The following is a 56784-nucleotide window of genomic DNA, read 5'->3' as shown; positions in this document are numbered from 1 at the left end:
CGATGCAGTAAGCGACCGTCAGTATGGCCCCCCGGCCCGCGCTCGCCTGCTCGGCGGCGAGGGCGTTCACGGACGCGAGCGTCGGGCCGATGCAGGGCGTCCAGCCGACGCCGAACAGCGCGCCCAGCAGCGGCGCGCCGGCCAGGCCGGTCACCGGCCGCTTGTGGAGGCGGAATTCGCGCTGCGTGAGCCAGGGCATCAGGCCCATGAAGAACACACCCAGCAGGATCATCAGCCCGCCGAGGACCTTGGAGAGAATCTCCTTCTCACCCTGGAGCGTCGCACCGAAGTAGCCGAAGAGCGCGCCGCCGGAGACGAAGACGGCGGTGAAGCCGAGGACGAAGAGGGAGGCTCCGGCGACCATCCGGCCGCGCTTGGCCTCGGCCAGGTCGCTGCCGCTGACCCCGGTGACGTACGAGAGATAGCCGGGTACGAGCGGCAGTACGCAGGGCGAGAAGAAGGAGACGAGGCCGCCGAGTACGGCGATGGGCAGCGCGACCAGCAGTGCCCCGCTGAAGACCGTCTGGTTCACCGAGGCTCACCCCAGGAGGACGGCGTCAGAGCTTCCACCGGTCACTTCTCCGCGATCAATGGGTCAATGATCTTGTGGAGCTGTGTGGCGTCGAGCGCCTGGAGAGAGCGGGCGGCGATCTTTCCCTCACGGTCGAGCACGATCGTGGAGGGAATGGCCTGCGGATTGAGGCTCCCCTTGGGGAAGCCATTGACAATCAGCTTGCCCACCGGGTCGTACAGACTCGGGTACCCGACCTCGAAATCCTTCTCGAAGGCGAGCGCCGGACCCTTGTTGGCGTCGCGGGTATTGATCCCTACGAACTCCACACCCTTCGCCTTCGTCTCCTTGGCGACCTTGGCGAAATGCGGGGCCTCGGCGCGGCAGGGCGGGCACCACGAACCCCAGACGTTCATCACGACGACCTTGCCCTTGAGGTCGGCGACGTCGAGCGGCTTGCCCTCGAGGGTCTCGCCGGTGAGCTCCTTGGTGCTGGTGCGACTGCCCTTGGCGACGGTGGAGATGCCGCCGGTGTCGGTGACGAAGTTGGTGTCGCCGCCACCGCCGGACTTTCCGTTGTCCCCGCCGCTGCAGGCCGACAGAGTGAGAGCTCCGGCGGCGACCAGGGCGGTCAGCAGGGCAGCACGGGAGGCACGGCTAAGGCTCATGTGAAAAGTTTCGCATGGCCGTTCCGGGGATCTTTCCGCGCCCCCCTGGGTGCCCGGATAGCCCCTTGTCAGGCTGCCTTAAGGAATGTGTTCCAGCCGCCTGCCGGAGACTGACCGACCTCGAGCGTACGGAGCTTGGCGAGCACCTTCGGGTCCTGGACGTCGAGCCAGTCGCAGAACTGCCGGAAGGAGACCAGCCGTACGTCCTTCTTGCCGGCCATGCCCTTGAGGGCTTCCTCGACGGCGTCCATGTAGATGCCGCCGTTCCACTGCTCGAAGTGGTTGCCTATGTAGAACGGCGCCCGATTCGACTCGTAGGCGCGCTTGAATCCGGCGAGATAGGCACCGGTGGCCTGCTTCTTCCAGCCGGGATAGCGCTCGGGCATGCCCTTGGTCGAATTCTGCGACTGATTGGCGAGGATGTTGTAGTCCATCGAGAGCACCTCGAAGGAGTGGCCGGGGAACGGCATCTGCTGCAGCGGAAGATCCCAGAGTCCGTGCCGCTTGTCGGGCCACATCTGACGGCCGCCGGGCGAGCTCGCGTCGTAGCGCCAGCCCAGCTTCTTCGCGGTGGGCAGCAGCTTGTCCTGCCCGAGCAGGCAGGGGGTGCGGGCGCCGACAAGTTCCTTGCGGTAGTCGAACGGCAGCGGGTCGATGTCGTTCCAGCCGGTGTTCGTACGCCACTCGGTGACGAACTTCACAGCCTGGTCTATCTCGTTCTGCCAGTCCGCGGGCGACCAGTTGCCGACCGTTCCCGAACCGGCGCAGAAGTGCCCGTTGAAGTGCGTGCCTATCTCATGGCCGTCGAGCCATGCCTGGCGTATGTGCTTCAGCGTCGCCTTGATGTGGTCGTCGGTGAGATAACCGATGTCGGACGCGCCGATGCCATTGTTCGGCGGACGGTAGAGCGTCTTCTTCGACTCGGGGAGCAGATAGATCCCGGAGAGGAAGAAGGTCATCGCCGCATCGTGATTCCTGGCGAGTTCGAGGAAGCGCGGGAAGAGGCCGTTGCCGACCTCACCCGCCCCGTCCCAGGAAAAGATCACGAACTGCGGCGGCGTCTGGCCCGGTTCGAGAGGAACGGGCTTCGGCGGCTGATGCGGCTGCTTTCCCGTGTCGGACGTGGAACCGTCGCCGATCGGCCGGCCCTCGGCCCTGGAAGGGGTGCTGCCCCTGCCCTTGCCGGCCCCGGCCTGTCCCGATCTGTCCTGGCCGGTTGAGCCGCAGCCCGCGATCCCGATCGCGGCCGCCGCCCCAAGTCCCGCCCCGAGCAAACCCCTTCGACTGACGTCGCGCATATCGTCCCCATCCGCGCTCTCTTGGTCCAGAGAGCCCATCCACACCGGCACCGGCTTAGATGCCGGGTGGGAGGCGGAGGTTCCGAAGGGGTGTCACTTATTTTCGTGAGCAACTAAGCACCGAATGCTTTGGCCTTGCCCCTCACGGGCTTCGCACCCGCGAGAAGATGCGCCGGCACAAGATCGCGCGCCGGTTCGGTGTAGCCGACCGAGACGATCTTGTCGTCCTGATAGGTGAAGGTGGTCAGGGACGCGAGAGTGCACTGCCGGCGGCGCGGATCGTGCCAGAGGCGGCGCCGCTCGACGAAACTCCGCACGATCCAGATCGGCAGCTGATGGCTGACGCAGACGGCCTCGTGCCCGCGGGCCGCGTCCCGCGCGGAGTTCAGCGCGCCCATCATCCGTACGACCTGATCGATGTACGGCTCACCCCAGGACGGGCGGAACGGGTTGGTCAGATGCTTCCAGTTGGCCGGCTTGCGCAGCGCGCCGTCGCCCACTCCGAAGGTCTTGCCCTCGAAGACATTGCCCGCCTCGATCAGCCGCTCGTCGGTGTCGAGGGTGAGGCTGTGGCTCTTGGCGACGGGCGTGGCGGTCTCCTGCGCGCGCTCCAGCGGCGATGAGACGACATGGGTGATGTCGCGGTCCGCGAGATGCTCGGCGACCCGGTCGGCCATCTGACGTCCGAGCCCGGAGAGGTGATAGCCCGAACGGCGGCCGTACAACACCCCGTCGGGGTTCTCGACCTCGCCGTGCCGCACCAGATGGACAACTGTGATCTCGCTCATGCGGACACCTCCGTCGCCTCGGCGGCGGCGCGGGCGGCGGAGGGCAGCGCGGCGGCGATCCGCTCGATCGCCCGCTCGTCGTGGGCCGTGGAGACGAACCAGGACTCGAAGGCGGACGGCGGAAGATAGACGCCCTGGGAGAGCATCGCGTGGAAGAACGCGTTGAAGCGGAAGGACTGCTGCTTCTTCGCGTCCTCGTAGTTCCTGACGTCCCTGTCCGTGAAGAAGACGGAGAACATGTTGCTCGCGGTCTGCAGCCGGTGGGCGACGCCCTCCTTGGCGAGCGCGTCCGTCAGCAGCGTCCGGATCGCCGCCGAGACGGCGTCGATCTTCTCGTACGCGGCGTCGTCGAGCAGCCGCAGCTGCGCGAGGCCGGCGGCGGTGGCGACGGGGTTTCCGGAGAGGGTGCCCGCCTGGTAGACGGGGCCGGCTGGGGCAAGGTACTCCATGACGTCCTTGCGGCCGCCGAACGCGGCGGCCGGGAAGCCGCCGCCCATGACCTTGCCGAAGGTCATCAGGTCGGGCGCGACGCCGTCGACGCCGTACCAGCCGGCCTTCGACGTACGGAAGCCCGTCATGACCTCGTCGGAGATGTACAGCGCGCCGTTCTTGGCGCAGGCCGCCCTGAGCCCCTCATTGAAGCCCGGCATTGGCGGCACGACGCCCATGTTGCCCGGCGAGGCCTCGGTGATCACGCAGGCGATCTCGCCCGGATGCGTGTGGAAGGCCTCGTTCACCGCTTCGAGATCGTTGTACGGCAGCACGATGGTGTCGCCGGCCTGCGCGCCGGTGACGCCCGGGGTGTCGGGCAGCCCGAAGGTCGCCACCCCGGAGCCGGCCGCGGCGAGCAGCGCGTCCACATGTCCGTGGTAGCAGCCGGCGAACTTCACGACCTTGGCCCGGCCGGTGAAACCGCGGGCGAGGCGGATCGCGGACATCGTCGCTTCCGTACCGCTGGAAACAAGCCGTACCTGCTCCACCGGCTCGACCCGGGTCACGATCTCCTCGGCGAGGGCGACCTCGCCCTCGCCCGGCGTGCCGAAGGAGGTACCGCGGGCGACCGCGGCCTGCACCGCCTCGATGACGGCCGGGTGGGAGTGCCCGAGGATCATCGGACCCCACGAGCAGACGAGGTCGACATATTCGCGCCCGTCCGCATCGGTGAGGTACGGGCCGGTACCGGACACCATGAACCGGGGCGTACCGCCCACGGCGCGGAAAGCACGGACGGGAGAGTTCACGCCGCCGGGCGTCACGAGTGACGCACGGTCGAAAAGCGTCTGCGAAACTGGGGCTTCGTATGAATACGACACTTTGGTCCTGATCTGCGATGCGGGCGGTCGGGGGGCCGGGACAGATGATCTCGGCCACCGGTGAGCGGACGGGGCGATCTCCTCGTATTACGAAAGGGCGTCATCCCTCTCGCGTCTGCGAAACTGGGGCGACATAGGGAATGCTCACGGAATCCATGGTGTCAGAGGCCCCTAAGTTCTTGCGGACGGGTGTTTCACAGCACTTTCGTGGGGGAGGTCACTGTCACGATGATCGGGTTGCGCGGCGGGGGCTGCGAGTGGTCGGGTGGAGATATGCATCGCGGTGGCGGACTGGGCGAGGGGACCGACGACCTGGGTCCTGAGCCTGCCCGGCGGGGTAAGCATCGGCGAGGCGATGCCGGCGCGGATGAACCCATGGGAAGCAGGAGCGGCCGAGTGGGGGTGACCTACAAATATTTCGGCGCACCTGACGGGGCCACTGCCGCCCGGGTGCCGATTTCGATGCGCCCCGAGGAGCTCGGCGGCGACGAGCTCGGCATGGGCGGAATGTTCGCCAAGATCAAACCGGAGACCATAGCCGCCATGGTGCTCACCGGAATCCAGGGCATGCCGTTGAACAAGGTGCCGCCACTGGAGCTGGTCGTCCTCCACCCCGACTACGCGGTGGTCAAACTTCCGATGACGGTGGTCGACCCGCTGCGCGGCATCGGCGAGGAGTCGGTGGGTGCGGCAGCCTTCATCTGGTCGACGGTTCCGGACCGGGGCGGTCCGCGTGACGCTTTCAATGTGTACCAACTGCTCCACGAATGGCAGGATTTCAGCCATCGTCTGCATGAGGCGGGTCACCAGCCGTACTGCCTGGTGTGGCCCTGAGCCGTCCGGGCTTCGGCCGTGGCTGCGATCGCGGTCGCACTCGCACTCGTGGCAACGGTCTCGGATGCGAATGCGGATGCGGCCGTTGACCAAGGCTGCGACTGCGACTGCGACTGGATGAACGGCGGATGGCCCGGCCGGACCATCCGCCACACGGTGCTCCAGCGCATCGGCCGCCGCTTCCCGCACGGCGCGCGGACGCCCTCCGCGAAACCGCCCAACCAGGCCCGCAGGCGGCCGGGCACCGACCGGCTTGCGGTCATGCGCTGGTACTCGGCGCGTCGGGAGTCCCGCACTGCGGTGAGTTTGTCCTGATACGTACGACGTCCCGTCGCGTTCGGTCCAGCGCTCCCGCTCCTCCGGCATGTGCGATCCGCATGCCTTCAGGACGACAGAGGCGCATGCCTTCAGGACGACTGAGCGACATCGGGGACGCCTGACGTACGGCGACGCCGTCCGCTGCGCCGGACAGGTGTTTGCTCGCGCAGGCGTCTCTGTCGTGTGTCTTCTCCGGGCGCTCGGGCAGGGCTAGGTTGGACGGCGCGGCCGCCCGAGACCCCGGCAGCGTGAACTTCCTGTCCACGCGCGGAGGTCCACCGTGAACCCAGTCTTCCTGCTCGTCGTCCTGGCCCTGATCGGCCTCGGGTTCATGGAGCCCGTCCTGTGGGTGGCCGCGGCTGTGCTGATCTTCGGCCAGGTCCGCTACGGCCGCGGCGTCAGCCGTCCCGGAGGCCGGGGCGACATGGAGTACCGGGAGTACCGCGACCGCCGGGACCAGCAGGCCCGCCTGGAGCGGCGCTACCAGCGGGAGAACCGGGGCCGCCTGGCCCGCCAGGCCCGTCGCCGGAGCCAACAGCCGGGCGGCCGGGACGGGAGTCCGCCGGCGAAGCAGTAGCACCGGTTCCTGCTGTTACGGCTGCCAGTGCGGATCCCGGCCGGTCAGGGCGAGCACCCGGTCGAACTCCGAAGCCCGCTCCCCCTCCGCCAGCGGGAACGGCTCGCCGAACACGCCCTTCTTGCGTGCCATCGGCGCCATCTCCGCGAGCGAAGGCCCGAGTTCACCGACCACGACCGGGTCCGGTGTGAACTCCTGCCCCGTGGCGCGGGCCAAGTCCCAGGCATGCACGGTCAGATCGCCCAGCACCATCTGCCCCACGGTCCTGGCCGGGAGGCCCAGTGTCCCCGCCGTGCCCTCCTCGGCTCCGGGAACCGCCCACGCCGCCACGAGCGCGGCGGTCTCGTCGGCAAACCGGCCTCGCCAGTCGCCGTCGGTGTAGTGCCGCACGGAGGCGAAATCGGCATCCTTCCGCGCCGCCAGGGCCTGGAAGTTGATCACCACCTGGAGGAGGTGATCGATCAGGTCCCGTACGTCGTACTCGGTGCACGGAGTCGGGTCGGCCAGTCGGTCGTCGGCAACGCCGCGCACCACCGGTACCGCACGCTCCACCGCCGATTCCAGCAGTTCACTGATGGTGTTCGTCATGCTCCGACGCTAGGCACGGCCGACGCCCTGCGTATTGAACAAACGCGACATAGGATCCGGGCATGACAGGTCCGCGCCGCGACACCCGGGGCATCGTCGAAGCCCAGGAGCTCTTCGCGCGGGTGCGTTTCCGCCGCCGCGAGCCCGCCCCGGCGCTGCGTCCGTATCTCGAGCACTACTGGCTCATCGACTGGGACTTGACGGAGCCGTACGCCTCTCATGTGGTGCCGCATCCCTCGGTGAATGTCGTCTTCCAGCGGTACGGCGGAGCGGCCGGCTGGGGCGAGGTGGCGGGCATCGGCCTGCGGCTCTTCACACAGAAACTGGAGGGGCGGGGCCGGGTGTGCGGGGTGCAGTTCCGCCCCGGCGGCTTCAGGCCGTTCGCGCCGGACCGGCCGGTGTCCGACTGGACGGGACAGCGGCTGCCGGTCGCGGACGTACTGCCGGGCGCGGACCAGGACACCGTCCTCGGCATCCTCGGTCCGGAGGCGGCGGCGGAGGACGGGCCGTCCGAGACCCATGCCCAGGCGCGCGCGGAGGCGGAGGCGGAGGACGCGCGTGTCGCCGCGCTGGATGCCTTCCTGCTGGGGCTCGAGCCGGAAGCCGACCCGCAGGCGCTGCGCGCGATGGCACTGGTCGACCTGGTGCGTACGGACCGCTCGATCCGGCGCGTCGCCGAGCTGGCGGCCGCGGAAGGGGTGTCGGCGCGCTCGCTGCAGCGGCTGTTCGCCGCGTACGTGGGGGTCGGTCCCAAGTGGGTCATCCTGCGCTATCGCATCCACGAGGCGCTGGAGCGCGCCGAGTCGGGCGAAGGCCCGGCCGGTGGGGGGCCGGCGGGCGGGGGCCGGGGCGGCGGCGAAGGTCCTGAAGCCGGCCTGGACTGGGCGGCGCTGGCCGCCGAGCTCGGATACAGCGATCAGGCGCATCTCGTAAGGGACTTCACAGCGACGGTGGGCGTCCCGCCGACCGCGTACGCGCGCCCACCCCTTGGCGACTCTCAGTAGCTCTCGGTGACGCCGACCGCGCCCGTACCGTTGGCCGCCGCGTACCGCAGCACCCGCAACGGCCCGTCCAGCAGCGTGCTCGCGTCGAATTCCGGGGCGTCGCTCATGGCGGACATCCAGGCGTCGATGCGGGCGAGGACCTCGGTGCGGCGTGGCCCGGTGACGGCGAGTGCGGACTCGGTGTGCGGGAGGACGGCGCGCACCTCGGCGGCGGTCAGCAGAAAGTCACCGAACCAGCCCGGCAGCCGGGCCGTGGCTGCCGCCCCCAGCGCGTAGCAGAGGGCGGTGGCCGGGTCGCCCTTGCGCACCGAGGCAACGAACGCGGCGTTCCCTTCGGTATCGCGCAGCAGGTCCAGGCCGGCCTCCTTCATGGCGGTGACGGCCGGGGAGCTCGGGCCGCCGCTGCGAGCGAAGGCGGCGAAGCGGAGGGCGGCAGGCGTGGGTTCGGGCGTGAAGTAGGGCTCGCGGTCGCCGCCGCTGAGCCACCAGGCCAGATCCTCGGCGTAGCCGGGAGGCGTGGTCCACTCCCCCGCGAGGTCGCCCGTCGGATGGACGAACCGTCCCGGCAGGGCGGTGACTTCGGCGTCGGGAACAGCGCCGACCGCCCATACACCGGTGAAGCTCATCGTCCGACCCCCGGTTGTCCGACCCTCGCCCTACAGTGCGTGGCATGGAGATCCAAGCATCGACGGTACGGATCGAGCCATGGTCCGAGGACGACTTCGACCTTCTCCGCGCTGCGAACGCACCTGAGCTGATGGATCACCTGGGGGGCCCGGAGACGGAAGAACAGCTGGTCAAGCGACACCGGCGGTATGTGGATCTGAGCGCGGACCGGACGGGCAGGGGCCGGATGTTCCGCATCGTGCTGGAGGGCAGCGGGGAGGCCGCCGGCACGGTCGGCTTCTGGGAGCAGACGTGGGACGGGGGGCAGGTGTACGAGACGGGGTGGAGCGTCCTGCCCGCGTTCCAGGGGCGGGGCATCGCGACGGCGGGCACGGTGGCGGTCGTCGCGATGGCGCGGGCCGAGCAGAAGCACCGCCATCTGCACGCCTTCCCGTCCGTGGCCAACGGCCCCTCGAACGCGGTGTGCAGGAAGGCGGGCTTCGAGCTGGTGGGCGAGTGCGACTTCGAGTACCCGCCCGGCCAGATCCTGCGGTCCAACGACTGGCGCGTCGACCTGATGGACTAGGTGCCAGGGCCCGCTTGACGAGCGGGCCCTTTTCGCGGATATTTATCTGCGCCACGCAGTTTCTGCGCAACGTCGAATATTTTCGTTGCGGCTGCCCCTCTCCGAGTCCCGAAGGAATCCCTCCATGCCCATCCTCGTCACCGGAAGCCGCGGCCAGGTCGGCTCCTCCCTCATACCGCTCCTGCACGAGGCGGGAGTCGACGTCCGCGCCGCCTCCGGCAGCCCCGAGAAGCTCAGCCTGCCGTCGGGCGTCAAGGCCGTGAAGTGCGCCCTCGACGACCCCGCGACCTTCCCGGCCGCCCTCGAATCGGTCACCTCCGTGTTCCTCTACGCCGAGCCGTCGCAGATCGGCGCGTTCCTCGAAGAGGCCACGGCTACGGGTGTCGAGCACATCGTGCTGCTCTCCTCCAGCTCGGTCCTCGACCCCGGCGCCGCCGGCAACCCGGTCGCCGCGTCCCATCTCGCGGTCGAGCAGGCGCTGGCGGCCTCACCCATCGAAACGACAGTCCTGCAGCCCGGCGCGTTCGCGAGCAACGCGCGCCCATGGCTCTGGGCGCTGCGGTCCACAGGCGCGATCGACCTTCCGTACCCGGGCAGTTACGGCGATCCGATCCATGAGCAGGACATCGCGGAAGCCGCGCTCGCGGTTCTCACCCGGCCGCCGCTGCGCGGCGCGACGTACCACCTGACCGGTCCCGAGTCCCTCACCTTCACCGAGCAGATCGCGATCCTCGAGCAGGCCACGGGCCGCTCCATCCCCTTCAACACCGTGACGCGCGAGGCCTGGAAGGAATCCATGGCCGACTACATGCCCGGCGCCTTCGCGGACGGGCTGCTCGACTACTGGGCCTCGACGGACGGTTCACCCACTCCTCTCACCAGCAACGTCGAGGAGCTGACCGGGCACCCGGCCCGCACCTTCGCCGAATGGGCGAAGGAGAACGCGGACTCCTTTCGCGCCTGACCGCAACCCACCGGCCCCGGCCGGGACCGGCCCACCGCCGCGCCCACCGGACCCCGCGGATCCCGCCTGCCCCCGCCGGACCCGGTGGCCGGACCGGAAAGCCCTGGCTGACGCGTGCCGCCCGATGACATGCTTGCCGCGTGAACGGACCGGAAATCACCCTCAGCGTCGCCCCTGAGCTGCGTCTCTTCGTCCCGTTGGAGCGCCGCGAGGGCCGTACGACCCTGGTCACCGACGGCTCCTCGACACTGGGCCACGCCATCGAGTCACTCGGCGTTCCGCTCACCGAGGCAGGCCGGCTGCTCGTCGACGGCCGCCAGGTCTCCGTGTCCCACATCCCGCGCGCCGGCGAGAGCGTCGAGGTCCGCGGTGTCGAGCGGCCGCAGCAGGTGCCCGGTGCGCCGCTGCGCTTTCTGCTCGACGTCCACCTCGGCACACTGGCGCGGCGGCTCCGACTCCTCGGCGTCGACGCGGCGTACGAGAACGAGGACATCGGCGACCCGGCCCTGGCGGCGCTCTCGGCGAAGGAGCGTCGGGTCCTGCTCTCCAGGGACCGCGGGCTGCTGCGGCGGCGGGAGATCTGGGCGGGGGCGTACATCTACAGCGACCGGCCCGATGACCAACTCCGGGACGTACTGGAGCGGTTCGCGCCGGTGCTCGCGCCATGGACTCGGTGCACGGCATGCAACGGCCGGCTGACCGACGCCGACAAGGAGTCGGTCCAGGAGCATCTGGAGCAGGGGACGCAGCGCTCGTACGACGTCTTCGCGCAGTGCACGGCCTGCGAGCGCGTCTACTGGCGGGGCGCGCACCACGCCCGGCTGGAGGCGATCGTCGAGGACGCGCTGCGCGAATTCGGCGGCGCTGCCGCGTAGTGCTGCCGCGTGGTGCGGTAGCGCCGTAAGCCTGCGTAGTGCGGTAATGCCGTAAGAGCGGTGGCGCCGGAGCCGTACCGCGGTGGTCAGTGGCTCAGAGCTGCCCGCCGCGCAGCCGCTCGACCTGCGCGGCGCTGAGCTCCACGGTCCGTCGCATATGAGCCGTGAGCAGGGCGATCTCGTCGTCGCTGTACGCGTCGAACATCGTGAACCAGGCGCCGTTCAGCTTCTGCCACACCGCGCCGAACTCCGCCATCCGCTCGGGCACGAGGGTCACGAGCACCCGCCGCCGGTCCGCGGTGTCGCGCTCGCGCGTGACATACCCGGCCCTCTCCAGCCGGTCGACGAGCCGCGTCGCGGACCCGGTGGTGAGTCCGGTCAGCTCAGCGACCCGGCCGGTGGTGACAGGCTCCGGCTCCAGGCTGAGCAGATTGAGGCACTGCAGATCGGTGGGGTGCAGCTGCAGATGGTCGGCGAGCGCCTGGTTGAAGAGGGCGTACGAAGCCATGTAGCGGCGCGACGCGGTGCCCAGCTCTTTCATCAGCCCGCTGCGGTCGGCCGTACTCTTCTGCGTCATGCAGAGATTGTACGGCGCAGGCTCGGCGCAACCCGGCGGAGGCTCGACCGCCCAGGCCCAGCGGCACCGGCTATGGCCGCGCGTCCGTCAGATAACGCTGGACGGTCGGGGCCAGCCAGCTCACCACCTCCTCACGGGTCATCTCGACGGCGGGCGGGAAGCGGAGCACATAGCGGGCGAGTGCCATGCCCAGGATCTGCGAGGCGACGAGCGCGGCTCGGCGGGGAGCCTCCGCGGGGTCCGGGCAGACGCCGGCGGCGACGGGCCCGAGCTGCCCCTTGAAGATCTGGTGCGCGCGCTCGGCTGCCGCGGCATTGGTGACGCTGGCCCGCAGCAGAGCGGTCAGCACCTCGTCCTGCTCCCACCGGTCGAGGAAGTGGGAGACGAGGACCGCGCCTATGTGCTTGCCGGGCAGAGCACCCAACTCCGGTAGTCGCAGGTCGAATTCGGAGGCTGCGGCGAACAGCCCCTCCTTGTTTCCGTAGTAGCGCATGACCATCGACGGGTCGATTCCGGCGTCGCGCGCGATGGCACGGATGGTGGCGCGCTCATAGCCGTCGGCCGCGAAGCGCTCGCGGGCGGCTTCGAGGATCGCGGCCTTGGTGGCATCGGAGCGGCGTGGACCGCCGGGGGCTTCCGTCGTCATGCCAACAACTGTAGGCCAACAAGTGTTGACACGCCAGTATCGAGGGTTCTACATTTGCCAACAAGCGTTGACCAACGATCGTTGGCACTCAGGAGGCAAAGCCATGACCGGCAAGCCCAGCACCAACGGAACATCCGGCGCAGCCGATGCGGCGGGCGACATCACCGACGTCCTCGTCGTGGGCGCGGGCCCCACCGGGATGCTGCTCGCGGGCGACCTCGCCGCGGCGGGCATCTCGGTCACGGTCATAGAGCGCCGTGCGCACGAGACCAGCAATATGACGCGCGCCTTCGGGGTGCACGCCCGCACGCTGGAACTGCTCGACGCCCGGGGACTGGCCGACGAGCTGGTCAAGAAGGGCACTCCCATCACCGGCCTGCGGCTGTTCGGCCGGCTCTCGCTGGACCTGTCCAAGCTGCCGTCCCGCTTCCCCTATCTGCTGATCACCCCGCAGTACGAGGTGGAGCACCTGCTGGAGCGCCGGGCGCTGTCCACCGGCGTCCACTTCCGGTACGGGGCGGAGCTGCTCGGCCTGCATCAGTCCGCCGGCTCCGGCTCCGGCTCCGGCTCCGGCTCCGGCTCCGGCTCCGAGGCAGGCTCCGACGCGGGCTTGGTCACCGCCGAGATCCAGGACGCCGAAGGCGTGCGTACCACCCTCCGGGCGCGCTATCTGGTCGGCACCGACGGAGTGCGCAGCGCCGTGCGCAAGTCCCTGGGCCTGCCGTTCCCCGGTGTCTCCGTGATCCGGTCCATCGTCCTCGCGGACGTAAAGCTCACCGATGAGCCCGCGGACCTGCTCACAGTCAATGGCACGGGCGACGCCTTCGCCTTCATCGCCCCCTTCGGCGACGGCTGGTACCGGGTCATGGGCTGGAACCGCAAGCGCCAGGTCCCCGACAGCGAGCCCGTCGACCTCGAGGAGGTACGCGAGATCGCCCGCCTCGCCCTCGGCACTGACCACGGCATGCACGACGCCCGCTGGATCTCCCGATTCCACAGCGACGAGCGCCAGGTCCCCTCCTACCGGACCGGCCGCGTCTTCCTCGCCGGCGACGCCGCGCACGTCCACTCCCCGGCCGGGGGCCAGGGCATGAACACCGGCCTCCAGGACGCGGCGAACCTCTCCTGGAAGCTCGCCTCGGCCCTCCGCGGCGATGCCCCCGACCCCGAGGCCCTGCTCGAGAGCTACCAGACCGAGCGGCACCGCGTCGGCGCGATGGTGCTGCGCAGCAGTGGCAGCATCGTCCGCCTCGCCATGGCCCACACCCCGCTTCAGCGTGCGGCCCGCTCCCTCGCCTCCCGGTTCCTGAACGCGGTCGGTCCCGCCGCCGACAAAGCGATGGGCATGATCTCCGGGATCGGCATCTCGTACGGCACCACGCGCGGCGCCCATCGCCTCACGGGCAGGCGCGCACCGGACCTGGAGCTCGCCGAAGGCCGGCTGTACGAACTGCTGCGCAAGGGCGAGTTCGTGCTGGTGGGCCCGGCAGGTGAGACACCTGCCGCCCCGGCCGCCCCCGGCCGCGTCATGCGGGCACACTGGACGACGGACCGCCGCACCGCACTCCTGATCCGCCCCGACGGCTATATCGCCTGGGCAGCCGGCCGCTGAACGGCCCGCCGGCGCGGACTGCGAGCCGACGCCGACCGCGCCCACCGACGATGCGGTGTGGGTGGCGGCGGGATACCTGCGCCATGGGCGATATCGGCGCCATAGGGTCGACGACACCGAGCACCTGTCACGCGGCCCGCCCCCGTTGTGCCGCCCACCGGGGAGGCACCCGCTCAGAAGACGTACGGGTCCCCGGTCGCCGGTACCAGCACTCGGTGCTCGTTGTTCTGCGTGTTCCGGTCGGTCGCGCCGCCGTTCCATTGGGTACCGATGGTCACGACCACCTCGTCCGGTGTGCCCACCGTCCTCAGATCGAGCGCGGCCTGCCGTCCGCCCCCGCCCGCCCGCAGCTCACCCGTGGCCCAGAGCACCACCCGGTCCCCGGACCACAGGCATCCGGGCGGCAGTGCCTGCCCTCCGGCCAGGGGCACCGAGAAGGTCAGCCGCACGGTCGAGTCCGTGAGGCTTGAGGGACCGTAGCTCTCACTCAGCAGCCAGACCGCGAGCCGCCCGTCCGTCAGCGAGACCTGGCCGTGGTGCGCCACATCCGACTCCGGCGCGATCACCCGGCCACCCGCGACCGCGCTTGCCCCCGAGCCGATCACCATCACCGCCGCTGCGGACACCGCCCACAGCGCCTTACGCATCGCACACAGAAGATACCTATTGCTCCCGATCACACCTGATTACTCATCAGCTCCGGCGAGTCCCCGACCTCGTGCATGACAACCTGCATCCATGCTTGTCGCCCGTTCCGCCGCTCTCTTCCTCGTCGCCGCCCTCTTCGAGATCGGCGGAGCCTGGCTCGTCTGGCAAGGGCTCAGGGAGCACCGGGGCTGGATCTGGATCGGCGCGGGAGTCATCGCCCTCGGTGCGTACGGCTTCGTCGCCACCCTCCAGCCGGACGACGAGTTCGGCCGCATCCTCGCCGCGTACGGCGGAGTCTTCGTGGCGGGCTCGATCGCCTGGGGCATGGTCGCCGACGGCTACCGCCCCGACCGCTGGGACGTGCTCGGAGCCCTGGTCTGCCTGGCAGGCATGGCCGTGATCATGTACGCCCCGCGCGGCCGCTGACTCCGCGACCCGCCGCAGGGCCGCCTATCCTGGCCGCATATCGATCACACGCGCGAGGAGTACGTCATGACCGCCGCTGGGACCCCCGTCGCCGTCGTCACCGGAGCCAGCAGCGGCATCGGTGCCGCCACCGCACGGCAACTGGCCGCCGCCGGCCACCACGTCATCCTCACCGCCCGCCGCAAGGACCGCGTCGAGGCACTCGCCGCCGAACTCACCGGCGCGGGCTACCAGGCCACCGCATACGCCCTCGATGTCACCGACCGCCCGGCCGTCGACACCTTCGCCGCCTCCCTCGACCGCTGCGACGTCCTCGTCAACAACGCAGGCGGCGCACTCGGCGCCGACCCCGTCGCCACCGGCGACCCCGCCGACTGGCGCACGATGTACGAGGTCAATGTCATCGGCACGCTCCACGCCACCCAGGCCCTGCTCCCGGCGCTCACCAGGAGCGGCGACGGTACCGTCGTCATCCTCTCCTCCACGGCGGGCCACGCCACCTACGAGGGCGGCGCGGGCTATGTCGCCGCCAAGAACGGCGCCCGTGTCCTGGCCGAGACCCTTCGCCTGGAGATCGTCGGCACGCCGGTCCGCGTGATCGAGATCGCCCCGGGCATGGTCAGGACCGACGAGTTCGCCACGACCCGCTTCCGCGGTGACGAGGAGAAGGCGGCCAAGGTCTACGCGGGCGTGGCCCAGCCCCTCACCGCCGACGATGTCGCCGACACCATCACCTGGGCCGTCACCCGCCCCTCCCACGTCAACATCGATCTGCTCGTGGTCCGCCCCCGCGCCCAGGCCTCCAACTCCAAGGTGCACCGCGAGCTCTGACGGCTGCGGCACGCCCCCGGCGTCAGAGGAGCGTCTGCTCCGTCCAGATGGTCTTGCCTCTCCCCGTACGTCGGGCGCCCCAGGCCTGGCTGAACTGGGCGACCAGGTACAGGCCGCGGCCGCCTTCGTCGTCGTCCTCGGCGTGTCGCAGATGTGGTGAGGCGTTGCTGAAGTCCTCGACCTCACAGGTCAGAACAGCGTCGCGGATCAGGCGGAGCCCGATCGGCCCTTCGGAGTAGCGGACGGCATTGGTCACCAGTTCGCTGGCAATGAGCCCGGTGGTGAAGTCGAGATCGGTGAGGCCCCATTCCGCAAGCCGACCGCTGACCAGACGGCGGGCCTCGGCGGCACTCTCCGGGGCGTTGGCCAGCGTCCAGGAGGCCAGCTTCTGAGGGCCGAGTGAGCGGGTGCGTGCGAGTAGCAGCAGGGCGTCGTCGTCGGGGGGCTCGGGGAGCAGCGCAGCAGCCAGGGCGTCACACGTGTCCTGCAGAGTTCCCGTGCGTCTGCCCAGGACTTCCCGGTAGAGGGGGAGCCGGCTTTCCGTGGTGCCCTGGATGAGCCCGGCGTTGCGGAGGGCGAGGATGCTGCCCTCGGGCACATCCACGCGCGTGATCGTGTACGAGGACGCTCCTCGTCCCAGGACGGGACCGGTCGGGCTTCCAACGATCCGCACTGTGCCATCGGGTATGCCGAGGATGGGCGGAGGGTGCCCGGCGGAGGAGAAGACACAGCTGCGCTCGGTGGGGTCGTAGACGGTGTAGAGGCAGGTCGCCGTCAGCGGCGGCTTGTGGTCGTCCTGCCCAGGCGGGTGATCGTACGAGAGTTCCTCGGTCAGGCTGTGGAGGCGTTGGAGTAGCTCGTCGGGCGGCAGGTCCATGGCGGCGAAGGCCGTGACTGCCGTCCGCAGTCGTCCCATGGTGGTCACGGCTCCCATGCCCCGCCCGGACACGTCGCCCGCCACTAGCGCGACTCGCGCGCCGGACAGCGGGATGACGTCGTACCAGGCGCCGCTGGAGGCCACCGGCAAATAGGTGTACGCGGTCTCCACGGCCGTGTGCGTGGGCAGCCGGGCGGGCACCAGTGACCGTTGAGTGAGGCGGGCGAGCGTGTGCTCGCGTGTGTAGCGGCGGGCGTTGTCGATGCATACCGCGGCACGGGCCACCAGGTCGGCGGCGACGCTCAGGTCGGCCTCCTCGAAGGGCGGTGAGCCCTCCGTGCGGAAGAAGGCCGCAATCCCGAGGACCACCCCACGCGCCGCCACCGGCACGGCCATGAGCGAGTGCGCACCCGCGTCCCGAAGTATCTGGGCGGCAGCCGGATCGCCGGTCGGCCACCGTTCGTCCGCTCCGAGTGTGCGAATGAGACGGGGCCGCAGGTCTGTCAGGGACTGGGCATACGGGCTGCCGTACCGCATCACCCTGACATCACCGACCTCGTACGAGGTCCGGACCGCTTCCGGGGCGGCCGCCCGGAATCCCGCCCGTCGCAGGGTGACCGGGTTGAGCAAGGGCCCCGGAGCGGGGGCTTCGCCATGCAGCACGCTGTCGAGAACGTCCACCGCCACCACGTCGGCCACGCCGGGCGCGGCGATATCGGCGAGCTCCTGCGCCGTACGGAACACATCCAGGGTGGTCCCGATGTGTCCACCGGCGCGGTACAGCAGTTCGAGCCGTCGCTGGGCGCGGTGCTGCTCGGTGATGTCGACCACCGTGGCGGCGACCCCCAGCGTGCGGCCGTCGGCGCTCAGGAGGCGGAATGCCGAGACGGTCAGCACCCGCACTCCATCGGGACCGCGGGGCAGCCGGCCTTCGTACCGGAAGTCGCTGACCGGTTCCCCGGTGGCCAGCACGCCGCGGAGCATGCGGTCGACCTCGTCCACGACGAACCCGAGGTCCCGCAGGGTATGGCCCACGGCCTCACTCTCACTGAAGCGCTGCGCCCCCGGCGCGGCGGCATTGAACCGCACGATCCGTAGATCGGGGTCCAGTACGTACAGGCCGACAGGGGGCTGGGTGAACAACGCCCGGAGCAGTGCCGCGGCGTAGTCGGGGTGCATGCCGTATGGGCCTCCTTCGCCACCGGTCGTCGGTCGTCCACCGCGTGAGCGGCGCGGTCTCCCGCTCCCATTAGGTGAGCCGTCGGCAGTTCGCACCTCCCCTGAGTGCCGTTTGAGTGAGAGGCGAGTGAGAGGCGAAGAGATCCCTTGATACGGCCCCGGCCCGAGGATGTGACTGTCCCGGGACCGGGATCCGGTCGACACGCAGCACAGCCGGCAGCACGGTCAGCATCTGGAGGTTTTCGCGGCGGCGGCCGGGGCGCGGGGCCGCTCGGCCTCCAAACTCCACGGCCGGCCGGGCAGGCGAGCTGTGACACCAGGCTCCGACAATCACAATCACAGCGCAAGGCCCCTGACCACTGCTGGTCCGGGGCCTGTCGATCACTGGTTCTGTCCTCAGTGCGCCGAGCGGCGAGGAAATGCGTCCATGCCGGTGGCGAGCATGCCGAAGGCGCGATTCGCGTCGACCACTGCCTCCGGATAGACCGCATCCGCGCTCCGGCCTTCGGCGATCTTGCGCCAGTTTCGCCGCCCAAGTTCCTGGCGCACTGTCACCAGGTGAAGAGCGGCGAGTCGTGCGATGAGGCTGCTGTCGGCGTCCTGCCGCAGCGTCTCGGCGAGCAGCTCGGCCTCGCGTTCGGTGTAGTGAAGCAGTCGGGTCTGCAGGCTGGGGGTGGTGTAGAGCAGCTGCTGGAAGGTCACGACGTCCGGGTCGTCGTTGAGCCCCGTGATCGGGTCGCGGTCGCGCAGGCCGAGTAGGCAGTGCTCGTGCAGTGCCTGCACCGGCGTCTGGTCGGCGGCTCGGGTGCGCACGATGCGGGCGGCTTCGTCCTGGTGGTCGGCGAAGCGGTGGAGCACAAGGTCTTCCTTGCCGGCGAAGTACCGGAACAGGGTCGGCTTCGACACCTCCGCGGCAGCGGCGATGTCGGCCACGGACACCGCATCGAAGCCGCGCTCGAGGAAGAGCCGGAGCGCCGTGGCCGCGAGGCGCTGATGGGTGCGCAGCTTCTTCTGTTCGCGCAGTCCTGTTGCTTGCTCCATGGCGGTCAGCGTAGCACCACCAGCGAAACCCGGTTACTTTTGTAACCAGGTTGCATTTTATCTGGCGGCCGGGTTGGGTGATCACTCCCGACGTGAGAGGACTTCGATGACCGACGTGTTGATCGTGGGTGCCGGCCCCACCGGCCTCACCCTGGCCTGCGACATCGCCCGACGTGGCGTCGCGGTGCGCATCATCGACAAGAGCCCTGCCCACCACCGCGAATCCCGTGGCAAGACCCTTCACCCACGCAGCCTGGAGGTCCTCGAAGACCTCGGCGTTGCCCACCGAATCGTCGCCGACGGCACCACGCACCAGGTGTTCCGCAAGTACTTCGACGGCGCGCACGTCAGTGACATCGACCCATTCGCCGGCGACGGACCTACCCCTGACGCCCCATTCGACAGTGCCGTGTTCATCGGCCAGTGGCGAATCGAGGAGATCCTTCGCCACCGCCTTTTCCAGTTCGGCGTGCAGGTCGAACTCGGCACGGAGATGGCCGGCCTCACCCAGGACGCGGAGGGCGTGACCGCCATGCTCACCGACGGACGCACCGTGAAGGCCGCCTATCTGGTCGGCTGCGACGGGGGGCACAGCGCCGTCCGCGAAACGCTCGGGGTGCCCTTCGAGGGCCGAACCGAGGACATGCAGTCGATGGTGTGCGGGGACGTGGAGGCCGAGGGCCTCGACCGGGACTTCTGGCACCAGTGGTTCACACCGGCCGGCGCGATCATGCTGTGGCCCGTCCCGGGAACGCGCTCCTTCCAGTTGCAGGCGAGCCCCGAACGTGACGAACTCGGCGAACCCATGCCGCCGACGCTCGACGGCTTCCAAAGGCTCTTCGACCGCCACGCAAAAGTGGCCGGGGTCCGGCTGCGCAACGCCACCTGGCGGTCGACCTGGCGGGTCAACGTGCGCATGGTCGAACAGTCCCGCCTCGGCCGCGTGTTCCTGGCCGGCGACGCCGCCCACGTACACCCGATCGCTGGCGGCCTCGGCATGAACACCGGCATCCAGGATGCCTACAACCTGGGCTGGAAGCTTGCCCTCGCCCTGACCCACCAGGCCGGCTCCGCACTGCTGGACACCTACGAGGAGGAGCGCCTCCCCATCGCCGCCTGGACCCTGCAGATCACCACCGAGCGGCTGGAACACGTACTGGCGGCCATCAAGGAGCCGGGCAACGGCACGGAAGTCACGTTGACGACGGCAGTTCCCCAGGGATACCGGTGGAGCTCGCTCGCCACGGGCCCCGGAAACCAGACCCTGCACCCGGGCGATCGTGCCCCCGACGCGCCGTGCACGGACCCGACAGGCAACCGCATCCGACTCTTCCAGCTCTTTACCGGTCCGCACTTCACACTGCTCGGATTCGGGCCCGCCACCTCGGCGGCACTGCGCGAGGTGGCGAACAAATACGGCGACCTCGTGCGCACCCACATCATCGGCACGGAAGCCTCCGCACTGCGCGACACCGACGGCCACGCCCGCCGCGCCTACGGCATCGACGGCGACGCCCTGGTCCTCGTACGGCCCGACAACCACATAGCCCTCGTCGCCGAAGGCGCGGACAACCAGGCCACGCTCGCCTTCCTCGACACGCTCCGCAGCTAGCGCAGCCGGCCTCTTCCGCTCGACGGTCCAGGTCCCGCTTCGGCCTCTTCCGCACCCAGTGGGCCTAGTTGGAGCTGCCCCTGCGTGATCGGCAGGCTCCGGGCCACTGCTGGTCCGGGTCCTGCCGATCACCGTCTCTTCGGTCCGCTCACTTGCTCATCGGCGGCTTGCCCCAACCGTCTTGACCGGCCATCAGGCGGACGGCTCGACTGTCGCCCGCGGCTCAATGAGGCAGACCACCCCCGTCTGTGCCAGAGGCGGCCATGGGGTGAAACAGGGCGCGGGCCCGGGCCCTGTCGATGGGCTCGTCTTCAGGCAGCTGCAGGAAGTGGTTCAGCTGCCAAATCTGTGAGTTGCGAGCCTGGCGGTTGCTGGTCGTCACCCATGGCGGATAGACGCGGAATGCCCGTTTCCCGGAGGAACCGTTCTTTGAGACGATGCCCCGTTCGCAGAGGACGTCTCGCGGGAACACGAACTGTCCGAACCGCCGACCGTCGCGAGTGCTGATGACGAACAGATCGACGGGATCCTCGGCGTCGAACGGCTGGATCGGCCCGCTCGCCGACCTCTTCCACACCGTGACGAACTGACCGACCTTCGTCGGGGTTGTCTTGGCCACACGGAACCTGACCGAGAAGCCGTCCAGGGTGAACTCGCACGCCCCGTACTCAGCGCTCTCCGCTTCAGGCAACGGCCGTGAGCACGTGAACCCACTCGGGTCATACGCCAGCTCCTTCGCCGCCAACAGATCACTCGGGATCCCAACCCCGCGCGGCCAGGCCCCAGGGTCACGGGCGCAAATCTCCGAAGGGACATCACGTTCCAACGCCATTCCCACATCCTGCCGCCGATCATCGAACAAATTAACGATCCTAGCCTCGATCGTTCATGCGTCCCTGTCGGTTTGCTGACGGGACTCTGTGTTTGTGTGGTGCGGTCTTTTCGGGGCCGGGGCAGGCTGAGGGCCCGGCTCTCGCGTCGGGTCCGTGCGGGCGTCGGCCGAAGGAGTGGTCATGGTGGCACGGTGTATTGGCCGTGACCTGCGGGGAATGCCCGTGACATGAACTTCTTTCCTCTCTCCTTGCGCAGGCGGGTTGGGCGAGAGTGTGACTGTCTGTAAGAGACAGCTGTGCACCTCACCAAGGAGACAGTCGAGCCATGTTCGAGCCCCGCCCGTCCGGCGACCGCCCGAAGACGGCTCGAGCTGAGTGCTCCGGCCGGCGCAGTGGCAGTCCTCGGTCCTTCCCCGCAATCGTCGCCCTCGTCACCGGAGGGCTGTTCGTCTTTTCCACCTCCACGACGGCGGCCACACCGGGAACACAGGGATCACCGAGGAAATCGACCACGGCCGCCGCGCAGGGAACACCGATGGCAGCCACGCACGGGACCACCTCGAACTGCGAGGACACCAGGCCCACCATCGTGGGCACCGAGAAGAACGACATCATCGTCGGGACCCCCGGCAACGACGTGATCTTCGCACTCGGAGGCAACGACACGGTCTACGCACTCGGGGGGAACGACCGCATCTGCGGTGGCCCGGGCAACGACACCCTCAACGGTGACGCCGACAACGACCAGCTCTCCGGCGACTCGGGCGACGACCAGCTCATCGGGGGCCTGGGCAACGACGACCTCCGCGGTCGCTCGGGCAACGACGACCTCCGCGGGGAACCGGGCAACGACGAGCTTTCCGGCGACTCGGGCAACGACCAGCTCATCGGGGGCCTGGGCAACGACCGGCTCGACGGTGACGAGGACAACGACGATCTCCACGGTGGCAGGGGCAACGACCGGCTCGACGGTGGCGAGGAGAACGACACCCTCTACGGTGGCGAGGAGAACGACACCCTCTACGGTGACACCGGCGACGACACCCTCTCCGGCGGCAGGGACAACGACGAGCTCCGCGGTGGCAGGGGCAACGACCGGCTCGACGGTGACGAGGACAACGACCGGCTCTTCGGGGAAGCCGGGGATGACGCTCTGGACGGCGGACGCGGCACGAACACCAACAATGGCGGCCCCGGAACCAACAGCTGCATCAACCCGCGCAACGGCCCCGGCTGCAACGACTGATGCACGGCGCGAGCCTTGCGCCACGGATGCATGGCGCCTTCATTGGGTGGGACTGGGTCGAGGGGGCTGTCCGTGCTGCGCACGGCTTGGAGCTGGGTCTCCTCGACCTGCCGCTGCCGAACATCGCAGTGGGGCTGGGAACGGTGGTTTCCTGAGCGTGCTGGTGGCCTGCGGCACCCGCACCCTCCTCGATGCCGCCTTCGGCCACCGCAAACCCGGCGGTCCTTTGCCCAGCTCGCTGCGGCGTACCCCGTGATGTACGGGGCTGTGGGCGCCGGGTATGCCGCCTCGGGCACCCTCTCCGGGGCGCTGCTCAAGGTGACTGCGCCGTCCCTGGCGATTCTGGCGGGGGTCGCGCTCACCGTCGTACTGACACCGATCGGTGCGATCGGGGAGCGATCGACTCGTGGCGCCCGGCAGCGGCAACGCGCCGGAGAACGAACCTCGCGCCGCCGAACCCGCGGGCAGAGCAGCAGGCCAGAGCTAGTAGGCGCCTGGCCCGCCGCCGTGCCCGGGTCAGGTCAACCGGCCGTGGCCCCGGGCTTGTCAGCCAGGATCAAGCACTCCGTGGGGGCCGACTCCAGGACCTGTCTGCGGGGGTTCACGAAGCCCGCCGCCGTGAGCCAGTCCGCGTACTCGTCGAAGCTGTACGTACGGCCTCCCTGGGTGTGGAAGAGATTGAGGCTGAACAGCCGCACATGGGCCTCGCCGAGCCGGCCCGCTGCCTTGTCGACGTCGGGCAGTGGCTCCAGGAGCGCCACCGTCCCGCCGGGCGCGACGCTGGTGGCAGCCGCGCGCAGCAGGGCCTTGTTCTCCTCGACTCCGTTGCCGTGCAGGATGTTGAAGAGCAGGGCCACATCGTGCCCGGTGCCGAAGTCCGCGCCCAGCCAGTCGCCCTCGCGCAGCGTGAACCGGTCGCTCATGCCCTCGGCCGCGATGGCCTCGGCGCCGATGGCCAGGGCGCCCGGCAGGTCCACGATCGTCGCCCGCAGCCGGTCGTGACGGCGGCAGAACGCCAGCGAGTAGCGGGCGTGGCCGCCGCCGATGTCGAGCAGACGGGTGGCGCCGGCCGGGACCGGGATCAGGTCGACGAGGTCGTCCTTCAGGGACTCGGCCAGGCCGTTGAGCATGGTCTGGAACTCGCGGAGTGTGCTGGGACGTTGCTCGATCCAGGAGTAGAAGTCGACGGCCCGGCTGCCCTTGCGGACCGACACCTCGAGGTCGGTCCACAGCTCGCCGATGACGGCCTGCCAGAAGGAGAAGGCGCTGGCGTAGTCGTCGGGAGCGTCGAGGCGCAGCCAGGTGTCGGTGGCGGCGGTGTTCGCGTACGTCACCTCGGTCCCCTCGGCTTCCCCGGATCCCTCGGTCCTGGTCAGGTAGCCGAAGCTGACCAGCGCCTCCAGGAGCTCCGTGAGGCCACGCTCGTCCGTGGCGGTCCGCCCCGCTAGGGCAGCCGCGCCGAGGGGGCCCCGGTGCAGCTCCTCGAAGACCCCGAGGCGGAAGCCCGCGCCCGCGGCCCGGAAGGAGACCGCGCCGATGAAGTCCAGGTAGGGGGCCGGTGCTTCGTTCGTCTCCACATAGCGGCGGAGCTCGTCAGGCCCGGGGGTGACCGGCATGGGTCCTCCTCATGTCAGTTCCGCGGTGTGTGCCATCGGCCTCGGCGACGGTGTCGGACTCGGCACCTCGAAACCGAGGGTGGTGGCGGCCTCGTCCACCATGGCGCGCAGCCGGGCAGGGATGTCGTCGTACGAGAAGCGTCTGAGGTACGCCGCCATGTAGTCGCGGTCGTGGCTCAGGAACGGCAGGTCGGTCGGGACCATGTGCCGTATCGCCAGGAGCGGTACGGGGCTGTGCAGCGGGCGGAAGTCGTCGTTCCACAGGCCGGCCTTGTCCGGTGGGGCGTCGTGGAACTCGCCGATCATCAGGCCGTGCGAGACATAGTCGATCTTGAGGGCTTCCTGACTCTCGTCGATGAACCGGGTCAGGTCGTCGGCGGGGACGTCGGGGAAGAGGACGAGCATGGTTCGGAACTGTGCGGCGGTGCCACGGGACGGGCCCATCTCGAGGAACCAGTCCCGGTAGTACGTGAGGGTGGCGGCCACCTCGTTACGGTCGGCGGGCACACCCCGGTACAGGCCGAGGTAGAAGGTGCCGCGATCCATGGAGGCCTGGGCGAACGGGCAGACCGGGCCCTTGCGGCCGAGCTCGGGGTGCGGGTTGGTGAGGTAGTCGGACGCCCACCGCGCGACCGTGCGCAGCGCTGCCTCGTGGCCGCGTACCGCTTCGGGCAGCGGGTCACGCGGTAAGTCGGCGAGTTCCAGCAGGAGCCGGTCGGGATAGGACCAGTCGATGAGCACGGACTACCTCACATCCATGGTGGTGCGGTGCGCGCGCCGGGCGGCCCTGCGCGTGAGCCGGAAGAGGGAGAGCGCCGCCCCTGTGGCCGCGGTGGCCGCCAGCCATTTCAGTGCCCTGTCCTGCCGCCCGGCGCGGTCGAGCGCGTCTCCGTACGGCATCGTGGTGTGCGAGACCATCGTGTAGAGCGGCATCCACGCCTTGGGGAATGCCTTGCTGAGCGCCAAGTCTGCTTTCTTCAGGGCGACATGCCAGGGGGAGGCCAGGCGGTCGCGGAGTTCGACGAAGTTCTGCTTGGAGAGTTCGTTGAGGACGTCCGTGTGCTGCTTGCGGGTGTCCTCGAAGTCCTTGAAGGCCGCGTCCAGATCGCCGGGGTGGCGGCCGATGCACGCGTCGAGTTCCAGGCAGTCCTCGAACGACGCGTTCATGCCCTGCCCGTAGAAGGGATAGACCGCGTGCGCGGCGTCGCCGATCAGGACGACCCGGCCGTCATGCTGCCAAGGGCTGGTACGGATGCAGACCAGCGTGCCGGCGGGGTTGGCGTCGAACTCCTTGAGCAGATCGGGGATCAGCGCCTCGGCGTCCGGGAAGTGCTTGCGGAAGAAGCCCAGGATCGCGTCCGGCGTGGTGAGGGTAGCGAAGCTCTCCTCGCCTTCGAACGGCAGGAACAGCGTGCCGGTCAGGGAGTTGTCGCGGTTCGGGTGCGCGACGATCAGGCCCGCGCCACCGGGCCAGATGTGCAGGGCCTCGATCTCCACCTGCGGGGAGCCGTCGGGAGCGGCGGGGATCGTCAGCTCCTTGTAGCCCCACTCCATGAACTCCTGCTGGAGGTCGGCGCGTTCACCTCGGTGCAGCTGGGCGCGGACCGTGGAGTACACGCCGTCGGCGCCGATGACCGCGTCCGCGGCGACCTCCGACTCCTGGCCGGTGGCCTCGTCGGTGACGTACGCGACCGCCTTGTCCTTGTCGAGGCGGGTGAGCCGGCTGCGGAAGTGGAAGGTCACGTTCGGCATGGATTCCGCGCGGTCGATCAGCGTGGAGTTCAGGTCGCCGCGCAGGATCGAATGGAGGATGTGGCTGTCCTCGGTGCCGTACGCCTGGAACGCCGGTTCCGCGCCCGGCCGGTGGATGACCCGGCCGCGCATGGGGACGGTGTGCTGCCAGAGGGTTTCGAGCAGGCCGACCTTGTCCAGGGCGCGGATGCCGCGTGCGGAGAGGCCCAGGTTGATGGAGCGGCCGCTGCTGTCGTCGGTGTCTTTGCGCAGGTCTTCGCGGCGCTCGTACACCGAGACACGGTAGCCGCGCAGGCCCAGATAGACGGCCATGAGGGAGCCGCCGAGACCGGCGCCCACGATGGTGATGCTGGGTGCCTTGCTGTCCACTGTCTCGCTGTCCACTGTCATGGGCGCACTCCTTGGGCAGGGGCAGGGGCAGGGGCAGGGGCAGGAGCGGTGACGACGTCGATGTCCCGCAGGGTGAGCTCACAGCGCTCGATCGCCTCGGCAGCACTGCGGCCGGTGGCGATGACATGGCCGCAGACCCGGTCGACGGACCAGGTCAGGGGCGGCACGACGGTGCCCTCGGTGGCCTTCAGGGCGATGGATACGCCGTCGCGCTCGGCCGTGGGCCGCCGCACGGCGGTGACCGTCCCCGGGTCGGCCTCGATGAACCGGATGGCCGCGCCGCCCTTGGCGGGCGGTACGGCGTGGTCCCAGGTCTCGAGCTCCAGCGGCAGCCCGACGGCCATCCGGACGAGGTCGACTCCGTAGGCGAGCTCGACCAGTTCGGGGATGCTGTCGCCGCCGGTGCGGTTGTGGGACTCGACGATCCGGGGGCCCGCAGGGGTGAGCTTGAGCTCGGTGTGCGAGGGGCCTTCGACGAGCCCTGCCGCGTCAAGGAGGCGCTGGGTCAAGGCGATTGAGGCCTCGGTGAGCTCCGGGCCCAGCTCGGCGGGCACCGCCTGACCGAACTCGATGAAGCGGGGGCCGAGCAGCTTGTCGGTGATCGCCACGACGGTGTGTCGGCCTGCCACGGAGAACGCCTCCAGGCTGATCTCGGACCCTTCCAGATACTCCTCGGCCAGCATCCGGGACCGGCCCACGCGCTTGACCTCGCGCCAGGCCGCGTCGGCGTCGGCCGGGCCCTCGATGCGCTGGACGTCCGCGCTGCCGCCGTGGTCAAGCGGCTTGATGATGGCCGGGCCGCCGAGGCCATCCACGAACGCGGCGAGCTCGTCGGCGCCCTGCACCACGCGGTGCCGCACCGGTGAGAGGCCGGTGTCCGCGAGGAGCAGGCGCATCGCCGACTTGTCCTTGAGCAGCTCGACCGTGCGCGGGCTGTTGCCGCCGAGGCCCAGCTCCGCATTGAGCCGGGCGGCTGGGAGCAGTCCGGGTTCGGTGAGGGTCAGGACCCGCCGGAACGGCCGATCCGCGTGGGCCCTCCGCACCTCGGCGGCGATGGCCTCCTCGTCCAACAGGTCCACGTCGACGACCTGTTCGCACAGCTCCGCGGAGTCCGGGCCGGCCTTGCCCGGTGCGTGGAAGAGGACGGTGTCGAGGCCGTAGTGCGCGGCGGCCCGCAGGATGTCGGACTGGCCCCCGATGACTGCTATGCGTATCGCCATGTCAGCTCCCGACCGGGGAGGCGGACGCGACCTGGGAGTTGGACGCGACAGGCGCGGCTTCCTCGACGGGCTCGAGGCGGACCTCGTAGTCGGCCGCGGTCCCGAGGATCTGCCGGGTGACCTCCGCGGTGGACTCCCCGCGGTAGCGGAACCGGCCGCCGATGAATTCGTACGTGCCGCGAAGATCGGGCACCACGGAGCCGACCTCCGGCAGGACCTCGGCGTACGGGCCGGGGGTGCCCACCATCGAGTTGGCGGCGGCGATGCGGCACGGGCGGGGCCCGGAGAGCGGGACGAGCAGGCAGCCGCCGACCGGTTCGTCGGCCTGGAACGGCCGCAGCCGGGGCAGCACGTCGCACTGCAGATGGAACTCCAGCTCCATCAGGTCGATGCCGTGCACCTCCCGCCAGACGAACGGGATGTCCCCGCCGCCGGGACGGCAGCCGACCTCGAGGAAGACACAGTCGTAGCCGTCGGCGGCCTTGGACAGGAACAGCTCCAGGTGGAACACCCACGGCTTCGACGACATGCCGGGGATGACGACTCTGAGGAACTTCTCCACGGCGGCGTTGGCGGCGGCGTCGTCGATCTCGACCGAGCCGACCGGCTCACCCATCATGAAGGCCAGCGGCCCGGTGGTCGCGGAGTCCGGCACGTTCTCGTACGCGGAAAGCCGCCAGGGGCCGAGGTCCTGCCCGGTGTGGATGCCGTCGACGTGGCACACCCGATGGGGCAGGTACTCCTGTACGACGACGGGGTCGGCGGCGTCGATCGTCAGGCCGGCGATGTCGGCGGGGCCGTCCAGGCGCTGGATGCCCGTGCTGGCCCTGCCCTGCAGGCGCTTGACGATGATGGGCCAGCCGTTTTCGGCGGCGAAATTCTCCAACTCACCGTGGGAGACGACTAATTCGGAGATGGGCGTGGCCACCCCGGTCCTTCGAGCTGCCTCGAGCATCGCCTCCTTGTCGAGGAAGTGGTGCAGCTCCTCCGGGCGCCGCCCCCGCGAGCCGAACTCGGCGCGCAGCCGGGAGGCGACGGCGAGGTCGCCCTCCTGCAGGGCGATGACCGCCTCCGGTGTGCCATGACGGGTGACGGCGGGGTCGATCGCCGCACGTACCGCGTCGTAGTCGGTGACGTCGTCGAGGACCAGGATCTCGGCGGCTTCGTCCGGGACGGCGGACCGGCCGATCTCGGTCGTCACATAGGTGACCTTGCAGGAGTCGTGGTCGAGGTAGGCGAGATAGTCGGCGTATTTGTCCCGCCACCGGTTGAAGATGATGACATGGACGTTGTGCAGGGGTACTGCGGGCATTGGTCTTCTCATTCCTAATCAGATTCCGCTACCGACGCCTCACCCGTCGTCTTCCCCGGCGCCTCATCCGTGGCATCGGCCGCAGTCGGCTGGCCAAGACGTGCGATGACGGGTCGGTAGGAGACGATGATGAGGGCGGCCATGGCGACGAAAGAAGCCGCCATCCCCCAGGGCGGCAGGACCGCACTCAAGCTGAGACCGAGTGACGCGATGATCAGGCCGCCCTGAATACTGAGTTTGAAGACCGCGAGATACGTTGTCCGCGACTGCTCCGGCACCAGGTCGGCGAGCATCGCCTGCATGACCGGAATGTGCATCAACTCGCCGACGGTCAGGGCCGCGACGGCGATGAGCAACAGCATGACAGAATTGCTGAAGCCGAGCGCGGCCATTCCGGCGGCGAAGAGCGCGATGCCCCAGTAGGCGCGCCGTCCGTCCGGAAGATGACGAAGGAGCCGCTCCGAGAAGAACGCAAGGATGACGATCAGCAGGGTGTTCTCGGACCGGAGAATACCGAGCATGCGGTATCCGTCGATGTCGATGGAGAGGAACTGCTGCGGATTCATGTCCTCGGCGAGACGCACGGCGACATAGCCGACCATCTGCATCTCGATGCCCAGCCAGAGCGTCATGCCGAGCACCAGGCGCAGGAACATGGAGTCCTCGAGGACCCCGGTGTAACTGGTGATGAGGCTGCTCATCCTCAGCATGGAGCTGGGCCTTGGGGCCGCCTGCCCCGCGGGGCGCTGCGGCGCGGTCTCGGCCAGGTACCGGACGCTGACGAGGGCGGCGGTGCCGGCGATGGCGGCGGCCACTCCGAGCATGGCCGCGAAGAAGTCGGCGTAGAGGAAGCCGGCGGTCAGTGCGCCGGCGGCCAGAGCCACATTCACCGACCAGTACTGCAGGGTGTAAATGCCCTTGCGCTCGTCGGACGATGTCGTGTCGACGATCATCGCCTCATTCGCCGGGAGCGCGAAGCTGGAGAGCGAGGTATTGAGAACGTAGAAGAGATAGACGGAGATGGCCGAATTGATCCAGGGAGAGCTAAAGAGCGCCATTCCCCCGAATGCGAGCGCCGACCCGGCGGTGCCCACGATCAGCGGCATACGGCGGCCGTACGCATCCGCGACCGGACCGCCGAAAAGGCTGGCGGCGACCGATATTCCCACGGCTAAGAAGACGAGTAACCCGGCGAGCGCGGCGCCGACCTCGGCGGCCAGGTAAATGGCCATGAGAGGCGTGATAATTGTGTTGAGGAAACGCTCTACGAATCCAACTGCAATTCGCAGGCGAAGAGTTGGATGAAGCATACGCCATCGCACTCTCTGAATCCCCCGTCGCGTAGCGTTGTTAACTCTTGTCCGGAGCAGTCTACCGGGGTAACAATCGCGCCTACGAACGCCAAAAGTCAATGTGATGCAAGTCACAACTATGAGATAGTAAAGGAATGTCCAATGAATGTTTTTTGTTAAACGAATTCGAATGGGAAGCGAATAGTGGATTCCGCTTTCGCGCCTTCAACCTGGATTCATCGTGTGACAGTCGACCTGTGGACAGGGACCCATCACCGATCGGCAGCACGCCCATCAGCGCGCCGACCACCCACGAGACTTTGATCAGCAAGTACGGCGACAACGCCAGAGCCGCCCCATACGCAGCGCTCCGCCCGACCCGATCCCAGCGCTCCACCCGAACTCCCCTTCCATCGGCAGGAATCCCAGCCTCCGGCCTTACCCGCCCGGCCACATCCCCCGCCGGACGCATCCGCCTCCCCCACCCGGGGGAGGCAACGGGTGGCAACTGAGTACCGAAAGACCACCACGACGAGTCCTCCCGCACAGTGCGGTGAGCGAGCACTACTGAGCACGTGGATGACGGCCGGCGCCTCGTCTAAAGGGACCGCGCGCAGAGTGATCGCTGGCAGCAACGGGTCCCCGGGCTGCCTTCAGCCCGGGACCCATTGATGAGGTGGTCTGCTGCCCCTCAGCCCTTCACACAGATGACCTGCTTGAGCTTCGCGACGACCTGCACCAGGTCCCGCTGCTGCTCCATCACCTTCTCGATCGGCTTGTACGCACCCGGAATCTCATCCACGACGCCGGAGTCCGTACGGCACTCCACACCCCGCGTCTGCTCCTCCAGATCCTTCGTCGAGAACCGCCGCTTCGCCGCGCTACGGCTCATCTTCCGACCGGCTCCGTGCGACGCCGAGTTGAAGGACTTGGCGTTTCCGAGCCCCTTCACGATGTACGAACCGGTGCCCATCGACCCCGGAATGATGCCGAACTCCCCGCTGCCGGCGCGGATGGCGCCCATACGGGTGACCAGCAGGTCCATCCCCTCGCACCGATCCTCCGCCACATAGTCGTGTTGACTACAACTGACCTGCTCAGTCAGGCGAGTTCGCGGCGGCATACTCGGTTTCGCGACGTTGAGGACACTGCCGCAGCCTCGCGTTCCGCGCAGCCAAAGAGGTACGCGATGCCTTCCGCGAGCCTGTCCTGACCATCTCTCACGGCCGCGTCGTGTATCCGTCTGCCCGCTCCGCGCAGCCCATCCACGCTATTGGGCCGTACGGGGGCACCCACTGGGTTGTACGGGTGCCCCCCGGCCTCGGCATGCGGGGTGCGCGGATCTGAGGGCGCCAAGCCCACGGCACACGGTGTGTGCTACACGCACCCTCCGGCACGGGTGCACGTGGTGCTGTCCTTCAGTTGGTAGCCGGAGCCGTCGTCCGCGTAGTAGTCGACGACGACGCGCTGCGCGCCGTTATCCACCAGCGAGAAGTTGAGTGTCTGCGGTCCGAACGGATGGTCGCCCGCGGAGCAGAACTTGGTCGTCGAGGCGGTCTTGACCGACCCGTCCGCGCCGGTCCCGGTCAGCAGGACATAGCGGCAGCCGCTCGCCACGTGGTTGTTGCCGATGAACGTCACGGACCGTTCCAGCCACTGCAGTTCACCTGTCCCGACGCTTGCCCCGTGCGTCAGCCGGAACTCGGTGACCTCGTCCCGTGCCCCACTGTCGGTGACACAGCCGCCGCGCGTGCACTTCTGCGTCTCCTTCGTCGCGTACGTGAGCCCGCCGTCCTCGGATGCCCAGTACGTGACGACGACGTCGCGGGGGGCGAAGTCTCCGAAGTCGAACTCGACCTGGCTGAAGGGGTGGTCACCGGCCGAGCAGTGGCGGGTCGTGGTGGACCGCTGCACCGATCCGTTGGCCCCGGTGGCGACCATCTCGACGAAGCGGCAGCCGCTGGCCACATGATTGTTGCCGTTCAGGGTGACGGACCGGTTGTACCAGGTCGCCGACCCGGCGCCGACACTCGCTCCGTGCTCCGTACGGAACTCGGTCACCCAGTCCGCCGCAGTGTTGTCCGTGACGCATCCGGTGCGGGTGCACTTCTGGATCTCCTTCGTGGCGTACGTGCGTCCGGCATCGTCGGACGCCCAGTACGTGACGACGACGTCGCGGGGGGCGAAGTCTCCGAAGTCGAACTCGACCTGGCCGAAGGGGTGGTCACCGGCCGAGCAGTGGCGCGTGGTGGTGGCCCGCTGCACCGATCCGTTGGCCCCGGTGGCGACCATCTCGACGAAGCGGCAGCCGCTTTCAATGTGGTTGTTGCCGGTGATCCTCGTCGACCGGTTGTACCAGGACACCGCGCCGGTACCGAGGCTCGCGCCGTGGCGCAGCTTGAACACGGTCACCGGCCCCGGGTCGCGCGGCGAGCTGACACACGCGCCGTCGGTCGCGGTGCACCGCACGGTGCCCTTGGTCTCATACGGGCCGGTCTGGTCGTCCGCCACCCAGTAGGTGATCTGGGCGTGGGTCGGTTCCGGCAGGCCCGCGAAACTGATGTTCCCCTCGAACTGGCGGGTGCTGTTCAGGTCGCCCGAGTTGATGCAGAACGGACTCGATGTCCGCGCCTGCTTAGTTCCGTCGGCCGCGAACACCACCACCTCGACGAACCGGCAGCCGCTGACGACCTTGTTGCCGCCCTCGAACGTCACGCTCTCCTTGCCCAGGGTTCGGAACCAGCGCAGATCGCCCGATGCCACGCTGTTGCCGTGGGACAGCTCGAACTTCGACAGGGGGCGCAGCTCTGTCGCCGGTATGGGCGGCCGCAGATGGTCCATCGACACCATGTCGAAGACGCTCCAGTAGCCGGAGGACCAATCCTGGTCCGGCTCGTTGGTTTTCGTGCTCACATGGGTGAACGCCTCGACGCCGACCCAACCCTGGAACTTTCCGGAGTCGTCGATGACCTGGAGCATGGGCCGCGGGTGCGAGTTGTACTGGTAGCAGTCCTCGCTGCTCGCAGCCAGGCCCTGACACCAGATTTCCTCCAGGTTGCGCCTGCCACCGCCGATTTCTCCGATGTAGCGGACCCGTTCGACGTCGTCCACCTGCCCCAGACACGTCGTGCCGGCCTGGAGGAAGCCCATGCACGCGGCACCCGAGCAGCGCTTCCACGGGTCCTTCGGGTTCTCGCCGCCCTCCCCGCTGAACGTCCAGTCGCCGCCGGCCCCTTCACGGCCCACGATCCCGGCCTTGGCCGAGACGTTCGCACCCCGGTACTGCTCCTTGCTGTACACGTCATCGGTGAGGAGTTCGTCCATGGACACCCGGCTGGCCGCGTCCAGCTCGGCGTTGCTGCCGTACCCGACGCCGAAAGTGGCGCCGTAGTCCGAGAACGCCCCGCCCCACGTGGTGGATGTGGGGACCGTCGCCTCCGGCCGAAGGTTCTCGTAGAAGGTGGGACTGGAGATGCGGGCGACCTTGCCACCGGCCAACCCGGTCTCCAGCTGCCAGCTCTCACTGCGGCTCTGCGGAAGGTCCGTTCCGTCGGCCTTCTTCTTCCATGTCACGACGACCACCGACCTGATGGGGTCGTAGACGAAGGTTCCCTCGTATCCTCCCCACGGCCCGGCGGACGGGTTCTCGAAGCCCTCGACCGTGCGGATGTCGCAGACCGGCACGTCAACGCCGTCGCAGTCCGCGTTCATCGCCGGTTTCCGCTCCGGCTGTTCACGCTGGTGCCAGTCCCAGAAGTTCGTCTTGACGGTGCCGCTCTCATGGAACTCGTAGTAGCCGAGCCGCACCCAGTTGCGGTAGTCGGTCACCTCCGGCCTGTCGAGGCCACCAACGGCGACCACCCAGTTCTTCTTGCCGCCCGGCAGTGCCGAGGCCGCCTGCGCGGGTTCCGCCGACACCAGTGTCGCCGCGAGCAATACGAGTGCACCGAGCAGCGCGACCGCCACCCGTCGCACAGCGCTCGCTGTGTTGTTGTAGTTCATGTCCCCCCTCTTCTGCCTCCCCGAGTTGCCGGGGGACACCGCGCGCTCGAACAAGCACGCCAGCGCATCATAGGAACAGCGAGCCTCGCCGACCCCCTCTGCCGCATGCGGGATGCTCGGCGCCGTGCTGGGCCTCACGTTGTTGCTGACGGGGCACGACCCGGATACGCCGGAAAATCCGCCCGCTCAGGGGACCCACTCGTGCTTTCCTCCGCCGACCCATCTCACGAACGCGGGATCGTCGACGTCGAGATGATTCAGCCCCGCTTGGCGCGCCAGCCTGATCACATCCAGCATGTCGTAGGGGCGACCCTGCCACTGCGGTCCGACAACCGTGGCCATGCCTGACCGGGGTAGCGTCCTGCGCGCGGACGGTGTTCTTGAACCGGGCTCCGCATGAAATGGGGGGACCTATACCTCTCGTACGGCATTCAGGCAGCGGGAGCCTTGGGTGCGCAGAGCGTCGGCAAGTTCGGGTGGGGCGTGGGTGAGGGTGAAGTCGGCGTCGACCGAGGTGATCATCCAGACGAGGTCGCGGGGGGTGCCGGCGCCCAGGTGCAGCAGACAGCTGTGGTCGTCGACGGGTTCGATGACGCCCATGCCGGGCCAGACGCGGTCGGCGACCGCTGCGGCGGGCTCGTGCAGGGTGATGGTGGCCCGGAAGGGCCACGTCTGCGACGACAGCTGGTGGGCCAGATAGGTGGCCACGTCGCCGTCGGGGAGTTCGCGGGGGCTGAACTGCGGGCCGGTCGGAGTGCGTGGGGTGAGCCGGTCGACGCGGAAGGTGCGCCAGTCGGTGCGTTCGGTGTCCCAGGCGACCAGGTACCAGTGGCGCCCGAAGCTGACCAGGCTGTGCGGTTCGACCGAGCGGATGCTTGGCCCGCGGTGGGGGCTGGTGTAGTCGAAGCGCAGCCGCTCACGTCGGCGGCACGCCGCGGCAATGGCCATGAGGGTGTCCGCAGAGACCTTGGGGGCCGGGACCGCGCCGGCCCGTACGGTAGCGGTGTGCAGGGTGTGCACCCGGTGCCGCAGCCGGGATGGCAACACCTGCTCCAGCTTGGTGAGTGCGCGCAGGGAGAACTCCTCGATCCCGGTGACCGAGCCGCCGGCCGCGGTGCGTAGCCCGATCGCGACGGCGATGGCCTCATCGTCGTCGAGCAGCAGCGGGGGCAGCTCGGCCCCGGGGCCGAGCCGGTAGCCGGCGGCGCCCTGGGTGGCGTGCACCGGGTAACCGAGCTCGCGCAGCCGCTCCACATCGCGGCGCAGGGTGCGCCGGCTGACTGCGAGGCGTTCGGCGAGCTCGGCGCCGGACCAGTCGCGGTGGGTCTGCAGCAAGGAGAGCAGCTTCAGCAGCCGCCCGGAGGTCTCGAGCATGCCTCCAGACTGCCCGAAGGTTAGGACCAGAAGTGACCTAAGCAAGCCCTAGCGTCACAGCCATGGCAAACACGACACCCGGCATCCGCTCCTTCCGCATCGACATCCCGCAGACCCAACTCGACGAGCTGCACGCCCGTCTCGCTGCCAGCCGCTGGCCGGACGAGCTGCCCGGTGTCGGCTGGAGCCGCGGCGTTCCGTTGGCTTACCTCAAGGACCTCGCCGAACACTGGCGCACCGCCTACGACTGGCGGGTGCACGAGGCGGCGCTCAACGAGCACCCCCAGTACCTGACCGCCATCGATGGGCAGAACATTCATTTCCTGCACGTACGCTCCCCCGAGCCCGATGCCACGCCGCTGATGCTGCTGCATGGCTGGCCGGGCTCAGTGGTGGATTTCCTCGATGTCATCGGGCCCTTGTCCGATCCCCGCGCGCACGGCGGCGATCCGGCAGACGCCTTCCACCTGGTCGTCCCCTCGCTGCCGGGGTTCGCGTTCTCCACCCCACTGGCCGGGCCGGGCATGGGCGCGGCCACGATGGCCGGGGCGCTCACCCAGCTGATGTCCCGCCTCGGCTACGCGCGCTACGGCGTCCAGGGCTACGACACCGGCTCGTGGGTCGCCCCGGAGATGGGCAAGCAGGCCCCGGACCACGTCGTCGGCATCCACGTCAACGCGATGATCACGTTCCCGGTCGGCGCGGAAGGCGAGATGGACGGCCTCACCGAAGTCGAACAACGGCGCTGGCAGGCCATGCAGAACTTCAACGACGGCTACCTGCAGTGCAACTCCAAACGGCCGCAGACGGTGGCCTACGCCCTCACCGACTCCCCTGTCGGCCAGCTGGCCTGGATCGTGGAAAAATTCAAGGAGTTCACCGACCCGGAAGATGGGGTGCCCGAGGACAGCATCGACCGGGACCGCATCCTGACCGAGATCTCGTTGTACTGGCTGACCGGCACCGCCGCTTCAGCCGCCCAGGTCTACTACGAGGAGATCTCGGCGAACGACTGGAGCGAGGCCGCAGCCGACGACTGGAACACCGACTCCAGCGTCGACAGCGCCCAAGACACCAGCTGGGTCAACGGCCAGGACAACTGGGCAGCCGACCGGCGCGGGACGGTGCCCACCGCCGTACTGGTCTCCACCCACGACGTGACCATCCGCCGCTGGGCCGAACGCGACCACAACGTCGTGCGGTGGACCGAACTCGACCGCGGTGGCCACTTCCTCGCGATGGAAGCCCCGGACCTGCTCGTCAGCGACGTCCGCGAGTTCTTCGGCAAAGCACGCTGAAAGGGAGATCCGAACCCTCAACTGGCGGGCGAATCAGCCTCATCACTGATCATGCAACCAAGTGGGGGAGAGGAGCAGGGGCGGGGATTTTCAGTTTCAGAGATCCTCATCACGCTCGCCCCTCGGCCGGACGCGGTCGTCGCAACCCGCTCGGCGACCGACGGGCCCCGGACGCGGAGTCCGGGGCATGTCGATCACGTGAGGTGCTGGACGTCAGCCCTTCACACAGATGACCTGCTTGAGCTTCGCGACCACCTGCACCAGGTCCCGCTGCTGCTCCATCACCTTCTCGATCGGCTTGTACGCACCCGGGATCTCATCCACGACGCCGGAGTCCTTACGGCACTCCACACCCCGCGTCTGCTCCTCCAGATCCTTCGTCGAGAACCGCCGCTTCGCCGCGCTACGGCTCATCTTCCGACCGGCTCCGTGCGACGCCGAGTTGAAGGACTTGGCGTTTCCGAGCCCCTTCACGATGTACGAACCGGTGCCCATCGACCCCGGAATGATGCCGAACTCCCCACTGCCGGCGCGGATGGCGCCCTTACGGGTGACCAGCAGGTCCATCCCCTCGTACCGCTCCTCCGCCACATAGTTGTGGTGGCAGGAGATCACCGGCTCGAAGGTCACCTTCGCCTTCTTGAATTCCTTGCGGACCACGTCCTGGAAGAGCCCCATCATGATCGCGCGGTTGTACTTCGCGTACTCCTGCGCCCAGAACAGGTCGTTCCGGTACGCCGCCATCTGCGGGGTGTCCGAGATGAAGACCGCCAGGTCGCGGTCGACCAGGCCCTGGTTGTGCGGCAGCTTCTGCGCCTCGCCGATATGGAAGTCGGCCAGTTCCTTGCCGATGTTCCGTGATCCGGAGTGCAGCATCAGCCAGACCGAACCCGATTCGTCGAGACAGAACTCGACAAAGTGGTTCCCGGATCCCAGCGTTCCCATCTGCTTCGTCGCCCGGTCCTGACGGAACTTGACCGCATCGGCCACCCCGTCGAACCGGCTCCAGAAGTCGTCCCATCCCGCCGTCGGGAAACCGTGCACGCGGCCCGGGTCCACCGGGTCGTCGTGCATCCCCCGGCCGACCGGAATAGCCTGCTCGATCTTGGTGCGGAGCCGGGAAAGGTCACCCGGCAGATCGTTCGCGGTGAGCGACGTCTTCACGGCCGACATACCGCAGCCGATATCGACTCCGACCGCCGCCGGGCAGACCGCGCCGTGCATCGCGATCACCGAGCCGACCGTCGCGCCTTTGCCGTAGTGGACGTCCGGCATCACGGCCAGGCCCTTGATCCAGGGCAGGGTGGCGACGTTCTGCAGCTGCTGCATCGCACCGCCCTCAACCGTCGAAGGGTCGGCCCACATCCGGATCGGGACCTTGGCGCCCGGCACCTCTACATACGACATAACTCCTCGATTCCCCCGTAAAAGCCTAAAACGCAAAATCCGGTGCCAAGGACCGCAAAAGACTCAACGGACCGGCATCCACGGCAGCGTGTGCGATAGACATTGTGTCCATCGGCCGCCATCGGGCGGCAACCGCTTTTCCTCCCGAAAGGAGCCTGGGACCGTGCAACGAAAGGCGTACGTACCCGGCCTGGCGGCGCTCCTCGTCGCGCTCGTCCCCGGCTGCACCGCCGGCACCGGCACCGACGGCTCCGCCACGGACTCCAAGGCGGGCGGAGCCAAGTCCTCCGCCGCTCCCCCGGGCAAGTACCGCACTCTCCTCGAGCCCTGCCGCTCCGTCGAGCGCTCCACCCTCAAGGACTTGCTGCCCGGCGCCGCCGAGCTGCCCGAGGAACAGCAACAGAACGTGTACCGCGGTGCGGCCGCCGTCACCTACGACACCGACCGCCGCGTCGGCTGCAGCTGGAAGGCCGACGCCCCGGACGCCTCCCATCACCTCACGCTCGACTTCGAGCGTGTCGTCTCCTACGACGGGGCGGTGAGCGACGAGGACCGGGCGCAGGAGGTCTTCGCGAAGAAGCAGGCCGCGGCCTCGCTGCCGGTCGCCGTCGACCCGCGTGGCGAGAAGGGGCAGGAGTCCACGGCCCCCGCACAGTCCACGGCACCCGCGACCCCGCCGACCACACCGTCCACGCCGACGACGCCGTCCACGCCGACGGGCACAGGAACGCCATCGGGCACCGGCACCCCCGACGGACTTGCGCCGCGGGTCCTCGAGAGGCTCGGCGACGCCGCCTTCCTCGACGACGTCCTCACGGGGGCCGGGGCCGGTTCCACCGCCCAGCGCCGCACCGTGAGCGTGGTCTTCCGCACATCGAACGTCATCGTGACCATCGTCTACGCCGAGCAGGCCGCCGTGACGACAGAGGTCCCGGACAGCAAGGAACTGCAGGAAAAGGCACAAGGGCTGGCCCGTGGGCTGGTCGAGCAGTTCACCGACTGAGCGGGCCCGAGGACGAACGTACGTATCCGGAGACACACCCGTGGACGGGCCATGTCCGCGTACCGTGGCCTCGCCGACCGGACCCTACGACAACCGGACCGTACGACAATCGACTGAAGGAACCATGCACCGTTCAGCCACGCGACTCACCCGCATACTCGCCTGCGCAGCCGTCCCGGTGATGCTTGTCGTCGCCGGCTGCTCGTCCGACTCCGCCGGCGACAGCAAGAAGGACTCTTCCTCCTCCGCCTCCTCGCCGGACGCGCAGAAGCCGGCGACCGTCGCACCCGCGAAGTACTCGAAGCTTCCCGAGCCCTGCAAGACGATCTCCGCGAAGACGATCGAGCAGCTGGTGCCGAAGACCAAGGTCAAGTCGGGCACCGCCGGCAAGTCCACGGACATCGCCAACCGCGGCAGCTGCTCCTGGAACGGTCTGGACGACAACGGCGTCAAGGGCTCGCAGTACCGCTGGCTCGATGTCTCCTTCCTCCGGTACGAGTCCGAGTCGTCCCTCGGTATCAGCGGCGAGAAGCGCGCCGAGGACAGCTACGCCAAGGAGATCTCCAAGGCGAAGTCCGTGGAGGGTGCCAAGAAGGTGCGGAGCTCGCCCGCGGCCGGCCTCGGCGAAGCGGCCACGGCCGTCGGCTACGACCTGGAGAAGACCGGCGAGGACTTCACGTATGCGACGGTCGTGGCGCGCACCGGCAATGTCGTGATCACGCTCACCTACAACGGCACCGGCTACGCGGGCGCGAAGAGCCCGTCCGCCTCCGACCTGATGAAGGACGCCGTGACGGCGTCCAAGGAGGCTGTGGCCTCGGTCACCGCCGCCAACAAGTAGGTTCCGCACCCGGCCTGTTCACGGGGCCCGTCGCTCCCCGGAGGGACGGGCTCCGCAAGCATGTGCCAGGCTGTGCCCGCTGGATTCGAAAACGGGAGGGGATCGCGGGTGGCCGCGATGCAGCTGACACGCACGCACCGCATACTCATCGGGCTCGTCGTCACGGGCGCGGTCATCATCGCCGCGATCGGTTTCGCGGGGTCGTACGCCGCCGTACGCGAGCTCGCCCTGAAGAAGGGCTTCGGCGACTTCTCCATCGTCTTCCCGATCGGCATCGACGCGGGTATCTGCGTCCTGCTCGCCCTGGATCTGCTGCTGACCTGGCTGCGCATCCCCTTCCCGCTGCTCCGCCAGACCGCCTGGCTGCTCACCGTCGCCACCATCGCCTTCAACGGCGCGGCGTCCTGGCCCGACCCGCTCGGCGTCGGCATGCACGCGGTCATTCCGATCCTGTTCGTCGTCTCGGTCGAGGCGGCGCGGCACGCGGTGGGCCGGATCGCGGACATCACCGCCGACAAGCACATGGAGGGCGTACGCCTCACCCGCTGGCTGCTGTCCCCGATACCCACGTTCAAACTGTGGCGCCGGATGAAGCTGTGGGAGCTGCGCAGTTACGAGCAGGTCATCAAGCTCGAGCAGGACCGGCTGATCTACCAGGCCCGCCTTCAGGCCCGCTTCGGACGGTCATGGCGCCGCAAGGCCCCGGTGGAGTCGCTGATGCCGCTGCGCCTCGCGAAGTACGGCGTACCGCTGGCGGAGACGGCTCCGGCGGGGCTGGCCGCGGCGGGCGTCGAGCCGGCGCTGCTCCCGCCGGCACCGGCACCCCAGCCCCAGCCCCAGCTGCCGCGGGCGCAGGCTCAGGGCCGGGCCCAGGTCCAGGAGCCCGGCGGGCCGGAGTGGCCCCAGGAGCACGAGGAATTCGAGCAGGACGAGCAGTACGCGCAGTACGAGCAGTACGACGGCCGGATGCAGGACCAGGGCCGGATCCCGGGCCAGGCCCAGGGGGACCAGCAGTACGCGGAGCAGCAGTACCAGCAGGAGAACCTCGAGAGCCCCTGGTTCGCGGCTCCGCAGGTCCCGCAGGACGCGTACGAGAGTGCGTTCAACCCGACGTACGTCGAGGGCCTGGAGCCCACCCCGGTGCGCGTCCCGGCGGGCCCCGGCCGCACCCGCCCCCTCGGTGGCGTCGTCCCCGGTCAGCGCACGGACGCCCAGGCCCAGTACGCCGAGCCCGGCCCCGCCGCCGGGCAGCAGCAGCCGCCGGCCGAGGAGTACGCCGACCCGGAGTCGGAGGTCGAGGAACTTCCGACTCCGGGTCTGCCCGACGACCTCACGCGCGAGGAGGCGTACTTCAACGCCTTCCGCAAGTACGTCAGTGAGCACGGCGACTTCCCCAACGCCCGGCAGTTCGGCCTCTATCTGATGGACCTCTACGGCATCACGGGCCGCACCGGCGGCCCGCTGAGCGAGAGCTCGCTCAGGGGCTATCTGCGGGACTTCCGCTACCGCTACCAGACCGAACTGGACGCGGACGCCGAACACATCGCGTAACCAGGACTCACCCGACCAGAACTCGCCCGACCAAGACTCGCGGCAACGCCACAGGGCCCTCGTCCGATCCCGGACGAGGGCCCTGTGTACGTCGGCGGCTACGCGCCGAGCAGCTTCCGAACCCGCTCGGCCCCCACCGCCAGCAGCAGCGTCGGCAGCCGCGGCCCGGTGTCCTTGCCGACCAGCAGGTGGTAGAGCAGCGCGAAGAAGGACCGCTGCGCGGCCTTCAGCTCCGGCGTCGGCTTGGCGTCGGGTTCCAGGCCCGCCAGCACCTTCGGCACGCCGTAGACGAGCGTCGTCAGACCGTCCAGCGACCAGTGCGTGTCCAGCCCCTCCAGGAGCAGCCGCAGCGACTCGCGCGCCTGGTCGTCCAGCGAGCCGAGCAGCTCGGTGTCCGGCTCCTCGCGGACCAGAGTGCGCTGGTCGGCCGGGACCTGGGTGGTGATCCAGTTCTCGGCGCGGTCCAGCCGGGGCCGTGCCTCGTCCAGCGAGGACAGCGGGTTCTCCGGGTCGAGGTCGCTCAGGATCCGGATGGTCTGCTCGTCGTGCCCCGCCGTGATGTCGACGACCGAGGCGAGCGTCCGGTACGAGAGCGGGCGCGGCGTACGCGGCAGCTCACGCGCGGCCGTCCGCGCGGCCCGTGAGTGCGCAGCGGCATCCGCCGGCAGCGCGGTCCCGTCCGCGACCTTGGCCTCCAGCTTGTCCCACTCGTCGTACAGCCGCTGGATCTCCTGGTCGAAGGCGATCTTGAAGGACTGGTTCGGCTTGCGCCGCGCGTACAGCCAGCGAAGCAGCGGCGCCTCCATGATCTTCAGCGCGTCGGCCGGCGTCGGCACACCGCCACGGGACGACGACATCTTCGCCATCCCGGAGATTCCCACGAACGCGTACATCGGACCGATCGGCTGCACGCCGTCGAAGATCTCGCGCACGATCTGCCCGCCGACGACGAACGACGATCCCGGCGAGGAGTGGTCGACACCGCTCGGCTCGAAGATCACGCCCTCGTACGCCCAGCGCATCGGCCAGTCGACCTTCCAGACCAGCTTGCCGCGGTTGAACTCGCTCAGCCGCACGGTCTCGCCGAAGCCGCACGCCGTGCAGGTGTACACGAGCTCGGTCGTCTCGTCGTCGTACGAGGTGACGGTCGTCAGGTCCTTCTCGCACCGGCCGCAGTACGGCTTGTACGGAAAGTACCCGGCGGCGCCCCCGCTGCCGTCGTCCTCGGCGGCCGCGCCGGAACCCTCCGCCGCCTCCAGCTCCGCCTCGTCCACCGGCTTCTGCGACTTCTTGGCGGGCGCCTTCTTGGTCCGGTACTGGTCGAGGATCGCGTCGATCTTGCCGCGGTTCTTCATCGCGTGCAGGACCTGCTCGCGGTAGACACCCGAGGTGTACTGCTCGGTCTGGCTGATGCCGTCGTACTCGACACCCAGCTCGGCCAGCGCCTCGACCATCGCGGCCTTGAAGTGCTCGGCCCAGTTCGGGGAGGCCGACCCGGCCGGTGCGGGCACCGAGGTGAGCGGCTTGCCGATGTGCTCGCCCCACGAGTCGTCCACGCCGGGGACCCCGGCCGGCACCTTGCGGTACCGGTCGTAGTCGTCCCACGAGATCAGATGACGGACCTCGTGACCGCGCCGCCGGATCTCGTCCGCGACCAGATGCGGGGTCATCACCTCACGGAGATTGCCCAGGTGAATCGGGCCTGACGGCGACAGACCGGACGCGACGACGACCGGTTTGCCAGGCGCACGTCGCTCCGACTCGGCGATGACCTCGTCCGCGAAACGGGAGACCCAGTCGGTCTCGGTGCTGCTCTGAGCCACGATCGGCACGTCCTTGAATGCTTGGGGTTCTCTTGCGGGTTCTCGACAGGCGTCGTACGCCATTGTCCCAGACGGAACGGCTCCCCCTGAGGTTGCCCATTCCGAGGAGAAAAGAGGTTGCCGCCCCATGGGACACTTGACAACCGAAACAGACTCCCGACGAGACTCGACAAGAACGGAAGCTCATGGCCTCGGTCCCTTCCCTCGCTTCGACCGTGCAGCAGCGCCTCGCGGACGCCCTCTCGGCAGCCCTGCCGGAGGCCGGTTCCGCCGACCCCCTGCTGCGACGTAGCGACCGGGCCGACTTCCAGGCCAACGGCATCCTGGCGCTCGCCAAGAAGCTGAAGGGCAACCCGCGCGAGCTGGCGGCCAAGGTCGTCGAGGGCCTGCCCACCGGTGACCTGCTCAAGGAGATCGAGGTCTCGGGCCCCGGCTTCCTCAACATCACGCTCACCGACGAGGCGATCGTGAAGACCCTCGCCGCACGCGCCGCCGACGACCGGCTCGGTGTCCCGTACGCCGAGAACCCGGGCACCACGGTCATCGACTACGCCCAGCCGAACGTGGCCAAGGAGATGCACGTCGGCCACCTCCGCTCCGCAGTGATCGGCGCCGCGATGGTCGAGATCCTGGAGTTCACCGGCGAGAAGGTGGTCCGGCGCCATCACATCGGCGACTGGGGCACCCAGTACGGCATGCTCATCCAGTACCTGATCGAGCACCCGCACGAGCTGGACCACGAGGGCGGCGAGGAGGTCACCGGCGAGGAGGCGATGTCCTCCCTGAACCGCATCTACAAGGCTTCGCGCGCGCTCTTCGACTCCGACGAGGCGTTCAAGGACCGCGCCCGTAACCGGGTGGTGGACCTGCAGGCCGGGGACCCCGAGACGCGTGCCCACTGGCAGCGGTTCGTCGACGAGTCGAAGATCTACTTCTACTCGGTCTTCAACAAGCTCGACATGGAGATCCGCGACCCCGACATCGTCGGCGAGTCCGGCTACAACGACATGCTCGACGAGACCTGCCGCCTCCTGGAGGAGTCGGGCGTGGCGGTCCGCTCGGAGGGTGCGCTGTGCGTGTTCTTCGACGACGTGAAGGGACCGGACGGCAACCCGACCCCGCTCATCGTCAGGAAGAGCAACGGCGGTTACGGCTATGCGGCCACCGACCTCTCCGCCATCCGCGACCGGGTGCAGAACCTCAAGGCGAACACCCTCATCTACGTCGTGGACGCCCGGCAGTCCCTGCATTTCAAGATGGTCTTCGAGACCGCGCGGCGGGCCGGCTGGCTGAACGACGAGGTCAAGGCCGTACAGCTGGCGTTCGGGACCGTCCTCGGCAAGGACGGCAAGCCGTTCAAGACCCGGGCGGGCGAGACGGTCCGCCTGGTCGACCTCCTGGACGAGGCGATCGAGCGGGCGACGGCCGTCGTGCGGGAGAAGAACAACGAGAAGATCGCCCTCACCGAAGAGGAGATCATCGAGAACGGGGAGCAGATCGGCATCGGCGCGGTGAAGTACGCCGACCTGTCGACGTCCGCTGCCCGCGACTACAAGTTCGACCTGGACCAGATGGTGTCGCTCAACGGCGACACGTCGGTGTACCTGCAATACGCGTACGCCCGTATCCAGTCGATCCTGCGCAAAGCGGGCGACGCCAAGCCGGCAGCCCACCCGGAGCTCGAACTGGCACCGGCTGAGCGCGCGTTGGGTCTTCATCTGGACCAGTTCGGGGAGACGCTGGCGGAAGTCGCCTCGTCGTACGAGCCGCACAAGCTGGCCGCGTACCTCTACCAGCTGGCCTCGCACCTCACCACGTTCTACGACCAGTGCCAGGTGCTGAGCGACGACAACCCCGCGGAGCTCGTCGAGAACCGTCTGTTCCTGTGCGACCTGACCGGCCGCACGCTCCACCAGGGTATGGCGCTCCTCGGCATCCACACCCCCGAGCGTCTCTGAACTCAACGCCCCTCGGAGACTCTCAGGGACCCTCAGGACGCTCCTGCGCGACCCACGCGCTCTTGTCCGGCCAGTACCCGTACTCGGTCCGTCCCTTGATCGCGCTCGTACGGAACGGCTTCCCGTCGTCGTCGACACGCACCGTCCCCCGCCGGTCCCCGCTGCTCCAGTCGAGCTCCAGGTACCAGCTGACATCGTGTCCCTCGGTGTGGAGGTCGAGGTTGAGCACCTGCGGATCGTTGGACGCGACCTTGTACGGGAAGTCCTTGGCGGGCACGACGGTGTCGCCGTCCTGCCCCGCCACGGGCTTCACCAGCGGTTGCCCGGCATCCAGGTCGATGTCGAAGGCCTGCGGGGTGATGCCACCACCGCAGCCGTAGGACATCGAGTACGCCTTCCAATCGAGGGGTGCGCTGCGCGCAACGACCCGTACATGCACGGCGTTCAGCACCACCGAGTCCGCCGTCCTGCCCGTCGCGGTCAGCTGAAGCAGCAGGTGGCCGCCGTCCACCCCGCCCAGCGCACGGGCCCAGCTCCGGTTGTCCTGCGGCGCGGGCGGGGGCGGGACGGCGTCGGGCGCCTGGTCGAGGAGGTAGTACTGACCGCAGGGCTCCTCCCAGTTGTACGAGCTGACGCCCACCCGCAGCGGTACGCCGCCGGACTGAGCCGGCGGCGTGGGGGCCACGCCCGCGGCCGGTGTCGCCGCCTGGCTCCCGCTGGGCGAGGCGCTCTTGGCCGGGCTGCCACTCGGCGAGGCGCTCGGTGACGGGGAACCGGGCGCGGCGGTGCCGGGCGGGGCACTGGCCCCGGCTACGGCGTGGGACGTCTGCTTGTCGTCCTGGTCCTGCGTTGCCGCGTGGCTCGCGATGAAGGCGGCGGGCACGGCCAGGGCGACAACGGCGCCTGCGGCGAGCGCGATCCGCAGCCTCTTGGGGTCGCGGGTGCGACGCCCGGCCCCACCCTCGGGCACCGCTCCCCGCTCGGGCGCCACCTCCGGCACAGCCACCTCCTGCACGAGGTCCGGCTCAGGCACGGGGGCCGGCTCAGGCACCTCCGGCACCGGTTCCGCCGCGGCACCCTCGACCCGCGCACGCCGACGTGCGCCGTCCGCCAGGATCCATCGCCGGTGCAGCTCCACAAGCTCGTCCGGCGTCGCGGCGCAGAGCCGGGCCATCCGCTCCACGGGGGCGTAATCGGTGGGGACGGCGTCGCCGTTGCAGTACCGGTGGAGCGTGGACGTACTGACGTGCAGCTTGCCCGCGAGGATGCCGTAGCTGCGTCCCGAGCGGTCCTTGAGTTCCCTGAGCAGGGCCGCGAACTCCTCGGCCTCCAGTGTCGCCACGTGCGGTGTTCCCCCTCTTGAGCGCTGCCGACTGTCCCGGAACGCCGTTCCAGGGACGGGGTATCCCCCCAGGTCACCGTACGCGCAAGCGTTCCAGCATCCCCAATGGTTCAGGGGCTGTTGCGGCCGGAACCGGCCGCCACGCAGTCTGTGATCACACCGCACAGCCCACCGGGAAGCAGCCGGAAGGAGCCATGCGAACCCGCATACGCAACTGCCTCATCGATGTGGTGGCCGTGCTTGTGGTGATCGCAGCGACTGCGGTCGTCACGGCCCTCATCTGCCAGTTCTGATCCACAGACGATCCACACGGGGAGAACCGAACACCATGCACAATGCCCGTATCCGCACCACCGCCGTCGCCGCCACCGCTCTGCTGGCCGCCCTCTCTCTGACGGCCTGCCAGTCCGGCGACGACGGCGACGCCGACGCAAAGAAGTCGGGCGCGGCGCCCGCGTCCACGAGTACGCCGTCCACGGGCGCCAAGCCCGCGCCCAGCCCCACGAACACCCCCGCGGGCAGCGACACCCGCACCGGCAACGGCGGCCGTTCGACGGGCGGCGGCAAGAACAGCAACAGCGGCGGCAAGGGCTCCGGCAAGGCGGGCGACTCCGGCCCCGCCACCGCCGCCTGCATCGGCGAGAACACCAAGGTCACCGTCAGCAAGGTGAGCCGCCCCATCAACCACCTGCTGCTCACCATGACCAACACCGGCTCGAAGGCGTGCAACGCCTACCACGCCCCGCTCCTGCGCTTCGACGACGCCCAGGCCGTCACGCAGATCATGGACTCCAGCAAGCCGCAGGCGGTCGTCACCATCGCTCCGGGGGAGTCCGCGTACGCCTCGCTTCTCCTGGAGGCCGACGACAGCGGCCAGAACGGACAAACGGTAAAGAAGCTCACCGTCCACTTCGCCCCGCGCAGTGGCTCCGGCTCAACCGAAACGGCCCCCGACGTGCTCACCCTCCCTGCCGGCACGTACGCCGACTCCAACGCAGCCGTCAGCTACTGGCAGAGCACCATGGCGGACGCGCTCACCTACTGAGGCGCGCAGGGCGCATGGGGCGCATGGAGTCCACGGGACACGTGGAGCGCACGGAACGCGCGGAGCGCACGGCTCCGCCCCCCGCCGGGAACCCGGCGGGGGCCATACCGCATCCCGTCACATCAGTGCGTGCGACTTTCTGCCCGAGGCCTCGTCGATCTCCGTGTGGGCCTTCTGCAGCAGCTGCGAGGCCATGTCCATGAGCGCTCGTGCGCCCGCGATCTCCTCGCCGACCCGCAGCTGTTCCGAATCGGACGGGTGGCGCTGGGCATTACCGTGGCCGCGTATTTCCGTGCCGTCGCCCAGTCTCACCATGGCGGCCGCCCTGGTCCGGTCGCCTTCCTCAGTGAATTCCATCTCTACATGCCATCCGACGAGTGTCTGCATGGCGGATCACCTCCGGTACCTCTTCCAGAGTGCGCCGCCGGAGGCGAGATCACCACTAGTCGTCGACTCCGGCCCGCCCGACCCGGGTGGGCGTGTGGCCGGGCCCGTCCGCCTCGTGCGCACCCCGCGGTAAGTACCTGACCAAATAGTCGGTACTTGTGGGCATTCCAGTGCGGCACGAGGATCGAAGGAGATCCCTTACGTCACTCCCGAGGAGCCCTGCACGGCCACGCCCAAGCCCGCCGTATCCGTTCTCGGCCTCGGAATGACCGGGATCGGCGCGATGCTCGGCAGCGCGCCCGAGTGGGCGAAGGCGATCGACTCGGGGCAGCACCTCACGGACGTCTCCAGCCTCGCCGTGAACCACGCGGCGATCCCGAACTTCCTCACCGCCTTTCGCGACCAGGGCGTCAGAACTGACCATTTCGAGCCCTTCCAGGCGATCCTGGACCGCGCGATGACAGAGGGCTACGCAGCCGACGGCCTGTCCCGCATCGCCGACCTGCTCAGGAAGTGACGGCGAACTCCCTGACGGCGGCTCGGATCACGGCTCCCCCGACCCACCGCTGCCCCGGGGGAGTCCAAGAACGCCGACGGCCGCACGCTCACCCTCACCCCCAGCCACCTGGGGCCGCCTTCAGCGCGACCATGCTCTGAGCCGATTGTCAGTGGCGGCCCCTAAAGTCGCCTGCATGGTGATCAACCCGAACGCACTCGGCCTCGATCTGCCGCCCGGTGCCATGCGCGTCCAGCCGTCCCTCTGGTACGCGAACGAGCCCGCGCAGCCCAACACTTGGGCGCGACTCCTGCCCGCCCGGGAGGCGTCCGGCATGCATCCTGTGCTGCTTGTGAACGGCAAGGACCACACCTGGGACCGGGATCTCGGGCTCGCCCAGGAGTCGGATCCGGACGACCACGACGCCGAAGAGGTTCTGCCGGCCCTGTGGGACCACGTCCAGGCGGAGGACGGCGACGAGGACGACGCGGACACCATCGCGCCCTTCACAACCGAATGGCCCGGCCTCGCCCCGGCGGGCGAGCCGGAGGCCGACCCGGACGTCACGGCCGCCGGTGTCGCCGCCGGGCTGCTGGAGGCCGGACAGCTGGGGGACGTCCGGGCCGGGCTGATCCCCGTACGCCGCAGCGCGGACATCCCCGCGGCGCTGGGCTGGACCGGCGCCTGCAATCACGCGGACACCGGCCCGCTGTCCGCCGTGCTGCGCTCATGGGAGGAGCGCTTCGGCATACGGGTCGTAGCGCTCCACTTCGACCGCCTGGACGTCTCCGTCGCGGCCCCGCCCCGCACGATGGCGGAGGCCCTGGCCGTCGCCGCCGAGCACCACGCGTTCTGCCCGGACAACGTATGGCAGGGGTACGACACGATCCGCGAGTACGCGGAGTTGGCTCTGCTCGGCCGACAGCACTGGACCTTCTGGTGGGACTGACGGACATTTTCGGCTGAACTTCCACCGCATTGGTCTATACCTTGACTCGATCACGACAACACGCTTGAGTGTGCGGCACAGCCCCCCACCGCGGCCTGTCCGGACGACAACTGTCGTTCCGGACAAGGCCGTTGCCGCGCAAAGGAGTCACGAGTGCTGAGACACCGCATCATGGCGTTGCTTGTCGCGATCCTCGTCGGGAGCGGAGTGGCGGCAGCCTTCATGCCCGCCGCGTCCGCCGCCTCCGCGGATGCGTGCACGTCCGCGCCGAACTGGTCCGCCGGTACTTCGTACGTCACTGGCAACGTTGTCAAATACACGGACGGCAAGTACTACATAGCCGAGCACGACAATCCGGGCTACGACCCCACCATCAGCACCTGGTTCTGGGACCCGTACACGTGCAGCGGCGGCGGGGACCCGTCCCCCTCCGGCTTCGTCGTGAGCGAGGCGCAGTTCAACCAGATGTTCCCGAGCCGGAATTCGTTCTACACCTACAACGGGCTGAAGGCCGCGCTGAGCGCGTACCCGGGCTTCGCGAACACCGGCAGCGACACCGTCAAGAAGCAGGAGGCCGCGGCCTTCCTCGCGAACGTCAGCCACGAGACCGGCGGTCTGGTCCACGTCGTGGAGCAGAACCAGGCCAACTACCCGCACTACTGCGACTGGAGCCAGCCCTACGGCTGCCCGGCCGGCCAGGCGGCGTACTACGGCCGCGGCCCGATCCAGCTCAGCTGGAACTTCAACTACAAGGCCGCGGGCGACGCGCTCGGCATCGACCTGCTGGGCAACCCCTGGCTTGTGCAGAACGACGCCGCGGTGGCCTGGAAGACGGGCCTCTGGTACTGGAACACCCAGAACGGCCCGGGCACGATGACGCCCCACAACGCCATGGTCAACCAGGCGGGCTTCGGCCAGACCATCCGCTCCATCAACGGCTCGCTGGAGTGCGACGGCAAGAACCCGGCGCAGGTCCAGAGCCGCGTCAACAGCTACCAGTCGTTCACCCAGATCCTCGGCGTCGCCCCCGGCGGCAACCTGTACTGCTGACAACCCCCCGAAAACGGGCTGCGGGCCGGGGAGAACAGTCCCCCGGCCCGCAGCCGCACCAGTTTCCGGCTCAGAGCGTGCGCGCGACCTCCGTCGCCCAGTAGGTCAGGATCATCTGCGCACCGGCCCGCCTGATCCCGGTCAAGGCCTCCAGAATCGCCCTGTCCCGGTCGATCCAGCCCTTCTCGGCGGCGGCCTCGATCATCGCGTACTCACCGCTGATCTGGTACGCGGCGACCGGCACGTCCACGGCGTCCGCGACCTTCGCCAGCACATCGAGATACGGACCCGCGGGCTTGACCATCACCATGTCGGCGCCTTCGGCCAGGTCCAGTGCCAACTCCCGCAGGGACTCCCGAAGGTTGGCGGGGTCCTGCTGATACGTCTTGCGGTCACCGCGCAGCGAGGACCCGATGGCCTCCCGGAACGGACCGTAGAAGGCGGAGGAGTACTTGACGGTGTACGCGAGGACCGACACGTCCTCGTGCCCCGTCTGGTCCAGCGCGTCGCGGATGACGCCGACCTGGCCGTCCATCATCCCGCTGGGCCCGACGACATGGACGCCCGCGTCCGCCTGGACCTGCGCCATCTCGGCGTACCGCTCGAGGGTCGCGTCATTGTCGACGCGCCCCTCGGCGTCCAGCACCCCGCAGTGCCCGTGATCGGTGTACTCGTCCAGACAGAGATCGGACATGATGACGAGCTCGTCACCGACCTCGGCCTTCACATCCCGGATCGCGACCTGCAGAATCCCGTCCGGATCCGTCCCCGCGGTCCCGGCGGCGTCCTTCTTCGCGTCCTCCGGCACCCCGAACAGCATGATCCCGGCAACCCCGGCCTCGAGCGCCTCGACGGCCGCCTTCCGCAAGGTGTCGCGGGTGTGCTGCAGGACGCCGGGCATCGCGGAAATCGGCACCGGCTCGCTGATCCCTTCCCGCACGAAGGCGGGCAGGATCAGATCGGCGGGGTTGAGCCGGGTCTCCGCGACCATCCGTCGCATTGCGGGTGTCGTGCGCAGCCGCCGCGGCCGCGCGCCGGGAAAGGATCCGTACGCAGTCATGGGAGCAACGCTACGCCGGGCGGGGGTGCGCAGGTGCCGACAGGGTGTCGGGGCCGGGCGGGCCATGCCGGGGCTCTGCCTCGGCCCCCGCGCCTCAATCGCCGGCGGGGCCCCTGTTGGGGCTCCGCCCCAAGCCCCGCTCCTCAAACGCCGAAGGCGCTGGGATGTCCGGGAAACCCAGCCCGTCCGGCGATTGAGGACACGGCCGAAGGCCGTACCGGGGTCTGGGGGCTTGCCCCCGGTTACAGGAAGGGGCGGGGTGGGGAAACGCCCCGAAGGCGACCCGCACCCCGCCCCCGCACCGAACTACGTCGTCCGCCGCCGCCGTCCGCCGGGACGCCGCTCGCTCGGACGCGTCACATGCTCGCCCGCCTCCACCGCCGCCGCCCGGCGCTGCCCGCCGAAGTCCGCCAGCGCCTCCGCCAGCTTGTGCACCGACGGTTCCGGCGACAGCACGTCCACCCGCAGCCCGTGCTCCTCCGCCGTCTTGGCGGTCGCCGGGCCGATGCAGGCGATCACGGTCACGTTGTGCGGCTTGCCGGCTATACCCACCAGATTCCGCACGGTGCTCGACGACGTGAACAGCACCGCGTCGAACCCGCCGCCCTTGATGGCCTCACGCGTGTCCGCCGGCGGCGGCGACGCCCGCACCGTCCGGTACGCGGTCACGTCGTCGACCTCCCAGCCCAGCTCGATGAGGCCCGCCACCAGCGTCTCGGTGGCGATGTCCGCACGCGGCAGGAAGACCCGGTCGATCGGGTCGAAGACCGGGTCGTACGGCGGCCAGTCCTCGAGCAGACCGGCGGCCGACTGCTCCCCGCTCGGCACAAGATCAGGCTTGACGCCGAAATCGACCAGCGCGGCAGCGGTCTGCTCGCCCACCGCCGCGACCTTGATACCCGCGAAAGCACGCGCGTCGAGCCCGTACTCCTCGAACTTCTCCCGCACCGCCTTCACGGCATTCACGCTCGTGAAAGCGATCCACTCGTAGCGGCCCGTCACCAGGCCCTTGACCGCGCGCTCCATCTGCTGGGGCGTCCGCGGCGGCTCGACGGCGATCGTCGGCACCTCGTGCGGCACGGCCCCGTAGCTGCGCAGTTGGTCGGAGAGCGAAGCCGCCTGCTCCTTGGTCCGCGGCACGAGCACCTTCCAGCCGAAGAGCGGCTTGGACTCGAACCACGAGAGCTGGTCCCGCTGGGCGGCGGCGCTGCGCTCACCCACCACGGCTATGACAGGCCGGTGCCCCTCGGGCGAGGGCAGTACCTTCGCCTGCTTCAGGACCTGCGCGATCGTTCCCAGCGTCGCGGACCACGTCCGCTGCCGCGTCGTCGTACCGGCGACGGTCACGGTCAGCGGCGTGTCCGGCTTGCGGCCCGCGGCCACCAGCTCGCCCGCCGCCGCGGCGACCGTCTCCAGCGTCGCGGAGACGACGACCGTGCCGTCGCTCGCGCCGACCTCGGTCCAGCACCGGTCACTCGCGCTACGGGCGTCCACGAAACGGACGTCGGCGCCCTGCGGGTCGCGCAACGGCACACCGGCGTACGCGGGCACGCCCACCGCCGTGGCGACACCCGGCACGACCTCGAAGGGAATCCCCTCCGCGGCGCACGCGAGCATCTCCTGACCTGCGTTTCCGTCGAGGCCGGGGTCGCCGGAGACTGCGCGGACGACCCGCTTGCCGACCCTCGCGGCCTCCATGACAAGATTGGCCGCATCCCTGAGGACGGGGATCCCGGCGGCTGTTGACGCGTCGTCAACAACCGTCAGTTCAGGCGTGCTTACGCTCGCTCGCGCATGGCTGCGTACCACGTCGAGCACATCGGGCTCGGCGATCAGTACCTCAGCACTCGCGAGCGCCTCGACGGCGCGCAGTGTCAGCAGTCCGGGGTCGCCGGGTCCGGCGCCGAGGAAGGTGACGTGCCCGTGTCCGTGTGCAGGAAGGGCCGGAAAGTTGGTGGGGCTCAACGTGCTCGCTCCCCCATAAGACCGGCCGCACCCTTGGCGAGCATCTCGGACGCCAGTTCGCGACCGAGCGCGATGGCGTCGCCGTGCGACGTGGGTACGGGACCGGTGGTGGACAGCTGCACCAGCGTCGAGCCGTCGGTTGTGCCGACGACGCCGCGCAGGCGCATCTCGGTGACAACCTGCCCGTCGGCCAGCAGGTCGGCCAGCGCACCCACAGGTGCGGTGCAGCCGGCCTCCAGGGCGGCGAGCAGGGAACGCTCGGCGGTCACGGCGGCCCGGGTGTGCGGGTCGTCGAGCTCGGCGAGCGCGGCGATGAGGTCCGCGTTGACCGCGGCACACTCGATCGCCAGTGCCCCCTGGCCGGGGGCGGGCAGGACGAAGTCGACCGCCAGGAAGTCGGTGACCTCGTCGATCCTGCCGATGCGGTTGAGCCCGGCCGCGGCAAGAACCACGGCGTCCAGCTCCCCGCTGCGTACGTATCCGATCCGCGTATCGACATTCCCGCGGATCGGCACGGTCTCGATCGCCATGCCATGGCTGCGCGCGTACGCGTTGAGCTGCGCCATCCTGCGCGGCGAACCGGTGCCGATCCTGGCTCCGTCCGGCAGCCGGTCGAAGGTCAGTCCATCGCGCGCCACCAGCACGTCCCGCGGGTCCTCGCGCGGCGGCACGGCCGCCAGCGCCAGGTCGTCGGGCTGCGCGGTGGGCAGGTCCTTCAGCGAGTGAACGGCGAAGTCGACGTCACCCCGCAGCAGGGCGTCCCGCAGTGCGGTGACGAAGACCCCCGTACCGCCGATCTGCGCGAGATGCTCACGGGAGGTGTCCCCGTACGTGGTGATCTCGACAAGCTCGACGGCACGGCCGGTCAACTGGCGCACCACCTGCGCCACTTGTCCGGACTGGGCCATGGCCAGCTTGCTGCGTCTGGTCCCGAGCCTCAGTGCCCTCTCGGTCATACTCGCCCTCGGTTCTTGACGTCGGCGTCATTCAGGTCGGCCCGGCTGACGGAGGCGACCGTCTCCGGGTCGAGGTCGAAGAGTGTCCGCAGCGCGTCCGCGTACCCGGCGCCGCCGGGCTCGCTGGCCAGCTGCTTGACCCGCACGGTGGGCGCGTGCAGGAGCTTGTCGACGACGCGGCGCACGGTCTGGGTGATCTCGGCGCGCTCCTTGTCGTCCAGGTCGGGGAGGCGGCCCTCGAGCCGCGCGACCTCGCCGGCGACGACATCGGCGGCCATGGTGCGCAGGGCGACGACGGTCGGAGTGATGTGCGCGGCGCGCTGGGCGGCGCCGAAGGCGGCCACCTCGTCGGAGACGATGCCGCGCACCTGGTCCACATCGGCGGCCATCGGGGCGTCGGCGGAGGCTTCGGCGAGCGATTCGATGTCGACGAGCCGTACGCCGGCGAGCCGGTGGACGGCACCGTCGATGTCACGGGGCATGGCCAGGTCGAGCAGGGCGAGCCGGACGCGGGCGGTGGCTGCGGCTGCGGCGCCCCGCTCGTGCAGGGCTCCGGCGACCCGGGTGTCCCGGGGCGCGTTGTCGACCCATACCTGGTGCTGCGCGAGCGCGTCGGGTCCGAGCCCGTCGCCGAGCCCGACGGGGCACGCCCCGGCGGTCTCGGCGAGGTTCACCGCGGCGTCGCGGCCGGCCGGCGTCCCGGTGTCACCGACGGCAGCGCCGCCGAAGGCGGACGGGTCGCCGGACCGGGTGGACGGTGCGCGGTCCGCCACGTCCGCGCCCCCCGCAGCAGACTTGTCGGCCAGGCGGCCGTCGCGCGCCGCGGCCGCGGCGAGGCGGGCCACCAGACTGCCGTCCGGAGCGCGCAGGTCCTTCCCCGCCCCCGCCACCGGTACCACGTGCTCCGCGAGCGCCGCCGCGACGGACTCGGCCGTCAGGACCAGGCCCGTCGCACCGGTGCAGGACACCGCCACATCGGCACGTGTCAGCTCGTCGGCGACGTCGGCCATGGACACGGCGTGCGCGCTCACCCCGCCCGGCTCCGTCAGCACCGCGGCCAGTCGCTCCGCGCGCTCCAGCGTCCGGTTCGCGATGACGAGTTCACGTACACCGAGGCGCGCCAGCGTCGTCGCGGCGAGTGAGGACATCGAGCCGGCGCCGATGACCAGCGCCCGCTTGTCCGCGGCCCATGCCTCGACGGACGCGCCCGCGGCCAGCTGCTCGAGGCCGAAGGTGACGAGCGACTGCCCGGCCCGGTCGATCCCGGTCTCGCTGTGCGCGCGCTTGCCGACGCGGAGGGCCTGCTGGAACAGGTCGTTGATCAGCCGGCCCGCGGTGTGCAGCTCCTGCCCGAGGGCGAGAGCGTCCTTGATCTGCCCGAGGATCTGCCCCTCGCCGACGACCATGGAGTCCAGACCGCAGGCCACCGAGAAGAGGTGGTGTACGGCGCGGTCCTCGTAGTGCACATAGAGATACGGAGTGAGCTCCTCGAGCCCCACCCCGCTGTGCTGTGCGAGCAGCGTCGAGAGCTCCGCGACACCGGCGTGGAACTTGTCCACGTCCGCGTACAGCTCGATGCGGTTGCAGGTGGCCAGCACCGCCGCCTCGGCCGCGGGCTCCGCGGCGAGGGTGTCCTGGAGCAGCTTGATCTGCGCATCAGCGGACAGCGAGGCCCGCTCCAGCACGCTCACCGGCGCGCTGCGATGGCTCAGCCCGACGACCAGGAGACTCATGCCGGCATCACGGCGGGCATGTCCCCGTCGGGTCCCTTCCGGCCTGCGGCCTCGGCTTCCTCGCCGGCCTTCCGCTGCTCGTGGAAGGCGAGGATCTGCAGCTCGATCGAGAGATCGACCTTGCGCACATCCACGCCGTCGGGCACCGAGAGGACGGTGGGGGCGAAGTTCAGGATCGAGGTGACACCGGCCGCGATCAGCCGCTCGCACACCTGCTGCGCGGCGCCGGCGGGCGTCGAGATGACACCGATCGACACTCCGTTGTCACTGATGATCTTCTCGAGCTCGTCCGTGTGCTGGACGGGCATCCCGGCGACCGGCCTTCCGGCCATCTCCGGGTCGGCGTCGATCAGCGCGGCGACCCGGAAGCCCCGGGAGGCGAACCCGCCGTAGTTGGCGAGCGCGGCGCCGAGGTTACCGATACCGACGATGACCACGGGCCAGTCCTGCGTCAGACCGAGCTCGCGCGAGATCTGGTAGACGAGGTACTCGACGTCGTAGCCG

52 protein-coding genes and 1 pseudogene (2 of these 53 running past the window's edge) are annotated in these 56784 nt (G+C 69.2%); 20 read left to right on the top strand and 33 right to left on the bottom strand.

Annotated features, from left to right (window positions below; translation table 11 throughout):
• The 5 genes from OG966_RS23600 to hemL all read right to left on the bottom strand — a co-directional run.
• Positions 1-532, bottom strand: partial view of a cytochrome c biogenesis CcdA family protein gene (locus OG966_RS23600; RefSeq protein ID WP_326651790.1) — the 5' portion only. 206 nt of this gene lie to the left of the window's left edge; only the first 532 of its 738 coding nucleotides appear in the window; the start codon lies at positions 530-532; its stop codon lies off the left edge, out of view.
• A gap of 41 nt (positions 533-573) precedes the next feature.
• Positions 574-1179, bottom strand: a complete 606-nt coding sequence (locus OG966_RS23595; RefSeq protein WP_326651789.1) for a TlpA family protein disulfide reductase — start codon at positions 1177-1179, stop codon at positions 574-576.
• A gap of 68 nt (positions 1180-1247) precedes the next feature.
• Complete coding sequence (locus tag OG966_RS23590; protein WP_326651788.1) at positions 1248-2477, bottom strand: hypothetical protein; 1230 nt, start codon at positions 2475-2477, stop codon at positions 1248-1250.
• 113 nt (positions 2478-2590) lie between these two features.
• On the bottom strand, positions 2591-3265 hold the full coding sequence (locus OG966_RS23585; protein ID WP_326651787.1) for a histidine phosphatase family protein: 675 nt from the start codon (positions 3263-3265) through the stop codon (positions 2591-2593).
• Complete coding sequence (hemL, locus tag OG966_RS23580) at positions 3262-4578, bottom strand: glutamate-1-semialdehyde 2,1-aminomutase (RefSeq protein WP_326651786.1); 1317 nt, start codon at positions 4576-4578, stop codon at positions 3262-3264. The genes OG966_RS23585 and hemL overlap by 4 nt, the downstream gene beginning before the upstream one ends.
• Before the next feature lie 273 nt (positions 4579-4851).
• Here hemL and OG966_RS23575 point away from each other — a divergent pair, with 273 nt between their 5' ends.
• Positions 4852-5412, top strand: coding sequence for a hypothetical protein (locus OG966_RS23575; RefSeq protein ID WP_326655335.1), 561 nt, complete (start codon positions 4852-4854; stop codon positions 5410-5412).
• Positions 5413-5528: 116 nt separating this feature from the next.
• Here OG966_RS23575 and OG966_RS23570 read toward each other — a convergent pair.
• Positions 5529-5654: pseudogene (locus OG966_RS23570) on the bottom strand (glycosyltransferase family 2 protein); the annotation flags it as partial.
• A 356-nt stretch (positions 5655-6010) separates the two neighbouring features.
• On the opposite strand from OG966_RS23570, the gene OG966_RS23565 reads away from it, so the two are divergent.
• On the top strand, positions 6011-6307 hold the full coding sequence (locus OG966_RS23565; protein ID WP_326651785.1) for a hypothetical protein: 297 nt from the start codon (positions 6011-6013) through the stop codon (positions 6305-6307).
• Positions 6308-6322: 15 nt separating this feature from the next.
• Here OG966_RS23565 and OG966_RS23560 read toward each other — a convergent pair whose 3' ends face one another.
• Entirely contained in the window at positions 6323-6895 is a 573-nt protein-coding gene (locus OG966_RS23560; protein WP_326651784.1) for a TIGR03086 family metal-binding protein, read from the bottom strand.
• Between the two features lie 62 nt (positions 6896-6957).
• Between OG966_RS23560 and OG966_RS23555 the strand changes: the two genes are divergently transcribed.
• On the top strand, positions 6958-7899 hold the full coding sequence (locus tag OG966_RS23555; protein WP_326651783.1) for a helix-turn-helix domain-containing protein: 942 nt from the start codon (positions 6958-6960) through the stop codon (positions 7897-7899).
• Here OG966_RS23555 and OG966_RS23550 read toward each other — a convergent pair.
• Entirely contained in the window at positions 7893-8525 is a 633-nt protein-coding gene (locus tag OG966_RS23550; RefSeq protein ID WP_326651782.1) for a hypothetical protein, read from the bottom strand. The two genes, OG966_RS23555 and OG966_RS23550, sit on opposite strands and share 7 nt — an antisense overlap.
• 44 nt (positions 8526-8569) lie before the next feature.
• On the opposite strand from OG966_RS23550, the gene OG966_RS23545 reads away from it, so the two are divergent.
• From OG966_RS23545 to OG966_RS23535, 3 genes are all read left to right on the top strand, one after another.
• Positions 8570-9091, top strand: a complete 522-nt coding sequence (locus tag OG966_RS23545; protein WP_326651781.1) for a GNAT family N-acetyltransferase — start codon at positions 8570-8572, stop codon at positions 9089-9091.
• A 124-nt stretch (positions 9092-9215) separates the two neighbouring features.
• Positions 9216-10055 (top strand): NAD(P)H-binding protein, encoded by an 840-nt coding sequence (locus OG966_RS23540; RefSeq protein ID WP_326651780.1) that lies wholly within the window; start codon positions 9216-9218, stop codon positions 10053-10055.
• A 140-nt stretch (positions 10056-10195) separates the two neighbouring features.
• Entirely contained in the window at positions 10196-10930 is a 735-nt protein-coding gene (locus tag OG966_RS23535) for a Mut7-C RNAse domain-containing protein (RefSeq protein ID WP_326651779.1), read from the top strand.
• 94 nt (positions 10931-11024) lie between these two features.
• Here OG966_RS23535 and OG966_RS23530 read toward each other — a convergent pair whose 3' ends face one another.
• Both OG966_RS23530 and OG966_RS23525 read right to left on the bottom strand, forming a co-directional pair.
• Positions 11025-11507, bottom strand: a complete 483-nt coding sequence (locus tag OG966_RS23530; RefSeq protein ID WP_326651778.1) for a MarR family winged helix-turn-helix transcriptional regulator — start codon at positions 11505-11507, stop codon at positions 11025-11027.
• 70 nt (positions 11508-11577) lie between these two features.
• Complete coding sequence (locus OG966_RS23525; protein ID WP_326651777.1) at positions 11578-12153, bottom strand: TetR/AcrR family transcriptional regulator; 576 nt, start codon at positions 12151-12153, stop codon at positions 11578-11580.
• 103 nt (positions 12154-12256) lie between these two features.
• Here OG966_RS23525 and OG966_RS23520 point away from each other — a divergent pair, with 103 nt between their 5' ends.
• A complete protein-coding gene (locus OG966_RS23520) occupies positions 12257-13765 on the top strand; it encodes an FAD-dependent monooxygenase (protein ID WP_326651776.1) in 1509 nt (502 codons plus the stop codon).
• A 173-nt stretch (positions 13766-13938) separates the two neighbouring features.
• Here OG966_RS23520 and OG966_RS23515 read toward each other — a convergent pair whose 3' ends face one another.
• Positions 13939-14412 (bottom strand): hypothetical protein, encoded by a 474-nt coding sequence (locus OG966_RS23515; protein ID WP_326651775.1) that lies wholly within the window; start codon positions 14410-14412, stop codon positions 13939-13941.
• Positions 14413-14503: 91 nt separating this feature from the next.
• On the opposite strand from OG966_RS23515, the gene OG966_RS23510 reads away from it, so the two are divergent.
• Together OG966_RS23510 and OG966_RS23505 are read left to right on the top strand one after the other, a co-directional pair.
• Positions 14504-14839: a YnfA family protein gene (locus tag OG966_RS23510; protein ID WP_326651774.1), complete on the top strand. Its 336-nt coding sequence runs from the start codon at positions 14504-14506 to the stop codon at positions 14837-14839.
• Positions 14840-14905: 66 nt separating this feature from the next.
• Positions 14906-15670: an SDR family NAD(P)-dependent oxidoreductase gene (locus OG966_RS23505; protein ID WP_326651773.1), complete on the top strand. Its 765-nt coding sequence runs from the start codon at positions 14906-14908 to the stop codon at positions 15668-15670.
• Between the two features lie 22 nt (positions 15671-15692).
• Here the strand turns inward: OG966_RS23505 and OG966_RS23500 are convergent, their stop codons facing one another.
• Positions 15693-17726, bottom strand: coding sequence for an ATP-binding SpoIIE family protein phosphatase (locus OG966_RS23500; protein WP_326651771.1), 2034 nt, complete (start codon positions 17724-17726; stop codon positions 15693-15695).
• 396 nt (positions 17727-18122) lie between these two features.
• Positions 18123-18767, bottom strand: a complete 645-nt coding sequence (locus OG966_RS23495) for a TetR family transcriptional regulator (protein ID WP_326651770.1) — start codon at positions 18765-18767, stop codon at positions 18123-18125.
• A gap of 106 nt (positions 18768-18873) precedes the next feature.
• Here OG966_RS23495 and OG966_RS23490 point away from each other — a divergent pair, with 106 nt between their 5' ends.
• Complete coding sequence (locus OG966_RS23490; RefSeq protein ID WP_326651769.1) at positions 18874-20379, top strand: FAD-dependent monooxygenase; 1506 nt, start codon at positions 18874-18876, stop codon at positions 20377-20379.
• 223 nt (positions 20380-20602) lie between these two features.
• Here OG966_RS23490 and OG966_RS23485 read toward each other — a convergent pair whose 3' ends face one another.
• A complete protein-coding gene (locus tag OG966_RS23485; RefSeq protein ID WP_326651768.1) occupies positions 20603-21211 on the bottom strand; it encodes a MepB family protein in 609 nt (202 codons plus the stop codon).
• Between the two features lie 536 nt (positions 21212-21747).
• On the opposite strand from OG966_RS23485, the gene OG966_RS23480 reads away from it, so the two are divergent.
• On the top strand, positions 21748-22458 hold the full coding sequence (locus OG966_RS23480) for a calcium-binding protein (protein ID WP_326651767.1): 711 nt from the start codon (positions 21748-21750) through the stop codon (positions 22456-22458).
• Positions 22459-22979: 521 nt separating this feature from the next.
• Here OG966_RS23480 and OG966_RS23475 read toward each other — a convergent pair.
• The 10 genes from OG966_RS23475 to OG966_RS23430 form a co-directional block, all read right to left on the bottom strand.
• Positions 22980-24074 carry a methyltransferase gene (locus OG966_RS23475; RefSeq protein WP_326651766.1) on the bottom strand — a complete coding sequence of 365 codons (1095 nt, stop codon included), beginning with the start codon at positions 24072-24074 and terminating at the stop codon, positions 22980-22982.
• Positions 24075-24083: 9 nt separating this feature from the next.
• Positions 24084-24815: a DUF6875 domain-containing protein gene (locus OG966_RS23470; protein WP_326651765.1), complete on the bottom strand. Its 732-nt coding sequence runs from the start codon at positions 24813-24815 to the stop codon at positions 24084-24086.
• A gap of 3 nt (positions 24816-24818) precedes the next feature.
• Positions 24819-26216: an FAD-dependent oxidoreductase gene (locus OG966_RS23465; protein ID WP_326651764.1), complete on the bottom strand. Its 1398-nt coding sequence runs from the start codon at positions 26214-26216 to the stop codon at positions 24819-24821.
• Positions 26213-27436 (bottom strand): ATP-grasp domain-containing protein, encoded by a 1224-nt coding sequence (locus tag OG966_RS23460; RefSeq protein WP_326651763.1) that lies wholly within the window; start codon positions 27434-27436, stop codon positions 26213-26215. Before OG966_RS23460 ends, OG966_RS23465 begins: the two co-directional genes overlap by 4 nt.
• A gap of 1 nt (position 27437) precedes the next feature.
• Positions 27438-28748, bottom strand: a complete 1311-nt coding sequence (locus tag OG966_RS23455) for an ATP-grasp domain-containing protein (protein ID WP_326651762.1) — start codon at positions 28746-28748, stop codon at positions 27438-27440.
• A 14-nt stretch (positions 28749-28762) separates the two neighbouring features.
• On the bottom strand, positions 28763-30058 hold the full coding sequence (locus OG966_RS23450) for an MFS transporter (RefSeq protein WP_326651761.1): 1296 nt from the start codon (positions 30056-30058) through the stop codon (positions 28763-28765).
• A 673-nt stretch (positions 30059-30731) separates the two neighbouring features.
• A complete protein-coding gene (locus tag OG966_RS23445; protein WP_326655334.1) occupies positions 30732-31145 on the bottom strand; it encodes an RtcB family protein in 414 nt (137 codons plus the stop codon).
• A 272-nt stretch (positions 31146-31417) separates the two neighbouring features.
• A complete protein-coding gene (locus OG966_RS23440) occupies positions 31418-34042 on the bottom strand; it encodes a hypothetical protein (RefSeq protein ID WP_326651760.1) in 2625 nt (874 codons plus the stop codon).
• Positions 34043-34228: 186 nt separating this feature from the next.
• Positions 34229-34384, bottom strand: a complete 156-nt coding sequence (locus OG966_RS23435) for a hypothetical protein (RefSeq protein ID WP_326651759.1) — start codon at positions 34382-34384, stop codon at positions 34229-34231.
• Between the two features lie 69 nt (positions 34385-34453).
• Positions 34454-35416: a helix-turn-helix transcriptional regulator gene (locus OG966_RS23430; RefSeq protein ID WP_326651757.1), complete on the bottom strand. Its 963-nt coding sequence runs from the start codon at positions 35414-35416 to the stop codon at positions 34454-34456.
• 62 nt (positions 35417-35478) lie between these two features.
• On the opposite strand from OG966_RS23430, the gene OG966_RS23425 reads away from it, so the two are divergent.
• The gene (locus OG966_RS23425) at positions 35479-36714 is read left to right on the top strand and encodes an epoxide hydrolase family protein (RefSeq protein ID WP_326651755.1); all 1236 of its coding nucleotides are present in this window, start codon (positions 35479-35481) and stop codon (positions 36712-36714) included.
• 213 nt (positions 36715-36927) lie between these two features.
• On the opposite strand, the gene OG966_RS23420 is transcribed toward OG966_RS23425, so the two are convergent.
• Positions 36928-38121, bottom strand: a complete 1194-nt coding sequence (locus OG966_RS23420; RefSeq protein WP_326651753.1) for an RtcB family protein — start codon at positions 38119-38121, stop codon at positions 36928-36930.
• A 163-nt stretch (positions 38122-38284) separates the two neighbouring features.
• Here OG966_RS23420 and OG966_RS23415 point away from each other — a divergent pair, with 163 nt between their 5' ends.
• From OG966_RS23415 to OG966_RS23405, 3 genes are all read left to right on the top strand, one after another.
• Complete coding sequence (locus tag OG966_RS23415) at positions 38285-39124, top strand: DUF3558 domain-containing protein (protein WP_326651752.1); 840 nt, start codon at positions 38285-38287, stop codon at positions 39122-39124.
• A 124-nt stretch (positions 39125-39248) separates the two neighbouring features.
• Positions 39249-39965, top strand: coding sequence for a DUF3558 family protein (locus OG966_RS23410; RefSeq protein WP_326651751.1), 717 nt, complete (start codon positions 39249-39251; stop codon positions 39963-39965).
• A 108-nt stretch (positions 39966-40073) separates the two neighbouring features.
• Positions 40074-41516 (top strand): DUF2637 domain-containing protein, encoded by a 1443-nt coding sequence (locus OG966_RS23405; RefSeq protein ID WP_326651750.1) that lies wholly within the window; start codon positions 40074-40076, stop codon positions 41514-41516.
• 98 nt (positions 41517-41614) lie between these two features.
• Here the strand turns inward: OG966_RS23405 and lysS are convergent, their stop codons facing one another.
• Entirely contained in the window at positions 41615-43348 is a 1734-nt protein-coding gene (lysS, locus tag OG966_RS23400; protein WP_326651748.1) for a lysine--tRNA ligase, read from the bottom strand.
• A gap of 176 nt (positions 43349-43524) precedes the next feature.
• Here lysS and argS point away from each other — a divergent pair, with 176 nt between their 5' ends.
• Positions 43525-45297 carry an arginine--tRNA ligase gene (gene argS, locus OG966_RS23395; protein ID WP_326651747.1) on the top strand — a complete coding sequence of 591 codons (1773 nt, stop codon included), beginning with the start codon at positions 43525-43527 and terminating at the stop codon, positions 45295-45297.
• 22 nt (positions 45298-45319) lie between these two features.
• On the opposite strand, the gene OG966_RS23390 is transcribed toward argS, so the two are convergent.
• A complete protein-coding gene (locus tag OG966_RS23390) occupies positions 45320-46639 on the bottom strand; it encodes a helix-turn-helix domain-containing protein (protein ID WP_326651746.1) in 1320 nt (439 codons plus the stop codon).
• 328 nt (positions 46640-46967) lie between these two features.
• On the opposite strand from OG966_RS23390, the gene OG966_RS23385 reads away from it, so the two are divergent.
• Positions 46968-47684, top strand: coding sequence for a DUF4232 domain-containing protein (locus OG966_RS23385; RefSeq protein ID WP_326651745.1), 717 nt, complete (start codon positions 46968-46970; stop codon positions 47682-47684).
• Positions 47685-47801: 117 nt separating this feature from the next.
• Here the strand turns inward: OG966_RS23385 and OG966_RS23380 are convergent, their stop codons facing one another.
• Positions 47802-48071: a DUF1876 domain-containing protein gene (locus tag OG966_RS23380; protein WP_326651744.1), complete on the bottom strand. Its 270-nt coding sequence runs from the start codon at positions 48069-48071 to the stop codon at positions 47802-47804.
• A 265-nt stretch (positions 48072-48336) separates the two neighbouring features.
• Between OG966_RS23380 and OG966_RS23375 the strand changes: the two genes are divergently transcribed.
• The 3 genes from OG966_RS23375 (at position 48337) to OG966_RS23365 (ending at position 50566) form a co-directional block, all read left to right on the top strand.
• Positions 48337-48588 (top strand): imine reductase family protein, encoded by a 252-nt coding sequence (locus OG966_RS23375; protein WP_326651743.1) that lies wholly within the window; start codon positions 48337-48339, stop codon positions 48586-48588.
• A gap of 175 nt (positions 48589-48763) precedes the next feature.
• Positions 48764-49516 carry a DUF4253 domain-containing protein gene (locus OG966_RS23370; RefSeq protein WP_326651742.1) on the top strand — a complete coding sequence of 251 codons (753 nt, stop codon included), beginning with the start codon at positions 48764-48766 and terminating at the stop codon, positions 49514-49516.
• Between the two features lie 153 nt (positions 49517-49669).
• On the top strand, positions 49670-50566 hold the full coding sequence (locus tag OG966_RS23365; RefSeq protein WP_326651741.1) for a glycoside hydrolase family 19 protein: 897 nt from the start codon (positions 49670-49672) through the stop codon (positions 50564-50566).
• A 70-nt stretch (positions 50567-50636) separates the two neighbouring features.
• Here the strand turns inward: OG966_RS23365 and hemB are convergent, their stop codons facing one another.
• The 5 genes from hemB to OG966_RS23340 form a co-directional block, all read right to left on the bottom strand.
• Positions 50637-51626: a porphobilinogen synthase gene (gene hemB, locus OG966_RS23360; RefSeq protein ID WP_326651740.1), complete on the bottom strand. Its 990-nt coding sequence runs from the start codon at positions 51624-51626 to the stop codon at positions 50637-50639.
• A gap of 306 nt (positions 51627-51932) precedes the next feature.
• Entirely contained in the window at positions 51933-53591 is a 1659-nt protein-coding gene (locus OG966_RS23355) for a bifunctional uroporphyrinogen-III C-methyltransferase/uroporphyrinogen-III synthase (protein WP_326651739.1), read from the bottom strand.
• Positions 53588-54547, bottom strand: a complete 960-nt coding sequence (gene hemC, locus OG966_RS23350) for a hydroxymethylbilane synthase (RefSeq protein WP_326651737.1) — start codon at positions 54545-54547, stop codon at positions 53588-53590. Before hemC ends, OG966_RS23355 begins: the two co-directional genes overlap by 4 nt.
• Positions 54544-56280: a glutamyl-tRNA reductase gene (locus tag OG966_RS23345; protein ID WP_326651736.1), complete on the bottom strand. Its 1737-nt coding sequence runs from the start codon at positions 56278-56280 to the stop codon at positions 54544-54546. The genes hemC and OG966_RS23345 overlap by 4 nt, the downstream gene beginning before the upstream one ends.
• Positions 56277-56784: the 3' portion of a redox-sensing transcriptional repressor Rex gene (locus OG966_RS23340; protein ID WP_326651735.1), read on the bottom strand. Its footprint extends 218 nt past the window's final position; only the last 508 of its 726 coding nucleotides appear in the window; the start codon falls outside the window, past its right edge — the gene reads right to left on this strand; it ends in the stop codon at positions 56277-56279. Before OG966_RS23340 ends, OG966_RS23345 begins: the two co-directional genes overlap by 4 nt.

Origin of the sequence: Streptomyces sp. NBC_01750, from assembly GCF_035918095.1 — a bacterium.
GTDB lineage: Bacteria > Actinomycetota > Actinomycetes > Streptomycetales > Streptomycetaceae > Streptomyces.
Note: the sequence above shows the minus strand (reverse complement) of the source record. Positions and strands in the feature narration are given on the sequence as shown.

Coding starts and splice junctions, on each gene's coding strand:
- OG966_RS23595 (WP_326651789.1), bottom strand. CDS start 1,179: ATGAGCCTTAGCCGTGCCTCCCGTGCTGCCCTGCTGACCGCCCTGGTC.
- OG966_RS23590 (WP_326651788.1), bottom strand. CDS start 2,477: ATGCGCGACGTCAGTCGAAGGGGTTTGCTCGGGGCGGGACTTGGGGCG.
- OG966_RS23585 (WP_326651787.1), bottom strand. CDS start 3,265: ATGAGCGAGATCACAGTTGTCCATCTGGTGCGGCACGGCGAGGTCGAG.
- OG966_RS23575 (WP_326655335.1), top strand. CDS start 4,852: ATGCATCGCGGTGGCGGACTGGGCGAGGGGACCGACGACCTGGGTCCT.
- OG966_RS23560 (WP_326651784.1), bottom strand. CDS start 6,895: ATGACGAACACCATCAGTGAACTGCTGGAATCGGCGGTGGAGCGTGCG.
- OG966_RS23555 (WP_326651783.1), top strand. CDS start 6,958: ATGACAGGTCCGCGCCGCGACACCCGGGGCATCGTCGAAGCCCAGGAG.
- OG966_RS23550 (WP_326651782.1), bottom strand. CDS start 8,525: ATGAGCTTCACCGGTGTATGGGCGGTCGGCGCTGTTCCCGACGCCGAA.
- OG966_RS23545 (WP_326651781.1), top strand. CDS start 8,570: ATGGAGATCCAAGCATCGACGGTACGGATCGAGCCATGGTCCGAGGAC.
- OG966_RS23540 (WP_326651780.1), top strand. CDS start 9,216: ATGCCCATCCTCGTCACCGGAAGCCGCGGCCAGGTCGGCTCCTCCCTC.
- OG966_RS23530 (WP_326651778.1), bottom strand. CDS start 11,507: ATGACGCAGAAGAGTACGGCCGACCGCAGCGGGCTGATGAAAGAGCTG.
- OG966_RS23525 (WP_326651777.1), bottom strand. CDS start 12,153: ATGACGACGGAAGCCCCCGGCGGTCCACGCCGCTCCGATGCCACCAAG.
- OG966_RS23520 (WP_326651776.1), top strand. CDS start 12,257: ATGACCGGCAAGCCCAGCACCAACGGAACATCCGGCGCAGCCGATGCG.
- OG966_RS23515 (WP_326651775.1), bottom strand. CDS start 14,412: ATGCGTAAGGCGCTGTGGGCGGTGTCCGCAGCGGCGGTGATGGTGATC.
- OG966_RS23510 (WP_326651774.1), top strand. CDS start 14,504: ATGCTTGTCGCCCGTTCCGCCGCTCTCTTCCTCGTCGCCGCCCTCTTC.
- OG966_RS23505 (WP_326651773.1), top strand. CDS start 14,906: ATGACCGCCGCTGGGACCCCCGTCGCCGTCGTCACCGGAGCCAGCAGC.
- OG966_RS23500 (WP_326651771.1), bottom strand. CDS start 17,726: ATGCACCCCGACTACGCCGCGGCACTGCTCCGGGCGTTGTTCACCCAG.
- OG966_RS23495 (WP_326651770.1), bottom strand. CDS start 18,767: ATGGAGCAAGCAACAGGACTGCGCGAACAGAAGAAGCTGCGCACCCAT.
- OG966_RS23490 (WP_326651769.1), top strand. CDS start 18,874: ATGACCGACGTGTTGATCGTGGGTGCCGGCCCCACCGGCCTCACCCTG.
- OG966_RS23485 (WP_326651768.1), bottom strand. CDS start 21,211: ATGGCGTTGGAACGTGATGTCCCTTCGGAGATTTGCGCCCGTGACCCT.
- OG966_RS23480 (WP_326651767.1), top strand. CDS start 21,748: ATGGCAGCCACGCACGGGACCACCTCGAACTGCGAGGACACCAGGCCC.
- OG966_RS23475 (WP_326651766.1), bottom strand. CDS start 24,074: ATGCCGGTCACCCCCGGGCCTGACGAGCTCCGCCGCTATGTGGAGACG.
- OG966_RS23465 (WP_326651764.1), bottom strand. CDS start 26,216: ATGACAGTGGACAGCGAGACAGTGGACAGCAAGGCACCCAGCATCACC.
- OG966_RS23460 (WP_326651763.1), bottom strand. CDS start 27,436: ATGGCGATACGCATAGCAGTCATCGGGGGCCAGTCCGACATCCTGCGG.
- OG966_RS23455 (WP_326651762.1), bottom strand. CDS start 28,748: ATGCCCGCAGTACCCCTGCACAACGTCCATGTCATCATCTTCAACCGG.
- OG966_RS23450 (WP_326651761.1), bottom strand. CDS start 30,058: ATGCTTCATCCAACTCTTCGCCTGCGAATTGCAGTTGGATTCGTAGAG.
- OG966_RS23440 (WP_326651760.1), bottom strand. CDS start 34,042: ATGAACTACAACAACACAGCGAGCGCTGTGCGACGGGTGGCGGTCGCG.
- OG966_RS23435 (WP_326651759.1), bottom strand. CDS start 34,384: ATGGCCACGGTTGTCGGACCGCAGTGGCAGGGTCGCCCCTACGACATG.
- OG966_RS23430 (WP_326651757.1), bottom strand. CDS start 35,416: ATGCTCGAGACCTCCGGGCGGCTGCTGAAGCTGCTCTCCTTGCTGCAG.
- OG966_RS23425 (WP_326651755.1), top strand. CDS start 35,479: ATGGCAAACACGACACCCGGCATCCGCTCCTTCCGCATCGACATCCCG.
- OG966_RS23420 (WP_326651753.1), bottom strand. CDS start 38,121: ATGTCGTATGTAGAGGTGCCGGGCGCCAAGGTCCCGATCCGGATGTGG.
- OG966_RS23410 (WP_326651751.1), top strand. CDS start 39,249: ATGCACCGTTCAGCCACGCGACTCACCCGCATACTCGCCTGCGCAGCC.
- argS (WP_326651747.1), top strand. CDS start 43,525: ATGGCCTCGGTCCCTTCCCTCGCTTCGACCGTGCAGCAGCGCCTCGCG.
- OG966_RS23385 (WP_326651745.1), top strand. CDS start 46,968: ATGCACAATGCCCGTATCCGCACCACCGCCGTCGCCGCCACCGCTCTG.
- OG966_RS23380 (WP_326651744.1), bottom strand. CDS start 48,071: ATGCAGACACTCGTCGGATGGCATGTAGAGATGGAATTCACTGAGGAA.
- OG966_RS23375 (WP_326651743.1), top strand. CDS start 48,337: ATGACCGGGATCGGCGCGATGCTCGGCAGCGCGCCCGAGTGGGCGAAG.
- OG966_RS23370 (WP_326651742.1), top strand. CDS start 48,764: ATGGTGATCAACCCGAACGCACTCGGCCTCGATCTGCCGCCCGGTGCC.
- hemB (WP_326651740.1), bottom strand. CDS start 51,626: ATGACTGCGTACGGATCCTTTCCCGGCGCGCGGCCGCGGCGGCTGCGC.
- hemC (WP_326651737.1), bottom strand. CDS start 54,547: ATGACCGAGAGGGCACTGAGGCTCGGGACCAGACGCAGCAAGCTGGCC.
- OG966_RS23345 (WP_326651736.1), bottom strand. CDS start 56,280: ATGAGTCTCCTGGTCGTCGGGCTGAGCCATCGCAGCGCGCCGGTGAGC.